At 55.8% G+C, this 57,671-nt stretch carries 50 protein-coding genes and 1 tRNA gene (2 of these 51 cut by a window edge); 17 read left to right on the top strand and 34 right to left on the bottom strand.

Going from position 1 to position 57,671, the window contains the following annotated elements; genetic code table 11:
• Together WD071_RS16465 and iscR are read right to left on the bottom strand one after the other, a co-directional pair.
• Nucleotides 1–510 carry the beginning of an IscS subfamily cysteine desulfurase gene (locus WD071_RS16465; protein ID WP_368049494.1) on the bottom strand. Its footprint begins 657 nt before the window's first position, so only the first 510 of its 1,167 coding nucleotides appear in the window; its start codon is at nt 508–510; the stop codon falls past the left edge of the window.
• 1 nt (nt 511) lies between these two features.
• Nucleotides 512–973, bottom strand: coding sequence for a Fe-S cluster assembly transcriptional regulator IscR (iscR, locus tag WD071_RS16460; RefSeq protein WP_368049493.1), 462 nt, complete (start codon nt 971–973; stop codon nt 512–514).
• A gap of 116 nt (nt 974–1,089) precedes the next feature.
• Between iscR and WD071_RS16455 the strand changes: the two genes are divergently transcribed.
• Nucleotides 1,090–1,935, top strand: a complete 846-nt coding sequence (locus WD071_RS16455) for a PHP domain-containing protein (RefSeq protein WP_368049492.1) — start codon at nt 1,090–1,092, stop codon at nt 1,933–1,935.
• Here WD071_RS16455 and WD071_RS16450 read toward each other — a convergent pair whose 3' ends face one another.
• The 5 genes from WD071_RS16450 to leuA form a co-directional block, all read right to left on the bottom strand.
• A complete protein-coding gene (locus tag WD071_RS16450; protein WP_368049491.1) occupies nt 1,936–2,322 on the bottom strand; it encodes a zf-TFIIB domain-containing protein in 387 nt (128 codons plus the stop codon).
• Nucleotides 2,323–2,445: 123 nt separating this feature from the next.
• The gene (locus tag WD071_RS16445; RefSeq protein WP_368049490.1) at nt 2,446–3,510 is read right to left on the bottom strand and encodes a hypothetical protein; all 1,065 of its coding nucleotides are present in this window, start codon (nt 3,508–3,510) and stop codon (nt 2,446–2,448) included.
• Between the two features lie 17 nt (nt 3,511–3,527).
• Entirely contained in the window at nt 3,528–4,181 is a 654-nt protein-coding gene (locus WD071_RS16440; protein ID WP_368049489.1) for an anti-sigma factor, read from the bottom strand.
• Nucleotides 4,159–4,734, bottom strand: a complete 576-nt coding sequence (locus WD071_RS16435) for an RNA polymerase sigma factor (protein ID WP_368049488.1) — start codon at nt 4,732–4,734, stop codon at nt 4,159–4,161. Before WD071_RS16435 ends, WD071_RS16440 begins: the two co-directional genes overlap by 23 nt.
• Before the next feature lie 167 nt (nt 4,735–4,901).
• The gene (leuA, locus tag WD071_RS16430) at nt 4,902–6,587 is read right to left on the bottom strand and encodes a 2-isopropylmalate synthase (RefSeq protein ID WP_368049487.1); all 1,686 of its coding nucleotides are present in this window, start codon (nt 6,585–6,587) and stop codon (nt 4,902–4,904) included.
• 505 nt (nt 6,588–7,092) lie between these two features.
• On the opposite strand from leuA, the gene WD071_RS16425 reads away from it, so the two are divergent.
• Nucleotides 7,093–7,566 carry an Lrp/AsnC family transcriptional regulator gene (locus tag WD071_RS16425; protein WP_368049486.1) on the top strand — a complete coding sequence of 158 codons (474 nt, stop codon included), beginning with the start codon at nt 7,093–7,095 and terminating at the stop codon, nt 7,564–7,566.
• A 139-nt stretch (nt 7,567–7,705) separates the two neighbouring features.
• Here the strand turns inward: WD071_RS16425 and WD071_RS16420 are convergent, their stop codons facing one another.
• The 6 genes from WD071_RS16420 to WD071_RS16395 form a co-directional block, all read right to left on the bottom strand.
• Nucleotides 7,706–8,527, bottom strand: a complete 822-nt coding sequence (locus tag WD071_RS16420; protein ID WP_368049485.1) for a LytR/AlgR family response regulator transcription factor — start codon at nt 8,525–8,527, stop codon at nt 7,706–7,708.
• Nucleotides 8,514–9,584, bottom strand: coding sequence for a sensor histidine kinase (locus tag WD071_RS16415; RefSeq protein WP_368049484.1), 1,071 nt, complete (start codon nt 9,582–9,584; stop codon nt 8,514–8,516). Before WD071_RS16415 ends, WD071_RS16420 begins: the two co-directional genes overlap by 14 nt.
• Nucleotides 9,585–9,654: 70 nt before the next feature.
• On the bottom strand, nt 9,655–10,635 hold the full coding sequence (locus WD071_RS16410; protein WP_368049483.1) for a malate dehydrogenase: 981 nt from the start codon (nt 10,633–10,635) through the stop codon (nt 9,655–9,657).
• Nucleotides 10,636–10,702: 67 nt separating this feature from the next.
• Entirely contained in the window at nt 10,703–11,761 is a 1,059-nt protein-coding gene (gene queA, locus WD071_RS16405) for a tRNA preQ1(34) S-adenosylmethionine ribosyltransferase-isomerase QueA (protein WP_368049482.1), read from the bottom strand.
• Nucleotides 11,762–11,812: 51 nt separating this feature from the next.
• On the bottom strand, nt 11,813–13,804 hold the full coding sequence (locus WD071_RS16400; RefSeq protein WP_368049481.1) for an alpha/beta hydrolase family protein: 1,992 nt from the start codon (nt 13,802–13,804) through the stop codon (nt 11,813–11,815).
• Nucleotides 13,805–13,989: 185 nt separating this feature from the next.
• Nucleotides 13,990–15,276: an amidohydrolase gene (locus WD071_RS16395; RefSeq protein ID WP_368049480.1), complete on the bottom strand. Its 1,287-nt coding sequence runs from the start codon at nt 15,274–15,276 to the stop codon at nt 13,990–13,992.
• 195 nt (nt 15,277–15,471) lie between these two features.
• Between WD071_RS16395 and WD071_RS16390 the strand changes: the two genes are divergently transcribed.
• A tRNA-Leu gene (locus WD071_RS16390) sits at nt 15,472–15,558 on the top strand.
• 154 nt (nt 15,559–15,712) lie between these two features.
• Here the strand turns inward: WD071_RS16390 and bla are convergent.
• The 6 genes from bla to WD071_RS16360 all read right to left on the bottom strand — a co-directional run bounded on the left by bla (nt 15,713) and on the right by WD071_RS16360 (nt 22,715).
• Nucleotides 15,713–16,660 (bottom strand): subclass B3 metallo-beta-lactamase, encoded by a 948-nt coding sequence (bla, locus tag WD071_RS16385; RefSeq protein ID WP_368049479.1) that lies wholly within the window; start codon nt 16,658–16,660, stop codon nt 15,713–15,715.
• 59 nt (nt 16,661–16,719) lie between these two features.
• Nucleotides 16,720–17,613, bottom strand: coding sequence for a PHB depolymerase family esterase (locus WD071_RS16380; RefSeq protein WP_368049478.1), 894 nt, complete (start codon nt 17,611–17,613; stop codon nt 16,720–16,722).
• A 79-nt stretch (nt 17,614–17,692) separates the two neighbouring features.
• The gene (locus WD071_RS16375) at nt 17,693–18,124 is read right to left on the bottom strand and encodes an acyl-CoA thioesterase (RefSeq protein ID WP_368049477.1); all 432 of its coding nucleotides are present in this window, start codon (nt 18,122–18,124) and stop codon (nt 17,693–17,695) included.
• A gap of 34 nt (nt 18,125–18,158) precedes the next feature.
• Nucleotides 18,159–19,469, bottom strand: a complete 1,311-nt coding sequence (locus tag WD071_RS16370; RefSeq protein WP_368049476.1) for an amidohydrolase family protein — start codon at nt 19,467–19,469, stop codon at nt 18,159–18,161.
• Between the two features lie 4 nt (nt 19,470–19,473).
• The gene (locus WD071_RS16365) at nt 19,474–22,425 is read right to left on the bottom strand and encodes an amidohydrolase family protein (RefSeq protein WP_368049475.1); all 2,952 of its coding nucleotides are present in this window, start codon (nt 22,423–22,425) and stop codon (nt 19,474–19,476) included.
• Nucleotides 22,426–22,466: 41 nt separating this feature from the next.
• Complete coding sequence (locus WD071_RS16360; protein WP_368049474.1) at nt 22,467–22,715, bottom strand: hypothetical protein; 249 nt, start codon at nt 22,713–22,715, stop codon at nt 22,467–22,469.
• 111 nt (nt 22,716–22,826) lie between these two features.
• Between WD071_RS16360 and WD071_RS16355 the strand changes: the two genes are divergently transcribed.
• The 5 genes from WD071_RS16355 to WD071_RS16335 all read left to right on the top strand — a co-directional run bounded on the left by WD071_RS16355 (nt 22,827) and on the right by WD071_RS16335 (nt 27,935).
• Entirely contained in the window at nt 22,827–24,668 is a 1,842-nt protein-coding gene (locus WD071_RS16355) for a DUF885 domain-containing protein (RefSeq protein ID WP_368049473.1), read from the top strand.
• 91 nt (nt 24,669–24,759) lie between these two features.
• A complete protein-coding gene (locus tag WD071_RS16350) occupies nt 24,760–25,581 on the top strand; it encodes an HAD family hydrolase (RefSeq protein WP_368049472.1) in 822 nt (273 codons plus the stop codon).
• Nucleotides 25,582–25,630: 49 nt separating this feature from the next.
• A complete protein-coding gene (locus WD071_RS16345) occupies nt 25,631–26,014 on the top strand; it encodes an MAPEG family protein (RefSeq protein WP_368049471.1) in 384 nt (127 codons plus the stop codon).
• Between the two features lie 21 nt (nt 26,015–26,035).
• Nucleotides 26,036–26,719: a DUF938 domain-containing protein gene (locus WD071_RS16340; protein WP_368049470.1), complete on the top strand. Its 684-nt coding sequence runs from the start codon at nt 26,036–26,038 to the stop codon at nt 26,717–26,719.
• Nucleotides 26,712–27,935 (top strand): Nramp family divalent metal transporter, encoded by a 1,224-nt coding sequence (locus tag WD071_RS16335; RefSeq protein WP_368049469.1) that lies wholly within the window; start codon nt 26,712–26,714, stop codon nt 27,933–27,935. The genes WD071_RS16340 and WD071_RS16335 overlap by 8 nt, the downstream gene beginning before the upstream one ends.
• An 18-nt stretch (nt 27,936–27,953) precedes the next feature.
• Here WD071_RS16335 and WD071_RS16330 read toward each other — a convergent pair whose 3' ends face one another.
• Nucleotides 27,954–30,500, bottom strand: a complete 2,547-nt coding sequence (locus WD071_RS16330) for a M1 family aminopeptidase (protein ID WP_368049468.1) — start codon at nt 30,498–30,500, stop codon at nt 27,954–27,956.
• A gap of 166 nt (nt 30,501–30,666) precedes the next feature.
• The gene (locus WD071_RS16325; protein WP_368049467.1) at nt 30,667–33,111 is read right to left on the bottom strand and encodes a DUF305 domain-containing protein; all 2,445 of its coding nucleotides are present in this window, start codon (nt 33,109–33,111) and stop codon (nt 30,667–30,669) included.
• A 378-nt stretch (nt 33,112–33,489) separates the two neighbouring features.
• Here WD071_RS16325 and WD071_RS16320 point away from each other — a divergent pair, with 378 nt between their 5' ends.
• Together WD071_RS16320 and leuB are read left to right on the top strand one after the other, a co-directional pair.
• Nucleotides 33,490–33,615, top strand: coding sequence for a hypothetical protein (locus WD071_RS16320; RefSeq protein ID WP_368049466.1), 126 nt, complete (start codon nt 33,490–33,492; stop codon nt 33,613–33,615).
• A gap of 158 nt (nt 33,616–33,773) precedes the next feature.
• Nucleotides 33,774–34,883 (top strand): 3-isopropylmalate dehydrogenase, encoded by a 1,110-nt coding sequence (leuB, locus tag WD071_RS16315; protein WP_368049465.1) that lies wholly within the window; start codon nt 33,774–33,776, stop codon nt 34,881–34,883.
• Nucleotides 34,884–34,891: 8 nt separating this feature from the next.
• On the opposite strand, the gene WD071_RS16310 is transcribed toward leuB, so the two are convergent.
• Nucleotides 34,892–35,413 (bottom strand): RDD family protein, encoded by a 522-nt coding sequence (locus WD071_RS16310; RefSeq protein ID WP_368049464.1) that lies wholly within the window; start codon nt 35,411–35,413, stop codon nt 34,892–34,894.
• Nucleotides 35,414–35,479: 66 nt separating this feature from the next.
• The gene (locus tag WD071_RS16305; protein WP_368049463.1) at nt 35,480–35,956 is read right to left on the bottom strand and encodes a hypothetical protein; all 477 of its coding nucleotides are present in this window, start codon (nt 35,954–35,956) and stop codon (nt 35,480–35,482) included.
• A 154-nt stretch (nt 35,957–36,110) separates the two neighbouring features.
• Between WD071_RS16305 and WD071_RS16300 the strand changes: the two genes are divergently transcribed.
• On the top strand, nt 36,111–37,652 hold the full coding sequence (locus tag WD071_RS16300) for an alpha-isopropylmalate synthase regulatory domain-containing protein (protein WP_368049462.1): 1,542 nt from the start codon (nt 36,111–36,113) through the stop codon (nt 37,650–37,652).
• Between the two features lie 6 nt (nt 37,653–37,658).
• Here the strand turns inward: WD071_RS16300 and lptG are convergent, their stop codons facing one another.
• From lptG to WD071_RS16285, 3 genes are read right to left on the bottom strand one after another with little or no spacing between them, the layout of a single operon-like run.
• A complete protein-coding gene (lptG, locus tag WD071_RS16295; protein WP_368049461.1) occupies nt 37,659–38,732 on the bottom strand; it encodes an LPS export ABC transporter permease LptG in 1,074 nt (357 codons plus the stop codon).
• The gene (lptF, locus tag WD071_RS16290) at nt 38,732–39,838 is read right to left on the bottom strand and encodes an LPS export ABC transporter permease LptF (protein WP_368049460.1); all 1,107 of its coding nucleotides are present in this window, start codon (nt 39,836–39,838) and stop codon (nt 38,732–38,734) included. The genes lptG and lptF overlap by 1 nt, the downstream gene beginning before the upstream one ends.
• Nucleotides 39,839–39,853: 15 nt before the next feature.
• The gene (locus WD071_RS16285) at nt 39,854–40,288 is read right to left on the bottom strand and encodes an acyl-CoA thioesterase (RefSeq protein WP_368049459.1); all 435 of its coding nucleotides are present in this window, start codon (nt 40,286–40,288) and stop codon (nt 39,854–39,856) included.
• 328 nt (nt 40,289–40,616) lie between these two features.
• On the opposite strand from WD071_RS16285, the gene WD071_RS16280 reads away from it, so the two are divergent.
• The 3 genes from WD071_RS16280 (at nt 40,617) to WD071_RS16270 (ending at nt 44,242) form a co-directional block, all read left to right on the top strand.
• Complete coding sequence (locus WD071_RS16280; RefSeq protein WP_368049458.1) at nt 40,617–42,107, top strand: leucyl aminopeptidase; 1,491 nt, start codon at nt 40,617–40,619, stop codon at nt 42,105–42,107.
• Nucleotides 42,108–42,350: 243 nt separating this feature from the next.
• Nucleotides 42,351–43,877, top strand: coding sequence for a putative bifunctional diguanylate cyclase/phosphodiesterase (locus WD071_RS16275; protein ID WP_368049457.1), 1,527 nt, complete (start codon nt 42,351–42,353; stop codon nt 43,875–43,877).
• Between the two features lie 44 nt (nt 43,878–43,921).
• Nucleotides 43,922–44,242: a TraR/DksA family transcriptional regulator gene (locus WD071_RS16270; RefSeq protein ID WP_368049456.1), complete on the top strand. Its 321-nt coding sequence runs from the start codon at nt 43,922–43,924 to the stop codon at nt 44,240–44,242.
• Here the strand turns inward: WD071_RS16270 and arsB are convergent.
• Nucleotides 44,226–45,284 (bottom strand): ACR3 family arsenite efflux transporter, encoded by a 1,059-nt coding sequence (gene arsB, locus WD071_RS16265; RefSeq protein WP_368049455.1) that lies wholly within the window; start codon nt 45,282–45,284, stop codon nt 44,226–44,228. The genes WD071_RS16270 and arsB overlap by 17 nt on opposite strands.
• Nucleotides 45,281–45,646 (bottom strand): ArsR/SmtB family transcription factor, encoded by a 366-nt coding sequence (locus tag WD071_RS16260; protein WP_368049454.1) that lies wholly within the window; start codon nt 45,644–45,646, stop codon nt 45,281–45,283. The genes arsB and WD071_RS16260 overlap by 4 nt, the downstream gene beginning before the upstream one ends.
• 205 nt (nt 45,647–45,851) lie before the next feature.
• Here WD071_RS16260 and WD071_RS16255 point away from each other — a divergent pair, with 205 nt between their 5' ends.
• Nucleotides 45,852–48,662, top strand: a complete 2,811-nt coding sequence (locus WD071_RS16255) for a valine--tRNA ligase (RefSeq protein ID WP_368049453.1) — start codon at nt 45,852–45,854, stop codon at nt 48,660–48,662.
• 68 nt (nt 48,663–48,730) lie between these two features.
• Here WD071_RS16255 and WD071_RS16250 read toward each other — a convergent pair whose 3' ends face one another.
• Both WD071_RS16250 and WD071_RS16245 read right to left on the bottom strand, forming a co-directional pair.
• The gene (locus WD071_RS16250; protein WP_368049452.1) at nt 48,731–51,931 is read right to left on the bottom strand and encodes an autotransporter-associated beta strand repeat-containing protein; all 3,201 of its coding nucleotides are present in this window, start codon (nt 51,929–51,931) and stop codon (nt 48,731–48,733) included.
• A gap of 279 nt (nt 51,932–52,210) precedes the next feature.
• Entirely contained in the window at nt 52,211–52,954 is a 744-nt protein-coding gene (locus WD071_RS16245) for a TMEM175 family protein (protein ID WP_368049451.1), read from the bottom strand.
• Between the two features lie 123 nt (nt 52,955–53,077).
• Between WD071_RS16245 and WD071_RS16240 the strand changes: the two genes are divergently transcribed.
• Nucleotides 53,078–53,254 carry a hypothetical protein gene (locus tag WD071_RS16240; RefSeq protein ID WP_368049450.1) on the top strand — a complete coding sequence of 59 codons (177 nt, stop codon included), beginning with the start codon at nt 53,078–53,080 and terminating at the stop codon, nt 53,252–53,254.
• Nucleotides 53,255–53,264: 10 nt separating this feature from the next.
• On the opposite strand, the gene WD071_RS16235 is transcribed toward WD071_RS16240, so the two are convergent.
• Nucleotides 53,265–53,858 (bottom strand): class I SAM-dependent methyltransferase, encoded by a 594-nt coding sequence (locus tag WD071_RS16235; RefSeq protein ID WP_368049449.1) that lies wholly within the window; start codon nt 53,856–53,858, stop codon nt 53,265–53,267.
• A complete protein-coding gene (locus WD071_RS16230) occupies nt 53,851–54,984 on the bottom strand; it encodes a peptidyl-alpha-hydroxyglycine alpha-amidating lyase family protein (protein ID WP_368049448.1) in 1,134 nt (377 codons plus the stop codon). The genes WD071_RS16235 and WD071_RS16230 overlap by 8 nt, the downstream gene beginning before the upstream one ends.
• 115 nt (nt 54,985–55,099) lie before the next feature.
• On the opposite strand from WD071_RS16230, the gene WD071_RS16225 reads away from it, so the two are divergent.
• Nucleotides 55,100–56,440: a DASH family cryptochrome gene (locus WD071_RS16225; RefSeq protein ID WP_368049447.1), complete on the top strand. Its 1,341-nt coding sequence runs from the start codon at nt 55,100–55,102 to the stop codon at nt 56,438–56,440.
• Nucleotides 56,441–56,453: 13 nt separating this feature from the next.
• Here the strand turns inward: WD071_RS16225 and WD071_RS16220 are convergent, their stop codons facing one another.
• Both WD071_RS16220 and WD071_RS16215 read right to left on the bottom strand, forming a co-directional pair.
• Nucleotides 56,454–57,107 carry a hypothetical protein gene (locus WD071_RS16220; protein ID WP_368049446.1) on the bottom strand — a complete coding sequence of 218 codons (654 nt, stop codon included), beginning with the start codon at nt 57,105–57,107 and terminating at the stop codon, nt 56,454–56,456.
• A gap of 78 nt (nt 57,108–57,185) precedes the next feature.
• Nucleotides 57,186–57,671, bottom strand: the 3' portion of a protein-coding gene (locus tag WD071_RS16215) for a hypothetical protein (RefSeq protein WP_368049445.1). 1,173 nt of this gene lie beyond the right edge of the window; the window shows 486 of its 1,659 coding nt (coding positions 1,174–1,659); its start codon lies beyond the right edge, outside the window; it ends in the stop codon at nt 57,186–57,188.

Raw genomic sequence — 57,671 nt, 5'->3', positions numbered from 1 at the left:
GGTTACTGCACCGATTGCAGCCAGGTCATTGACGCTGCCGGTTTCGTTATTGACGTGCATCAGGGTGACCAGAATCGTCTCCGGGCGAATGGCCGCTGCTACCTGCGCAGGGTCAATAACACCGCTGGCATCGGGGTCCAGGTAGCTCACCTCGAATCCGTGCTGTTCCAGATAGTGACAGCTGTCCAGCACCGCTTTATGTTCAACGCGGGAACTGATGATGTGACGGCCACGGGCAGCATGAAACTGCGCAACACCTTTGATGGCCAGGTTGTCTGCCTCGGTAGCACCGGAGGTCCAGACAATTTCGCGCGGATCACAGTTGATCAGGTCAGCCACGTCGCGCCGGGCATTTTCCACCAGCTCTTCGGCCTGCCAGCCAAACAGGTGTGAGCGCGAAGCCGGGTTGCCGAACTGGCCATCCAGCGTCAGGCAGCGCGCCATGGCTTCGGCAACGAGCGGGTCAACCGGCGTGGTGGCGGCGTAATCAAGATAGACCGGTAATTGCATGCTACCCTCCCCGGACAACCAGTTCGCGTCGCTCGTCCTGGCTGTGCGCCACTGACTGTACCTCATGACGCTGCATCAGGTCGGCAAGCGAGATGCCCCGCAGAAAATCGTTAATCTGGGCACTCAGGTCTTCCCACAGATGATGAGTCAGGCAGATCTCTCCCTGCTGGCAATTGCCCTGCCCCTGACACCTGGTGGCATCAACAGACTCGTCAACAGCATCGATGATATCAACAATGGCGATAGCCCCGGTACCACGACCAAGCCGGTAACCACCGCCCGGCCCACGCACGCTTTGCACCAGACCATGCCGACGCAGGCGCGCGAACAGCTGCTCCAGGTATGACAGTGATATGTCTTGGCGCAGCGAAATATCAGACAGCGTCACCGGCTCCGGATCACCATGTATGGCCAGATCCAGCATAGCGGTGACGGCGTAGCGGCCTTTGGTTGTCAAACGCATGAATTATCTGCCAGTAAAAAAAGTACCGGGGATTATGGAATACCACAGTATTTTAATCAACTATTACCCCGCCTGCCCCGCCCTATAAAGCGGCGCCGCATGTTAGACTGCACACCATGATAGATCTTCATTCCCATACCTGGTTTTCCGACGGCCTGCTAAGCCCGCAAGACCTTATAAAACGCGCCTCAGAGCTGGGCATCAACCATCTTGCCATTACTGACCATGACAGCGTGGCAGCGCATGCTGCCGTGTCGGCGGCAGATATTCCGGCTGGTATGAGGCTCATACCCGGTGTCGAGATCTCAACCTTGTGGGACAACCGGGAAATACACATTGTCGGACTGTTCATCGATACCGCCGATCCGGCCCTGATCTCCTTGTTGCAGAGCCAGCAGGCGAAACGCCGCGAACGGGCCCTGGATATCGGAATGAAACTGGAAAAAGCCGGCATATCAGGGCTGAAAGATTATCTTGCAGAACAGCCATGCGAGGCTGTCAGCCGTAACCATATTGCTGATTTCCTGATCGCTCGCGGGCATGCCAGCGGCAAACAGCAGGCATTCAGCAAACACCTGGGCAAACGCGGCCGGTATCACAGCAATGCGCACTGGTGCAGCATCAGCGACGCTGTGGCAGCCATCAACTCGGCCAACGGCATTGCCGTGGTAGCGCATCCGGATCGTTACAAATTGAACAGGATAAAACTGCGGCGATTGCTGACCGAGTTCACCGAGGCTGGCGGGGCGGCGCTGGAAGTAAGCTACTCCAACCTGCACCCGGACAAAATGAAAAACCTGGCGGATTTATGCTGCGAGCTCAATATGTGGGCATCGATTGGTTCAGATTTTCACACACCCCATACCACCTGGATGGATCTGGGCAGGGTTCGTAAACTGCCTGCCCACTGTGAAGACCGGGCGCTCTGGTTGCACCCGCGCTGGACGAACACCGTTGAGTGATTAACGGCGTTTCATGGCCGCAACCAGGCCTTTAAAGATATCCATCAGGGTTTCATGCTTATAGTCGGTGAACTCACCGGCATCCATGAACATGCCGTGCTCCGGGCAGGCCTCATATTCAAGGTGCGGCTGACGCGAATCGTTTACCTTGAGCATGGTATTGTTGCAGCGTGGGCACTGAATATCGCGAACACGGTTGTACGTTTTGCCGATGCGCGGGTCTCCGCTGTCAAGGAAATCCGACATCCAGGACCCCTTGAGCTGCTCCGCTTCGCCATTGTCAAACCAGAGCCCGTGACAGCTGCCACATTGATCAATGACAACAGAGCCATGCAGCGTTTCAACTGACCGCTCTATCATTTTGGCGTTACATTTGGGGCAATCCATCCTGTTCTCCTTACGGCGCCGCTGCATTTCTGTGCGAAGCTCATGAGCTTTTTTGTTTTAACCTGCCTCCCGCAGACGCATTCTATAAGATAAACAGCAGCCTTGACATACCCCGCATCCAAATCAGAAGTCATAGCTGACAGCGCGGCTGCGCATGTCTTCAGGGCCCAGGTCTCCGCGCTGACAGGCAAGCAGGTCAGCCTTGCCAAGCACATGTATCCGGTCGGGACGGTGCCCCTCCCCCAAATGGCTACCCAGGCCAGTCAACATCAACGTCAACCGCTCATCGTCTGGCAACACCCGCAACCCGGAGGCGTAGTCACACAGGACAGCAAAAATCCTTGATTCCAGCTCTGTCACGTCCTGTTGCCATAGGGCCAGCTGTTCCGCCTCCAATGCTGCATTGCGCGTCTGCAGCGCCTGCGCCTGCTCTGCTATCTGCGCACGCAGGGCGGCGACCTGCACCTCCAGCTGCTCCCTCGCCTGCTGCCAGCGCTGCTGAATTTCCTCGCTTGGCAGCGCGTCCGCCTGCATGGCGCGATCGCGAATCTCCTGGCGCAAAGCCTCGGTCTCGCGCAGGCGCTGAGCAAGCTGCTCGCGCAAATCCTGAAGCTGCTGATTCATTCGCTCCATGCCCTCCGGGTCCATTTCGCCCAGATTGCGCAGGTTGTGTGCTGATGCAGCGGCCGATGCCAGCGCCTGCTCGACCGCCGGCATATCAAGCAGCGCCGACAACTGTTGCATCTGCTCCTGATAAAACGTCGCTATTTCATCACTGCGCAATGACAGTGCCATGCTGTCGCGCATCGCTTCAAAATCCGGTCGCGACACCACGCCACCGGTCATCAGGCTACCCAGTTGTGAAGACAGATCTTCCAGCGCGCTGTTCAGGGACTGCATGCTGGCTGAGCCGCGATAGCGCTGCAGCGGTGATATCAACTCCAGCACAATACCCTGCCCGGCCAGATAGTGTCCTTGTACATCTCCGGTGCGTGGACTGAACAGACCGCGCCGCTCATTAAAGCCCAGACTCTCGCGCAAGACGCCACTGAACACGTCAATGCTGCGACGCATCTCTGCAAGCTGTTCGGTGCTCAGGTTTTGCGCGCTTGTGGGTAGCGCAGGCAATACCAGAGCGGCAGCCAGCACGACGACATGCTGCCACGTGCGATAACGATGCTTGTTCATAGTGAGTCCTCGAAAAATTAGGGCTGTTCATTCTGATATTGCACAAAACTGGCCAGTTGCTGCACCGAATTGACAGTCTGATAGTCTCTGTCCAGCATTTGCTGAAAACCGGCTTCCATGCGCCGTATATCGAGTTCACGCTGCTGCTCGAACCAGTCGGCCAATTGATACAGGTTGTCTGCCGTACTATCACCAAATTCCTGCAACGCTGTTTGCAATAGCGCCTGATTCTGCTGTCGCTGTATCCTGGCCTGTTCTGCCAGGTAAACATCCAGTTGCGCCAGCTGACGTTCGGCAGCCGAATTGCCAAAACTGAGTTGCCAACCCTGTTCGGAAACATCCAGCCGGGTCTGTGTCAAAACCGCCACCGACAATATCAGCGATGCCGCCAGCGGGATCCAACGCCCGACATCGCGCCAGGCAGCGCGGGACGGGCGCTTACGCAAAGGCTGGCGATGGTTGTGCAGCGCAGGTCCATGGCCGCGATCCCAATCCGGTACTGACTGCTGCTGCCATGACAACAGCATGCCACGGGCCGGTTCCAGCAAAGCAATCTCGGCGCGGCAGTGCTGGCAGTCAGACAAGTGCTGCTGCAATGCCTGGCGGGCCTGCGGTGACAGTTGCTGATCAAAGTAGTCAGCGACAATCTCAGGGGTCTGGTGACAACTCATGGTGTCCCTCCATCAAGGCTCTGAGCTTCCTGAGAGCCGCATAAAAACGGGTTTTCGCAGTATTGGCAGAGATATCCTGCATCATCGCGATTTCATCAAATGTCATGGACTGGAACACTTTCAGTTCCAGTATCAGGCGCTGTTCCGATGTCAGTGCCTGCAGCAAGGCCTGTATCACGGCATTTTTCTCACCTGCCAGCGCCAGTTCCTGAGGGCCCTCGGCGGTGCGGTGAGCGTCCGGCCAGGCATCGGGATCATCGGGCAACCCCTGATCTTTGACCGGACTGGCGCTGCGACGACGCGCCAGATCCACCGCTTTATTATGCGCAATACGGAACAGCCAGCTGACAAACTGCGATTCGCCGCGGAAGCGCTCCAGATTGCGGTATACACCCAGAAACACATCCTGCATCAGGTCCTGGGCATCGTCACGATTACCGGTCAGGCGCAGGCTGTAGTTATAGACGCGACCTTCATAGCGGCGCACAAGTGCCTCCCAGGCCGGCAGAGATCCATTCAATGCGTTCGCTATCAATTCGCTGTCGTGGTCCATGGTGTTTATAGTTATGTCGCAGCTGCAGGCAAAAAAGTTTGTCTGCAGAGTTTGCCTGCGATCAATCAGAAAAGGAATCGGGGACACTGCCGGGCCGGCAGAAAGAAAACATCAAGCCGGGTACAGCCCGGTCGAAGGCTGCACCCGAGAGGCATCGGATGACGGAATCAGGCGGCGTTGCGCTGCCTGGATTCCTCGATCAATTGACTGGCGGCGCGGAGCAAGGCGTTCAGGGATGAACTCACAATGTCCCGGCTGATGGCAACGCCAGTATAGCGCTGCAGGCCATTTTTCAACTGAATATAGGTGACGGCTTCGGCATCCGCGCCCTGGCCCAGAGCGTGCTCACCGTATTCCATGATCTCAAAATCAATGTCGGTGGCTTCTTTGATGGCTTCAACAAAGGCATCCATGACACCATCGCCCTCACCTTTAATCTCAAGTGTCTGCTCGAAACACTGCAGAACAGCCTGAAAGGTCTCCCGCTCGCCGGACTTGGCGAAATTAAAGCTGTCCAGATTCACCGACTGCTGATCATTCAGGTAGGTGGCTTTGAACAGGCCCCAGATCTTGTCTGCGGCAATTTCCTGACCGGTCGTTTCAGCTTCCTTCTGGATCACCCGGCTGAAGTCAATCTGCAGCCAACGAGGCAGGTTGAAACCAAATTTGCTCTGCAGTACGTAGGCCACGCCGCCTTTGCCAGACTGACTGTTAACCCGAATCACATCCTGATAGGTACGCCCCAGGTCGCGCGGATCAATAGGCAGATAAGCGATCTCCCAGGTACTGCCTTCCTGGTAAATGTCCAGGCACTTTTTAATCGCGTCCTGGTGGCTGCCGGAGAATGCAGTGAATACCAGGTCGCCCGAATAGGGCTGGCGCGGATGCACGTCAATCTGGGTACAGGCCTTGACCACAGTGACAATCTTGTCCATGTCACTGAAGTCCAGCTGCGGGTCGATGCCCTGGCTGTACATGTTCATCGCCATGACCACGATGTCCATGTTACCGGTGCGCTCACCGTTGCCCAGCATGGTGCCTTCAACCCGGTCGGCGCCAGCCATCACTGCCAATTCGGCGGCGGCCACGGCGCAGCCACGATCATTATGGGTGTGCAGACTGACCACCACTGCATCGCGCCGATCTACGTTGCGGCAAAAGTACTCGACCTGATCGGCAAACACATTGGGTGTGGACATCTCCACGGTAGCCGGCAGGTTGATGATGATTTTTTTCTCGGGCGTGGGTTGCCAGACATCAATGACGGCGTTACACACGTCAACGGCGAAATCGACTTCGGTGCCGGTAAAGCTTTCAGGCGAGTATTGAAAGTGCCAGTCCGTTTCCGGTGCTTTTTCGGCATGCTCTTTAACCACGCGCGCACCGGCGACAGCGATATCGATAATGCCCTGCTTGTCCGTCCTGAACACTTTCTCCCGCTGCACAACCGAGGTGGAGTTATACACATGGACAATCGCACGCCTGGCACCTTTGAGAGACTCATAAGTGCGGGCGATCAATTCTGGGCGGGCCTGAGTCAGCACCTGAATGGTGACATCATCGGGAATCCGGTCTTCTTCAATCAGGTAACGGACAAAATCGAAATCGGGTTGCGACGCGGCGGGAAAACCAACTTCGATCTCCTTGAATCCGACCTCCAGCAGCAGGTCAAACATCTGTTTCTTCTGGCTGACAGACATGGGCTCAATCAGGGCCTGATTACCATCTCGCAGATCAACACTGCACCAGCGCGGCGCGACCCGGATCACCTGATCCGGCCAGGTGCGATCGGTCAACGCTACCGGTGCAAACGGCACGTATTTTTGATGGTTGAAGCGATTGTGCTCAGACATTCTGTCATCCTCTGTCGTTAAACTGCTGTCAGCGGTATCTCTGTAGTATCAATGCCGGGCTGTTTCAATGCCGGGCTGTTTCAATGCCGGCCTGTTTCAAAACTGAATTCTTACGCCCTGTCTGGTTCTGGCTTTTGGCCCGCATCCTGGGCTTTGCATTGCGTGAGCTTTCCGGATCCCCGTCGGTTGTGGCGTCAGGGTGGCAGCTCCGGTCAATGCCTCTTGGTAAGAGGTTGCCTGAAAACTGGCCAAATGGTGGTAACCGTGTCCAGATTGCTCATGTTTGCAAGGTGTTGCCATGACGTTAAGTCATGCCCCGGGACCACATTGAGGCTGACTGGGTAAGTCTGCCGGGGCCATCAGGTTGATGCATAGAATAGGGAATACGCCGTAGTGATTCCACTCATAAATTACGAATAATTCGGATTATATTGACGCTTTAAACCAATATACGTATATTAATTGGTTAATATAACCAAACAAGCGCATTTAGCCGAGATATTGCATGGACCTGGACAAACTTGACCGCCGGATACTGCGGGAATTGCAGCAGGATGGCAGCATCACCAACGCCGAACTGGCCGAGCGCGTTGGCTTGTCGGCAACACCCTGTGCCAGACGCGTGAAACGCATGCAGGATGAAGGCCTGATCGAGGGCCAGGTCATCATATTGAACCCCGCTCATCTTGGTCTCAAGCTCAGCGCCCTGGTGCAGGTCAGCATGGACCGGCACACCCCGGATCGTTTTGAACGCTTTGAAGCTGAAATCCGCAAACACCCAGAAGTAACCGAATGCCTGTTGATCACCGGCCAGTCGGCAGACTACCAGCTCAAGGTTATAGTGCCCGACATGGACGTCTATCAGGAGTTCCTGCTCAACACCCTGACGCGCATCGAAGGCGTCGCCGATGTACACTCAAGTTTTATCCTGCGCAAAGTGCTTGATACCACTGCGCTGCCTTTGCATCATTTGCCGTAGAAAGAATGGGGACGGGAAAAGAATGGGGAGAAGAAAGAATGGGGACGGAGGGAATACTTTTGGGGAAAGAACAAAAGTATTCCCTCCGTCCCCATTCTTTCTTTTCCCTCCGTCCCCATTCTTTTCCCCATTCTTTCTATCAGAAAAAGTGCTTCACCTTGTCCTTGTAAGAGCGACTCATCTTCAATGAGGCCCCACAGCTCAGCGTCAAATGGAATTCGCCATTGATGTGTGAGGACACCTTCTCCACCCGGTCCAGGTTCACTATGGTAGAGCGGTGTACGCGCTGGAATACGGTGGGATCCAGCTGAGACTCCAGCTCTTTCATGGTCGTGCGCATGATATGAGTCTCACCTTTTACGTGCACACACATATAGTCGCCTGCCGCATCAATCCAGTCGATATCGCGAATCGGTACGAAGCTTGTCGACGCGCCATCCTTGATGGCCAGTTTCTCGCAGGTCTTGACCGGATTCTCGCCGTTACGCAGCAACTCACCTACCGCCTGCTCGGACTTGCCGGTCAGGCTGATAACAATATCCAGTAACAGTTTTTTCTCGTTGTCGCCACGGCCATCATGCAAACGCTGACGCGCCTTGGTCACCGCCACTTCCAGTCGTTCGACCTCAATGGGTTTCAACAAATAATCAACGGCATGGATATCAAAAGCATTAACCGCATATTCATCGTACGCAGTCACAAAAATAATCAACGGCATGTTGTCCTGCTGCAGTCTCTCGACCACTTCAAACCCTGTCATGCCCGGCATCTGGATATCCAGAAATACAAGATCAGGTGCCAGTTCAGCGATGGCCTGCAGGGCTTCGCGACCATTCTGGCAGTCCCGTAAAATTTCGACATTGCCCAGCCCCTGCAAACGCAGCACCAGTCCCTGTCGGGCCAGGGCTTCGTCATCAACCACGATTGCGCGTATTGTCTGCTCTGAATTATCTTGTTTCATAGGGAATCATTACCGTTACCTGAAAACCCTTGGGCTCGCGCTCTGAAAGCACCAGTGTATGGGCATCACCGTAAATTTCCTGCAGTCGGTCCCGGATATTCTTTAAGCCCACGCCTATTGATGTCGGGTGACTGACAGAACCTGGGCCGTCGTCGGCCACTGTAATACAAAGCTGATTATTCTCGCATCTGCGCGCACTGATCCAGATGGTACCGCCTTCTTCACTGCGTGCAATAGCGTGTTTTATCGAATTCTCCACCAATGGCTGCAGGATCATGCTCGGCACCAGAGCTCTTTCGGTCTCGGAAGCCAGGTCAACTTCTATACCCAGTCGTTCTTCAAATCTTACTTTCTCTATATCCAGATACAGGTTGAGAGAGCTTAGTTCATGATCAAGGTCCACCTTGTCCAGTGGATCGTGCTCCAGCGAATAGCGCAGAAACTTGCTGAGCCGGGTCACCATGGCATTGGCCTGATCAGTCGATTTGACCAGAATCAAGGTGGATATGGCGTTGAGAGTATTAAATAGAAAGTGTGGATTCAACTGGTAGCGCAGCATGCGGAGCTGGGCTTCATGCGCCAGCGCTTCAGAGCGCAGACTTTTCTCTTTTTCATGCTGAAACAACTGGTAGTACTTGATACAGAAGTACAGCACACTCCAGATCAGCAGTATCGACATGGAAATAGGCACCATGCTGGTAAAACTGACCCAGCCATACCCGGTCAGATCAACACTGGCACCAAAATCAGAGTCGGTAATCAGTACTTTCAGCGGACGCCAGGCCTGGGAAGCTATCCAGCATCCCAGGACAACGGCGACGATACGCAAAAACACCATCTGTTCCCAGACCGCACGATATAAAATGCGCAGGCCTGAGGTCAGAGCCATGCCGATAGCAGCATCCAGCAAAAATACACTGATACGCTCAAGCATATACTCGGCGGGCACAAAGGTAAGATCGCGCAGCACCAGCATCACTACCCAGATGCCCCAGCCCAGCAGCTGGAACAACCAGAACTGGACTTCCCTGCGTATGGTCTGTGTACGAATGTTCATGGTCGCTGGGTTAAAAGTTTAATGGGGACGGAGGCGTTTGGCATTGCTAAACGCCTCCGTCCCCATTAACTCACGGCAGCAAATGCGCAACACCGTCGCGCTCTTCGCCAAGCTCTTTTTCAGTCTTGCTCATCAGGTCACGACTGAAGTCATTGACCTCCAGGCCTTGAACAATGGTGTACTGACCGTTCTTGCAGGTCACCGGGAAGGAGTAGATCAGGCCTTCAGCAATGCCATAGCTGCCATCGCTGTGAATGCCCATGCTGACGATTTTACCGTCAGTGCCAAGCGCCCAGTCACGCATGTGTTCGATAGCAGCATTGGCCGCCGACGCTGCGCTGGACAGGCCACGCGCCTTGATAATGGCCGCGCCGCGCTGCTGAACGTTGGGGATGAAGGTACCGGTCAGCCAGGCCTGGTCAACCAGATCTGTGGCTTTTTTACCGGCAACCGTGGTGTGATGAACATCCGGGTACTGCGTGGCAGAGTGGTTACCCCAGATGATCATGCCTTCAACGTCTGTGCTGTGTTTGCCGGTTTTTTCCGCCAGTTGCGCAATGGCGCGGTTATGATCAAGACGGGTCATGGCAGTGAACTGGCCAGGCTTCAGATCCGGCGCATTGCGGTAGGCAATCAGGGCATTGGTGTTGGCCGGGTTGCCAACCACCAGCACTTTGACATCACGGCTGGCGTGGTCGTTGATGGCTTTGCCCTGAACCGAGAAGATGGCGGCGTTGGCGGCCAGCAGATCCTTGCGCTCCATGCCCGGGCCGCGTGGACGGGCACCAACCAGCAGACAGTAATCGGCGTCTTTGAACGCTGCGTTGGGGTCGTCGGTCTGAACAATGCCCTGAACCAGCGGGAACGCGCAATCTTCCAGTTCCATGACCACGCCTTTTAATGCTTCCAGCGCCGGGCTTATTTCCAGCAATTGCAGGATAACCGGCTGGTCTTTACCCAGCATTTCACCTGAAGCGATTCTGAACAACAATGAATAACTGATCTGCCCTGCTGCCCCGGTGACAGCGACGCGTACGGGTGCTTTTGCCATGATAAAACCCTTCTGAATGTATAAGTTAATGGTATTGCTTGACGAATTGAGGGGCCAGAGTATACCACTACCGGATAAACATGGCATCGCCATAGCTAAAGAAGCGGTAGCGCTGCTCAATGGCCTGCCGGTAGGCAGCCATGACGTTCTCACGTCCGGCAAACGCGCTGATCAGCATCATCAGGGTTGATCGTGGCAAGTGGAAATTGGTGATCATGGCGTCCACTACCTGGAACTCATAACCAGGGTAAATAAAGATATCAGTTTCACCCTGGAAAGGCTGGAGCCCCGGTTCCACGCAGCTCCGGTCGCCTTTCATGGCTGCCGACTCCAGGCTGCGTACCGATGTCGTGCCCACAGCAATGACACGGCCTCCACGTTTGTGGCAGGCATTTACCTGCGCGCAAACGTCTGCTGACACACGGATCCACTCACTGTGCATCTTGTGTTCCTGCACATCGTCCACGCGCACGGGTTGAAATGTACCGGAACCCACATGCAAGGTGACAAATGCCATCTCAATCGATCTGGCTTCCAGTGTACTCAGCAACTCATCATCAAAGTGCAACCCGGCCGTAGGCGCAGCCACCGCGCCCGGGTGCCTGGCGTAGACGGTCTGATACCGGCTTTGATCCAGGTTTTCGTCTTCCCTGTTGATGTACGTGGGCAGCGGCATGTGGCCAACCTTGTCCAGATCGGCAAGCAACGACTCTCCGCAGAAAAACCGCAGATGATAGAAATCGCCATCCCGACGTAGAATTTCAGCCTCTAGAACATGATCGTTATTTGCTGAAGAGAATATGAGCCGCAAACCCGGCGGACGGGAATTGCTGGCCCTGACATGAGCCATTGCTTCATTACCAGGCAACAGGCGCTCGATCAGAACCTCAACAAAACCACCGGTGTCGCCACGTTTGCCCAATAGCCGGGCGGGCAGTACCTGGGTGTCATTGAAAACCAGCAGATCCTTCGCTGTGATCATCTGCACGATGTCGTGGAACCCATGGTGCTCTACAGCGCCGGATTCGCGGTCAAGACTTAACAAACGGCTGCTGCTGCGCTTATCCAGCGGATAATGCGCAATAAGCTGCTCGGGCAGATCATAATCAAAATCGGATAGTTTCATAAGGCGGGCAAGTTTGCCCGAAAGCCTGCCCGTTGCCAAGCGCAAACCACCTCAACGCGTCATATCTGCCGGATCCGAAAGCCCCAGAGATTCGTTAAAAAACGCCAGCAATGACTCATAAAAAGCTATGCGGTTTTCCTGTGCAAAGAATCCATGCCCTTCGGCGCGATGGAAAATCCAGGCCGGGTCATAACCTGCCTCCTGCAGGGCCTGCTGCATCGCTTCTGCCTGAAACAGTGGTGCCCTGCGATCCTCACCACCGTGAGCCAGCAGCACCGGCACTTTAATCCGATCGGCCATGTTAACCGGCGACTGCCGATGCAACTCTTCAGCATCCGTACCCACGGCCCGTGCCAGGTAACGCTCGCCGCCAGGCAGAAACGGGATATCGGAGCGCGACAACTCATTCAGGTCATAGACCCCGGCGTATCCGGCAGCACAGCGGTAGTCGTCAGGGTAACGCGCCACCGATGTCAGCGCGGCAAAAGCACCGTAACTGGCGCCATAAATGCAGACCCGGTCCGGATCAGCATGACCGCTCTGCACCGCCCAGCGCATGGCCAGGTGCAGATCATCGACCATACCACTACCCCACTGGCCGAAACCGCGCTGCAGGTGGTCCAGGCCAAAACCGCCTGAGCCGCGGAAATTCACCTGTAACACGGCAAAACCGTGTCGGGCCAGATACTGCGCCTCATGATTGAAGCCATAATGATCCCTGACGCCCACGGGCCCGCCATGGGGTATCACAATCAGCGGCAGCGGCGTCTCAGCACTTTCCCGCTTGGTCAGGTAACCACTGAGAACAAAATCATCCGGGCTGCGAATGGCAAACGGCGTCACCGGTGCCATGGCATCAACCGGCAAATCTGAATTGAATCCGCCCAGGTAAATCATTTGCAAGGCGTCGTTTTCCAGCAGGTAGAATTCGCCAACCCGCTGCGGTCCGAACACACCGACCAGGGATCGTTTGCCGTCGCGACTCATGCTCGTCACCTTGACCCGTTCTCCCGGAAAAGATGCATCCAGGCCCCGCTGCAAAGCAACCTCGGGGTGCTCGGAGAAATAGTGCGTTTCAAATACATGGCCGCTGAACTTGGCTCCCAGGATTTCATCCCTGGCACTGGACAACACCAGATCACTGCGGCTCACGTCGAACTCAGGGTGTGCAAAGACGGTCTCAATGCGGCTGTTGTCAACGACATAGCGGTGCAGGCCGAGCGTGCCGTGGTCACTGCGCTGAATGAAATAAAAATCATCATTCTGTTTGGAGAATCCGACAAATTCGAACCCTCCTTCCATGGCGGAGCGAATAAATTGATCGCTGATATCCTGCCAGTCTTCATCTGCGCGGCGGAAACGTAGCTGCAACAGCATATCGTCGTCAATCGCACTGGCCAGCCGCACCTCCCCATCATGGTCCGAATGCAGTTGCCCCCATGACAACGGGCTGCGCACCTCGCGCATCAGGTTACGCATCATGGACGACTGATTGCCGGGCGGACGATTGTCAATGTCGAGCAGGAACGACGAAGGACGACTGCGGGACACCGATCCCCGGTTGACTTCGTAACGCGAAACACGAATGCGGCCGGGCTGGTCAGGCAGAATATTTTCAATAAAAAAGGCTGCATAGTCACCGACACCCGGCCCAACCATCTGGAATTTACGGGTATTGTCGATATTAAGCCCGAATATTTCACCTGTCAGCATCGGCTGTTCCAGCCCGCCCATAAACCGGTGGGTAGCGACCACGATGCGCTCTTCGGTCGCCCAGTGAAACTCTGCCACACCAACGCGCGAGCGGGTGGCAAAACTGGCCGCCACCTCACCGCTGTCAATGTTGACAATGCGCAGTACCGAGCTGTCTTCGCCGGGAAACAGCATGGCCAGATGTTTGCCGTCCGGCGACAGGCGAACATCCTCAATAGTAGCCATCCGGAAGAATGATTCGGCGCTGAAATCCTGCGCTGACACTCTCGCCTGCTGCATCAGCAGCAAGCCTGAAAACAGGAAAATCAAGAATCCCGGTGTACGCATCATGACAGACTCCCTCCGCTTGCAGTGCCAGACGGACGGAGCTTATGAAATGACTATTCTTTAATGCAACAAGAATCGACACGGAGGCGTGGGTTACCGTGCAAAACGAGACTTGCCGCACAAATTCGCAATTTGCACGGCAAAAAGCCGAAAAATCGTCTATGGGCCTGACAACTAACGGGCTACAGCTACTGCGCTGACAAAAAATCCAGCGCCAGCGCCGTCATTGCCTTCACACCTACCGGCAGGGCACTTTCATCGGCATAAAAGTACGGTGAGTGATTGGGATACACCATATCCGGATCATCCGCCGCGATGCCGAGGAAGAAAAACATGCCCGGGACTTCATTGGCGTAGTAGGAAAAGTCCTCGGCACCGGTTATCAGCGGCGATTCAATCAGATTGTCGCCCACCACTCGCTGCAGCGTGGGCTGCATGGCCCGGGTCAGTTCTGGATCATTGGACGTAACCGGATAACCCAGACTGATATCCACCTCGGCGGTGGCACCGGCACTGGCGGCAATCTGCTCCGCAGTACGCCTTACCCGCTCGTGGATTTGTGTACGTGTATCGGCATCAAAGGTGCGCAGGGTACCGATCATCTCGACTGAATCAGGAATGATGTTGCTACGCAGGCCGCCGTTGATGGCGCCGACGGTAACGATTGAAGGTGTGGTGGTAGCATTGAGCTGGCGACTGGGAATGGTTTGCAGACCCATCACGATCTGCGATGCCACCACAATCGGGTCGATGCCGGCCCAGGGCGCAGCGCCGTGTGTCTGCTGCCCCTGCACTTTGATGGTGAAGGAGTCACTGGAAGCCATGGTACCGCCTTCGCGTACGGCGATCACACCCGCCGGAATCGGCCAGACATGCAATCCGAAAACCGCATCAGGGCGCAAATCCTCAAAGATGCCTTCTGCCAGCATCAATTCTGCGCCGCCTTCCTCGCCTTCAGGCGCGCCCTCTTCCGCAGGCTGAAAGATGAACATGACGGTACCCGGCAAATCCGCCTGCATACCAGCCAGAACAGACGCTGCTCCCATCAGAATTGCCATGTGGTTATCGTGACCACAGGCATGCATGACACCCACGTCCTGGCCATTGTATTCAGTCCGTACCTGGGAAGCGAACGGCAGGTCGACCTGCTCTTCCACCGGCAAAGCGTCCATGTCTGCCCGCAGTGCCACCACCGGTCCGGGCTGACCACCACGCAGAATACCGATCACGCCGGTATGGGCAATGCCGGTTTCCACTTCCATGCCCAGAGACTCAAGGTGTTCGGCGATAATGCCGGCGGTGCGGAACTCCCGGTTCCCAAGCTCGGGATGCTGATGAAAATCACGCCGCCACTCAATCACCTGCGGCATGACCTGATTCACCTGGTCCTGCACAGCGTCGGGCAATGCCGGTTGGGCGTGAGCCAGGGAATTCATCAGCAACATGGCGGAGGCGAGCAAAAGCGTGGTTTTCATGGCGTTGATTCCTGTTGTTGTTGTGATGGGATGTCGAGATGGGATGCCGTGATCACACAAAGTCTGAGTCAAGACTGTCAATACAGGATAGCCCAGTCGATTTAATCCAGCAATACAGCCGGATTATCATATCGACCCGTTGCCAGCCGTCGCAATGTTGTTATAATGGCGCCCTTCTGCAATAGCGCACTTCCTGCCGGAGTGGTGAAATTGGTAGACACGCCGGATTCAAAATCCGGTGCCTTTAAAAGCGTGCCGGTTCGAGTCCGGCCTCCGGTACCATTAAGATTGACCTCACGGCCTATACGCAAAATAATACGCCGGATTCACCTCTTTCGAAAAACCAGCGGTGCCCTTAAAAGCGTGCCGGTTCCCAGGGTCCCAAAAGTCAGGGCCTCCGGTACCATTAAGATCGACCTCACGGCGTATGCCGCCGCTACAGGTTGGCCAGCCGCGCCCTTTCCGCCGCAACCCGCGCTTCGAACTCTGATCTTCGCTGGGCAATAAACTCAGCCCAGGGTTGTTGACGAAGCAGCGGATGAGGACGCATCTGCACGCGCATCTGATGCTCTATGCCCTCGAACGGTTGTTGCGGATGCCCGGTGAGATAGATGTCGGGCTGCAGCCTGGCCAGATTATCAAACCCCTGCAACGACTGTTCAACCAGTTCCGGAAAACGCGGATTGTTCACCAGCTGCACGCCCTCGTTAGGGCCGTTGCAACCGAAAATTGCCACATTGACTGACTCCCCCGAATCCGTTGTGTCCAGGCTCCACGTCGTGCACCCCTGCGTGTGACCTGGCGCCCAGGTAGGCGTCAGGGTGACGTTGCCCAAGGTGACTTCCTCGCCGTCCTGCAGCCGACGATCCACGTTCACCGGCTCCCAGCCCTCAAACGCCAGTGGCGACAGATCGTGCCCCGCTTCCAACGCATCGGCGTCGCCTGCAATCGCCATGACCTGAGCACCACTCATGCGCTGGACGATCGCGTGCCCCTGGACATGATCAAAATGCGCGTGACTGGACAGCAGGACGCGTATATCACGCATATCGAAGCCCAGCGCCTCAACGCTATCACGTATCTTCGGCGCCATACCCGCAACGCCGGTATCGATCAGAAAATGTCCTTCCGGGCTGCTGATCAGGTAGGAACCAATATTGCTGGTACCAACAAAATAGATATTACCCAGCACCCGGAACGGCTCCACAGGTTCTGACATATGGGTATGAAAAGCCAGACCGGCGGCCACGCGCTCTTCCGAGCTCATCAGATCCAGGCGCCCTGGAATCCCCTGATTGTCATCATCGGCAGCACCCTGAGCGACCACCAGAGAAGAGGCTGTCAATCCGACCAGCAACAACAGTAGATTTTTAGACACGCTCATGTCCAACTCCTATCTCAATAGATGTTTCCATACCCCGGTTCGACATATCGACACCGGTGTCAGTTCTGCGATACTGCAACGCTGTCAGTGCCCAGAATTTTGGGTCGCGCCAGCAACCATTCAACAACTTTCTCAGGGAACACAGAGGAAATCTCAGGGATATGCGACCCCTCAGCGATGGTCCACAGCTCTGCTGAACCTCCTGGCTGGCAATCGCTGCTGTAGCGCGTGACTGTTGTTTCGAGCCCGGCCAGACTGGCATCCAGATCCAGCGTTGCTGTCACAACGCCTTCGGCAGAGCAACCGTTGTACTCAGCCCAACGACTGACCGACTCCTCGGCGCTGGGATAAACATTGCCTTGAATATCACCGCCCTCGTAGGCAATGGTGCCATCGGCTGTACCGTGAATCTGCAGGATGTGAACCGGATTGGCGGGCGCTGACTGCGCCACGGTAGCTTCGGCGCCGGCCAGACTGGCGATGCCGGCAATGACGTCGGAATACTCGTGCGCGGTCTTGTATGACATGAACCCACCATTGGAGTGCCCAATCAGGTATACCCGGCGCTCATCAATTTCGTACTGCGCCTTGAGCATATTGATAATATCGAGCACATAGGCAGAATCATCCAGGTCATTGGCGTAAAAATTACAGCAGGCGTCAGATGCATTCCAGAAACGGGCATTGCGCCCCTGGGTTTCCTGTGTGCCGTCCGGCGTCGCAAGGATAAAGCCGTAACGGTTGACCAGTTCACCAATACGCATATAGCCGTTTTGCTGAACCCCATTTGAGCCATAACCATGCAACAGCACAATCAGTGGCGCGGGCGCATTGCTTTCATAGCTATCGGGTACGATCACGGGAACATCACCGCGACCGGCATCTATCCGGGTCGTTTGCTGAGCCAGCGCAAATGAAGAACACAACAACAGTAAAAAAAATATCGAACGCATATCAATTCCTCTAGTTTGTTTTAACATCATGTAAATTCGTGATCCTGTTTTTATTGTAAAAATTTTTGCGTATGCAGACTCAAACCCGCGCAGCACCGTAACGCTCAAGAAATATGGCTGGCATACGCTTGGGTCGCCCTGTGGTCAGCGCGATGCAGACAAACGTACTTTTTGCCCGCAGCAGCGTCTGCCCGTCGGACGTCCTGCAGATCTGAAAATGTCGCGTCAAACGAAGCTTCTGATCTGAATGCACGATCCAGGTCGCCACCATCAGTTGATCACCCAGATAAGCGGCTGCAAGATAGTCTATTTCATGACGCAACACGACCATGGCCCTGTCCAGCTGCCGATACGACATCAGGTCAAGGCCCAGGGCTTGCGAGTGCTGCCAGGCACATCGTTCCAGCCAGCGCACATACACAGCATTGTTGGTGTGACCCAGCTCATCGATATCATCTGTCGCCACCCCCAGGCTCAAGACATAAGGGTCAGGTCTATCCCATTTTACCAACACTCACTCCTTCACATCCGGTCAGTAATCTACCTTATTGCTCAAGCGGCTGGTTAGAGTACCGCTCGTAATAGCGTTCGTACAGTTCCTGCTGAGTGCCGTAAAGATCAATCAACCGCCCCTGCACAAATGCTTCCTGCACCTGACTGCTGCGCATGTCCAGCGCATCGCCGAGGGAGACAAAGAACGTTGCGTTCTTGCCCACTTCAAGAGTACCGACCTGATCATCGACACCCAGAATTTCAGCGTTATGTTTGGTTACCATGGACAGCGCGGTTTCCCGGTCCAGTCCGTATCCGGCCGCCGTGCCGGCAAAAAACGGCAGATTACGCTGCGAATCCAGTGACGTTTCGCCGCCACCGATACCTACCAGAAGACCTGCCGAGTGCAACTGAAACGGCACTTTGAAGGGTTCATCGACGTCATACCATTCCCTGACCGGCAGCGCATGCACGGATTCATAAACCACTGCCACAGACTCGCTGAGCAATAAATCCTTGACCTTCATGGCGTCGCGACCACCAACCAGAACAATCTCCTGCACGCCATAACTGCTGGCGAACTGAACACTACTGGCTATCATGCGCGCGTCATTGGCATGGATGAACAGTCTGGCCTCGCCGGTAAACAGCGGCGCCATTGCCTGCAGGTTCAGGTTCAGCGGTTCGCCTGTGTAGCTGCGGGCATTCTGAAACAGGCCGTGCAGTATCTGCGTCTGCGCCTGGTAGTTTTCATTGTCGACGGTTTCAAACTGTCCGGTAATTTCATTGCGTTCGCGGCGGGTGCGTGATGGCCAGTGCATGTGCATGGCGCCGTCCTCGGCCAACAGTGCATCCTCCCAGTTCCAGCCATCCAGATTCATGACGCTGGAGCGACCGGAGATCAAACCACCCTGCGGTGCAATCTGTGCGGTCAGGATGCCATTAAAGCGAAAGGTCGGAATCAGCTCGGAATCGGTATTGTAGGCAATGGCCGAGCGCACACTGGCATTGATATCGCCTTCTTCAACGACGTCATTGGTTGCTCGCAGGTTCGCAATTTCCGACAAACCCAGGGTTGAATTGGGCAGCACAAAACCGGGATAGATATGCGCGCCCTGCACATCAATTACCTGGTGATTAAAAAAGTCAGGACGGTTAGCGTCAGTGCCGACATAGGTAATCACGCCTTGATCAAAGGCCAGCACACCATCAGTAATCACACTGCCGTTGCCGACATGAATGACAGCACCGGTAATGGCGATAGGTTCACTTTGCTCCTCCGCCGGTTTGGGCACGATCGCCTGCGTCAGCGGAACCGACAAGAACAGCGCGGCAAACAGACCTAGTACGATTTTTGTTTTCATGTTCTTACTCCTCGTCGCTGATAATGGCAGCGATGATACGTGCGCGTTCACTGGCAATATATTGGCGCAACTCCTGATCGCGCGCCCGGTCGAAATACGGCACACCGTCGACCCAGGTGGTCTGCGCCTGCGCATACACCGATAACGGATGCTCGTCCCACAGCACCAGGTCCGCATCCTTGCCTTCGCGAATGCTGCCCATGCGGTCATCCAGATGTAACAGCTTGGCCGGGTTCAGCGTGATCATCTTCAGGGCATCGGATTCACTGACGTTGCCATACTTGACCATTTTGCCGGCCTCCTGATTCAGCCGTCGCGACATCTCGGCATCATCTGAATTCAGTGCAACGACAACACCGGCCTGTTGCATCAGCGCCGCGTTATAGGGAATGGCATAACGCACCTCCCATTTGAAGGCCCACCAGTCAGAAAAAGTGGAGCCACCGGCGCCATGTGCCGCCATTTTATCAGCCACCTTGTAACCTTCCAGAATGTGGGTGAAGGTATTGATGTTGAAACCAAAGCTCTCAGCCATCTGCATCATCATGTTGATTTCGGACTGAACATAGGAATGGTTGGTCACAAAACGCTCGCCCTTGAGTATCTCCAGCATGGTTTCGTGCACCAGATCACGGCGCGGCATGACGGCATCACGGCGCTGCGCATTGGACAGGTTGTCATAGGCGTTCCAGCGCTGCTCATATTCCTGCGCCTGCGTGAAGGCATTAACATAAACCTGCTCTACACCCATCCGCGTTTGCGGGTAACGAATGGACGCCGGGTTGGTGCTGCGTTTGACGTTCTCACCCAGAGCAAACTTGATGAATTTGGGTGCATCGTCAATCTGCAGATCCTCGGGCGCCATGCCCCAGCGAAATTTGATGATGGAAGACTGCCCGCCGATGGGATTGGCCGACCCGTGCAGCTGCTGCGCCGCTACCACGCCGCCTGCCAGGTTGCGGTAAAGATTCACATCCTCCGAGTTCACCACGTCCTGCATTCGCACCATGCTTGAATTGGTGGCGATCTCATTGATACTGAACAGGGCAATATGGGTATGTTCATCAATGATGCCTGGCGTCAGATGCTTGCCGGTACCATCAACTTCAACCGCATCACCGGCGGACACATTCTCGCCCACCCCGGCAATGCGACCATCGCGCACCAGCACATCCGTCACCAGCGTCCCCATGTCTTCGTTGGTCCACACGGTGGCATTGCGAATCACCACGTCCTGCTGCTCCGGCAGGGATTCACTGCCGTACGCAGCAAAGGGATAGAGAACCGGCGATGGCAAGGTCACCGCTTCCGAAGACGCTGTCTCCGCCAGGGTTGCCTCCGTCATGGACTCAGGCAACGGGCCAGCGTAGCTCAAACGCCAGTCAATAAAGTCGCCCGATGCGGTTTGCCCGGTACCCTGCCAGCCGTTATCCACCGGCCAGCCACTCAGACGTGTCGGGCCGCCGACTGCGTCGGTACTGTCGGTACCATCTGTATTGCCAGTGCTAAATGTCAGGTTGATCAGGTCATTGGTGAGGCTGACCTCGGCCGACGCACCCTCAAGCGTTTCGCCATTGTTGTCCATCAAGGTAAGCTTGGCGGCACCATCATCAAAATCCAGCGCAACCGTCAACTGCCGGGTGCCGGCCTGCAGGACATATTGCCCCCGACGCTCGTCCATGCCGTTGGCCAGCACAAAGCGCTGACCGCGCACCCAGTTTTCCAGCAAACGCGAGTCTTCAGCAAACAACGGCCCCGAGGCAACCAGCAGGTTCGCCAGCGCGCCTTCGTCAAGATGACCCAGCCGATCTTCTACCCCGAGAATCTGTGCCGGCACCGTGGTCAACGATGCCAGCGCCACATCCTCGGGCAAACCGTTAGCCACCGCCTGACGCAGATTGTCCCAGAACCTGTCGTCGGATCCGGCGCTGGTCAACGCAAATTCAATGCCCGCCTCAGCCAGCAGGCGTAGATTGAAAGGCGCCAGCTCCCAGTGCTTCAACTCAGCGAAAGACACCTCGTCGGCAACAAACGGATCGGCTACGTCGGGCGCTTCCGGGTAGTCGAGCGGCACAATCAGGCGAGCGCCGGTTGCAGCGAGTTTGCCAGCCTGCTGGTAGGCGTCGGTTCCCACACGAATGACATATTCGGTGTCAAACTCTTGTGCAACACCATGCACGGTCAGCGCCTGATTCCAGTTATCGACCTCCATGACCTGAGGCAGGCTTTGTGAGCGTATCCACGCTTCCAGCGACTCATCAACGAACGGTTTTTGTTCATGAGCGTCAAACCATTGTGCGTCCAGGTAAGTCTGCCGCAACAAGGCCACCGACCCCATCAGGGAAACCGGCACTGTCTGTCCGGAGCTGCCTTTTTTCAGGGAATAATGCGCTGCGGCGTCCGGCACCACAATGGCCTCATTGGCATTGTGGTCGCCAACGGTAACCAGTGCCGAGGTGCCACGGGCAATGCCGTCGGCATGATGACTGAGCACAGCACTGAAGCCGAGATTGCGCAACGCTGCACTGTCGTCGGCATCCGGCTTGAAATTTTCCACGGCACGGTAATGCGAGCGAATGGCATCGTTGGCATTGTAGGCTCCTGCACTTGCTTCCAGTACTTCCGCTCCGCCGCCTTGCGCGGGGCGCGCCGGTTCTGGCAGGCCATAGCCGGAATACAGATCAATCAAGCCCGGGTACAGGTACTTGCCAGTCATGTCGATGGCAAAGTACCCATCACGGGCATCGCTACCGGAGATGACATCCACGATACGCCCGTCGCGAATCAACACAGTGGCGTCCTCCTGATACCCCTCGCCTGGCAGATAAACCGTGGCACCGGTCAATGCCAGCGCATCCCGCCGATTGTCTGCTATGCCATTTGGCGTAGCCGTTTCCTGAGCGAGCACCGGCGACACCATTATCATGGCCGCCAGCCAACCTGTCATAAAGCGCATAGCTAAGTTCCTCGACTATCAGTCTATAGAATTATTCAGAATTATTGGTGTTCATGGCTTCGGGGAGTCTGTACTGATTTGCGCTCGCCGCGTGGGGTGCCTGCGCAACTTTCGCCGGTGTACATGCCCGCCAGAAACTGCGACAGATGGCGCAGGCACTGTTTGAATTTGCCACGACCTTTGATTTGCCCCAGATTGAGTTCATTGAGGCCAAGGCGACGACCGTCCAGTGTCGGCTCAGACACCGTGTGTGTATTTTCGGGTCGGTTTTCGGTGTGATCCGGCTCCATAAAGTCTCATTAATACAATGACAACAGTTCGATAATATCGGAAAGTAGCGTAAGAGAGTACAACAAGAGAGTTCAGCCAGGTAGTACAATTGCTGCTAACAGGAGACTTTTATGAAGCAATCACTCAATTGTCGACACCGCATGCTGGCATTCGCGCTGGCTGCGTCCTTGTTGGCGGCATGTTCCCCCGATGCCAACACGCCAGCGACATCCGGCCCCGGCACAGAACCTGCGGCTCAGCCCGAGCCAGCACAAACGGCCGCCGCCGATCCGGCCGCGGTGGCATTCGCCCGTGACAGCGAGGCGCTGATGCAGCGCATGCTGGCGCGGGAACCGGAATGGTCCATATACGCGGGCCGGTACGACGATGCCGACCAGGTCACGATTCCTGATGCGGCCCGCCGTGCCGACGACCTGGCGTTTGTCGAGACCGAACTGGAGCGCCTGGCCCTGATCGATGCGCAGACCCTGCCGCCCGAGTTGCGCATTGACCATGCGCTGCTGACCAACCGGCTGCAATCCACGCACTGGTACCTCACCGAATTCATGGACTGGCAATGGGATCCCTCCAACTACAATGTTGCCGGTCCTATTGGTTTGTTGCTCAATACACCCTACGCGCCGGAGGCAGACCGGTTGCGTACCGTGCTCACGCGACTGCAACAGGTGCCTGCCTACTACCAGGCCGCACGCCGTAATATCAGCAACCCGACCCGCGAGCATACCGAGTTGTCCATCACCCAGAATCGCGGCACCTTGAATCTGCTTGGCGACAGTTTGCGCGACCGCGTCGCCGCCTCAAGCCTGGAGTCAGCGGAAAAACAGGCGTTTGAACAGGCCCGGCAAATGGCTGTTGAAACAGTGGAGGGGTATATTGCCGAACTGCAGACGCTCGCAGAGGCCATGGCGGATGATGGTGATGCCCGCCCTTTCCGCATCGGCGCTGACCTTTACGAAACAAAATTCGCCTATGACATTCAATCAGGGTTTACCGCCCGGGAACTGTATGAGCGAGCCGTGGCAGAAAAAAACCGCTTGCACGATGACATGGACGCCATCACCGTTGAACTGTGGCCGCAATACTTTGCTGAGCAACCCATGCCGGAAGATCGCCTTGAACGCATCGGCCAGCTTATCGACCATCTATCAGACCAGCACATTGAGCGCGAGAACTTCATCAGCGAAATCGAACGGCAGATCCCCTTGCTGACCGCCTTTGTCAGCGAGCGCGATTTACTCGACCAGGATCCCAGCCGGCCACTGGTGGTACGTGAAACACCGGAGTACATGCGTGGCGGCGGCGCCGGTGCGTCGGTCAGCGCCCCGGGGCCGTTCAACCCGACCGCCGACACTTACTACAATGTCACCCCGCTGGACGACTACAGCGACGAGCAGGCCGCCAGTTACCTGCGTGAATACAACCAATGGGTCTTGCAGATTCTCAATATTCACGAAGCCATCCCCGGCCATTACACACAACTGGTGCATGGCAACAAGTCCGCCGGCCTGATCAAGAGTCTGCTGCGCAACGGTGCCATGATAGAGGGCTGGGCAGTCTACTCCGAGCGCATGATGCTGGAGGAAGGCTGGGCCGATCAGGAACCCGAAATGTGGCTGATGTACGGCAAATGGAACCTGCGTGTTGTCACCAACGCCATCATGGACTACGCCGTTCATGTCTTGAACATGACCCGGGAGGAAGCCATGGACATGATGCTGCGTGAGGCATTCCAGGAGCAGACTGAAGCAGAGAACAAATGGCGGCGCATTACATTGTCGCAGGTGCAGTTGACCTCATACTTTACCGGCTATGCCGAGATCTATGATTTCCGCGAACGCCTGAAGGCCCGAATGGGTGATGACTTTGATTTGAAGGCTTTCCACAACCAGTTCCTGAGCTACGGTAACGCGCCGGTACCTGCCATTATCGACATGATGCAGGGCAGCGACTGAGCCAGTCTCAGCACTGAGTGTGCTTTTTATGGTTAAATGGTGGCTCAGTCCAACCCGAAAACGCTGACATCCCGGAGATTCGCGCCCGACTATGGAACTTGTTGTTTTTGATCTCGATGGCACCCTGCTCAACGATGCCTCGCGAATTTCCGCGTATACGCGTGAAACGCTCCATCGTCTGACGCACAACGGCATTGCGTACACCGTGGCAACCGGGCGCAACCTGCATTCCGGCCAGCAGATCATCGCTGACCACGGTTTTGTCCTGCCCCATGTCTATACCAATGGCACCGTGATCTGGGACCCTCGTGTAGAAACCCTGTCGCTGAACAATTACCTGACGGTGACTGAAGCGACGCACGTTCTGCGCGCTGCGCTTGCTGAGCAGATCAGCCCCTGGGTCAATACTGTGACCGAAGATAAGCAGCATTATGTCTTCCACCCCGCCACCTTGAGCAGCGTGGAGAAAAAATTGCTGGAAGTGATTCGCCAGCGTGGCGGCGCACAGCTCCTGCCACTGACTGAATTGCCGGCTGATGCCCGCATCACCAATATCAGTATGCTGGGTAGCGCCGCCGGTATCGATGCCATCAGGGCAAGTCTGGCGAACGAAGATCACCTGGTTTCATATTCGGGCGTTGCCATGGAAAGCAAAGACCTCAAATGGGTAGACTTCCACCACAGCAGCGCCAGCAAAGGCGATGCATTGAACCTGCTGCGCCAGCAACTGAATATCAGCCGTCTGATCTGTTTTGGTGACAGTGACAACGATCTGAGCATGTTCCGGGTCGCAGACGAAAGCTACGCCCCGGACAATGCCAAGGATTTTGTCAAAGCAGAGGCCACGGCAGTCATTGGTCACAACAACGAAGATGGTATTGCACATTACCTGCGAGAACGCTTTAATCTGTGATCGCTGGTCTTTGTATTTTTCTCGAAAAACCACCTGAAAGGGAGTCATCATGGAACTGGTCACGATTGTCGTAGTGCTGGCATTATTGCAATACATGGTATTTGGTATTCTGGTCGGCAAGGCGCGCGGCACTTACAAAATAGACGCACCTGCTGTCACCGGCGATCCTGTTTTTGAACGCTACTACCGGGTGCAGATGAATACGCAGGAGAGCCTGGTGCTGTTTTTGCCTTCGATCTTTCTGTTTGCGATGTATGTTAACGCAGAGATTGCCGCCGCCCTCGGCGTGGTATTTATTATCGGCAGATATCTGTACTTTCGTGCCTACGTCAAGGATCCGAAATCGCGCGGACTGGGTTTTGCGCTGACCATGTTGCCATCGCTGGTGCTGGCACTCGGCGCCCTGGCAGGCGCCGCCCTGAGCCTGCGCTGAATATACCGGGAATTCTTTGCTGTGAGCACACCCATCAATACTGACACACGCCGCAGCAGCCCGAGCTCCCAACGCAATCGCGAACCCATCGCGCAGGTGCTGCAGACATACCTGGCCAGCAACAGCCGCGTCCTTGAAATCGCGGCAGGAACCGGTGAGCACGCGGTTTATCTTAGCAGGCTGCTGGCTGCGTCCGATTGGTGGCCGAGCGATATCAATGCCGAGGCCATCAGCAGTATTAACGCCTGGCGTGAAGACGCCGGCACGCCAGCGATTCATCCGGCCATTGTGCTCGATGTCAGCCGTCCGGTAGAGGAAACTGTCTCTGCGCTGACCCAGGTTGGTGCCAGCGTGCTTGACGCCATCGTGTGCATCAACATGATTCATATCAGCCCCTGGCAGGCTACCCGGGGCCTCATGCGCACGGCCAGTGCCGTGTTGAAGGAAAACGGACTGTTGTATCTCTACGGCCCCTACAAACGCGACGCTCAGCACACAGCGCATAGCAACGCTCTGTTTGATGCCGATTTGCAATCACGTGACCCGCAATGGGGGGTGCGTGACCTGAACGAGGTCTGTGAGCTGGCGGCGACACATGACCTCAGACTGCTGGATGTCGTGGCCATGCCCGCGAACAATCTCAGCGTGATTCTGCAGAAGCAGGCAGCCGCCGTTGAAAGCTCTGGCAGCACGGTCCATGACTGAACCGGCCAAATGGCGCCACAATAGCGGCCCGGGTGCGCTGGTGGCGGCTGCTTTCATCGGGCCGGGCACGGTAACCGTCTGTACCCTGGCCGGTGTCGATTTTGGTTATGATCTGTTGTGGGTCATGCTGTTGTCGGTATTTGCCACCATGGTGCTGCAGGAGATGTCAGCACGCATCGGCATCGTCACCGGTCGTGGCCTGACCGATATCATTCGCACACAGCTGCACCAGCAGCCACTGGTGCGCTTTGTTGTGCTGCTGATGATACTCGGCGCGATTGTGGTCGGTAACGCCGCCTACGAGGCCGGCAATATCAGCGGTGGCCGACTCGGGCTGGAAACCTTGCTTGGCATCAACTCGGCAGCCGGCTCTCGCTGGCTCAGCCTGCTCATCGGCGCCCTTGCGTTCGCCTTGCTGTTTGTAGGCAGCTACAAGGTACTCGAGCGTGTTCTGATCGCCATGGTCATACTGATGAGCCTGGCTTTTGTGTTCGCCGCTGCGCTGACCCGGCCAGATCCGGCCGCCCTGCTGCAAGGCCTGTTACTGCCTTCGTTTAGCGATGCCAGCCTGCTGACCATTCTTGGCCTGATCGGCACCACGGTTGTGCCTTACAATCTGTTCCTGCACGCCTCACTGGTCAGCGAAAAATGGCGTAGCGCTGAAGACCTGCCCCATGCCCGGCGCGACACGTTTATCGCCATCGGCATCGGCGGTCTGGTGTCCATGGCCATCATTGTATGCGCTGCGGCAGTCAATACCTCCGGCATCGCCAATGCCGCCGACCTGGCACTGGGGCTTGAGCCATTGTTCGGCAATTTTGCCAAATATTTTCTCAGCCTGGGCCTGTTTGCCGCTGGCATCACATCGGCCATTACGGCCCCGCTGGCGGCCGCCTATGTCGTGCGCGGCTGCATGGGCTGGCCCGCAGACCTTAAACATGGTGGTTTTCGCTTGGTGTGGATGCTTATCCTGATCACGGGCATCACGTTCTCGTCACTTGGCATCAACCCTATTGATATTATTCGCTTCGCCCAGGTTGCCAATGGCCTGACTCTGCCGGTAGTGGTTGCCATTCTGCTTTGGATTATGAACTCAGGTGCAGTGCTGGGTCGACATAAAAACACGCCAATGAACAATGTACTGGGCGGCGCCATTCTATTGGTGACGGTAGCACTGGGAGCAAGAACCATCATCCAGGTTATAGCCAGCCTGTAAGCACCCCCTGCGTGACAGTCACCGGGCGGCGCGCAGCAAACTGTCAGCCGCTTGCAGGAGTTTTGCCCGCAGTTGCGGCTGCATGTCGGTACGCTCGTTCAGATATCGCTGAACAATCGCGGCTGCCTGCGCTGAACTGTGGCCGTCCAGCGTGGCATTGAGCCAGCGCAGCGGGAAAAAAATATCACCGGTCTGCTGAATATCTTCCAACAGCATCAGCGCCGGCCTGATCAACGGGATAGCGGTGTCCGCGCGCAGCGGATGATGGACAAAGCGGGTCGCATCGAGCACCCAGGATTCCTGCCGCCGATTTTCCAGAGCAGCAAATGACAGAAAAAACTCAGCGCGTCTATCCGGATCCTGGCTCAGTGCCGGACGTACAAATTCAAACCGGTCCAGTCGGTCGGGGTTACTGATCCGCGCCTGCTGCATATCCAGAATTGCGTCTGCTTCGGGTACACCCCTGAGCGCCAGGGCTTCGGCAAGATCAATGTACTGCTGCTCTTGCAAGGGCAGGCCCTCAATCTCTCGCCTCATATGCCAGATCGCAGCCAGTTCAGCCACACCAGACTCAGTGCTGGTGACATCCACAATGGCATTGAAGTAAGGGCCCTTGCGGCCGGCGCCATTGGCGCGTGCCAATGCCTGCCACAGGGCGTCTTCCTGCGACCGGGCACGCACCTGCCGTTGTTCCTCAGACAAATAACGCCACCAGACGCTGCGCAACAGACCCAGCACCTGCTGGGCAATCAGGGGATCCTGTTCACGGGTCACACCGACCAGCAGGGCGTCATGAAAGGCCAGCGGATCGAGGGAGTCCTCCAGCAGGTCTTCCCACAGATTTTGCCATACGACCGCCCGGTGCAGACCGGAATCAAGCCCATGCACATTGGCCAGCAAAAATTGCCGGCTGCTGTCGTCCAGTTCAAAGCGGGCGTAGCCGACACCGTCGGCACCGGCAAGAATGAAATCCGGTGCCTTGTCTGACAAGCCCGGGGGCATGGCCACAGTCACATGTCGGCCACGAAGCTGTGCTACGTGCTCCGTTACCAGTCCGTCCCGACCGACCGCCAGCACAACCGGTTGCTGCCACAATAAATCCCGCCCGGTATTGTCATCAATCTGTGACACCGTGATACCACTGTCTTGCCAATGCGCCTGAATTCGCGGCCGTCCGGGTTCATCTACCCAGGTCCGGCTCCAGGCTGTCAGGTCTTCTGTGCTCATGGCATCCAGCAAGCTGATCAGGTCGGGCCAGCTGGCGTTGTCAAACGCATATTGCGTCAGGTACTGCCGCAATCCATCGCGCAGGACGTCCTCGCCCAAAAGCGTTTCCAGCTGCTGCATGACAATCGGCGCTTTCTGATAAATGATGGCGCCGTACAGGGAGCCGGCGTCGCGCAAATTACCCAGTTGCTGACGCACAGGATTGGCGCCAGCAGTTCTGTCAACGGCATATGCCGCCGGATGATGGGCCTGGAAGAAACGCAGATCCAGGTCCAGCTCGGGAAACGCGGGCCCGGCAATTTTTGCTGCCATGAAATTGGCAAAGACCTCTTTCATCCAGACATCGTTGAACCAGCGCATGGTGACCAGGTCACCAAACCACATATGCGCTGTCTCGTGTGCAATCAGGCTGGCTCGGCTCAACTCCTGGGTGCGCGAGGCGCTGGGGTCAAGAAACAGGGTTTCAGCGCGATACCAGATGGCGCCCGGATGCTCCATGCCGCCAAATTGAAATGCCGGTATGGCAAAAAAATCGAACTTGCCAAACGGATAATCGATGTCGGTGTAGTCTTCCAGCCAATCGAGCGCGGTAGCGTGCAGATCAAAAATGGCATCGCGATTGCGCGCGAGACGTTCGGGGTCAGTTTCGCGGTGATACAGGGTAAAGGTGCGCCCGTCACGCACTGCCGTTTCTGTCTTCAGATCACCCGCCGCGAACGCAAACAGATAGGAGCTGATGGGCAGTGTTTCAGCGAAGCGTATACGATCCGTGGCAGGCAGCTCCGGGTCCGGTTCGCGCCCCAGCTCAGCACCATTGGACAGGGCCTGCCAGTGCTCCGGAACACTCAACTGCAGGCGATAACGGGCCTTGATATCCGGCTGCTCAAATACCGGAAATGCAGTCGATGCGCGGTCGGGTACAAACAGCGCATACATGAACTCATCACGACGATTCAGTGCAGTATCCGCACTTCTGAATTCCACCCGCAATGACTGCGGACCGGGTTCGAGGGCATCCGCCGGAATAATTATATGGTCTGCTGCCACGGTATGTGCGACGGCCCCGCCATTCAGGGTCACATCCAGGACGTGGTCGGACGGCACACGAAAATCCAGCACCAGGGGCCGGGATGCGTCACTCAGATCAAACCCGGCAAGGAGCGAGCCGGTAACGGCCTGACGGCTGTCGGCCGGTACATGAAAATGGAGATCATAAACAACATTGGTGATCGTCATGGCCCGCTGTTCCGCCAGGGCCAGAGCCACACCGGCAGCGGGAAGATCGTTGCGGCCAGCCGGGCCGACACAGGACAGGAACGGGAACACGATCGTTACCATAATCAAAATTCTGCAAAGCGTCATGCAACAGCCTCCGGACCAGGAGATCCAAATGCAACAGGGGCTGCGTCGATGACAAATCAACACAACCCCTGCTTTTCTGCCAGCCACATCAGGCGCCAACGCGGCGCCGTGGCAAGCGTCCGACAAAGGCCCGAAGAACGGGTTAGCGCAAACGGCCGGCGATTCCTTCAACCGTTTCCAGCAGCGCCTGATAGCGCGCCTGTGTTGCACCCGTGCGGCTCATCGCCTCTGCTTCCAAAGACGTCGCCAATGACGCCAGTTGCGCCGCGACCGATGCGTTGCCGCCACCATTGGCCAATGCCGCGGCAGCATCATTCAGCGCCGTGCTCAGGGTCTGAGCCTGTGCAGCATCCAGCGCTCCGGCACGTCGCAACTGATCCATGTAGGCTTTGGCAACAACGGGATCGGCAGGCCAGTCGAGTTTGCGCTGCTGTTGCGGATTATGCAGATTTTCGGACGCCGTCAACGCCGCTGCAGCCAGTTCATTCTCGCTCAGATAATCACTCGGCGTCAGTTCAAACACATCCAGGCCACGTGCTATTTCGGTGCCGTATACCACACCGTTATACCAGTATGCAGACCAGTAGCCACCCATGACCAGTTCTTCGGAATCAACCGGCCCACGGTCGAAAAACGCAATCTCTACCGGGTTAGCCGAGTCGGTAAAGTCCATGACCGAAATCCCGCCCTGATACCAGGACTGGACAAAAATGTCGCGACCCGGGACCGGTACCAGCGAACCGTTGTGAGCGACACAATTTTCCTGATCGGATTGCGGTGCTGGCAATTTGTAGTGACTGCGGAATTCAAGCGTGCCATCAACAACATCGTACACCGCGTTGGCGCCCCAGTTGTCAGGATCAAACGCGCGGCAGCGTGCCCGCGAACCACCACCCCATTCATCGGTAAACAGGACCTTGGTGCCTTCATTATTGAAGGTAGCAGAGTGCCAGTAGGCAAAGCCGGTATCCACAACCTGATCCAGACGTGTCGGGTTCATCGGGTCGCTGATATCAAACAGGATGCCGTTGCCGGAGCAGGCGCCCGCCGCTATACCTAAGGCCGGGAACGCGGTGATGTCGTGGCAGTGGTTGGTTTCATTGGTCTCCTGAGTGCCTTCGCCGTGGTCACCGCCTTCCCACAGACCGGCAATAACACCGGAGTCAGGATCGGCGAAAACCTGAGGTCGATTCACAATACGGGCATCTTCCGGATTGTCCAACGGAATCTGCACTACCTCAATACGAAAACGTGCGGATTCGGCATCCTCATAGGGTGACTCATTTACGCAGCCTTCCAGCTCTTCTTCGGGACGCACATAACTGGTGCCAGAGATGTACACCAGAATGTTATTGTCATCATCAGGATCCGTCACCACCGTATGGGTGTGGGAACCACGGCAGGTCTGCACGGCGGCCACCTGGCTGGGCATGGTCCAGTCGCTGACATCAAAAATGCGAATACCGCGGAAACGCTCGTCACTGACCCGTTCGGCAACACCGGTCAGGCCACAGTCCAGACGGCCACGGTTCTGCTCGACAGACATGATCAGCAGGTCACCAATCACCGACACGTCACCCTGCCCGCCCGGGCAGACCACTGAACTCATCAGTTGAGGACTGGTCGGATTACTGATGTCATAGGTATTGAAACCATGATAGTTACCGGCAATCAGCACATTCTCGGCGAATGCGATATCCGTGTTGGCGAAATCCAGCAGACTGGGACGCGGTTCGGCGTCCTCATCATCGGATTCTTCGCCATCATCATTGATGCGGCTCATCGGCAGGCCCTGCGGATTGGCCGGGTCATAGAAACCCTCCGGCTTGGGCATGGCAGCGACTAACTGCATGTTAAGGGAGGCCTGTCCGGCGTTGTCGTAGCCTGCACTGAGGTTGACGCGTGGATCCGGCGACAGCGTTGCCAGCATCAGGGTCATGCGCTCGATTTCACTGGTTTGCTCGGTGGTCACTTCCGAGGTGAATTCAAACAACACCGGGTCCTGGGCGGAACCGCCCTGTTCCAGCAGGGTGTCCACCATGGTGATGGCACCCTGGTGGTGTTTGATCATCAATTCAAGATACAGGGCATCAAACTCTACCCCCTCAGTGCCGGCAAGTTCGGCCATCTCCTCGTCGCTGATCATGCCCGGCATCATGTCATTGTGCGAGCCATGTGAGCCGCCGCGCATGACATGATCTGCCATCGAGCTGGTGGTCGGCTGGCCACGTTCACGCAACCAGTCCTGCATGAAACTCATTTCATCTTCCTGCGACAACGAAATGCGCTGTCCAAGTTGTTGCATGTCCTCATTCTGGCTTCGATCTTCCAGCAGCGCACTCATCTCCACCGCCTGCGCGTGGTGAGCAATCATGTCCTGCATGAACTTGACGTCGGCGTCACTGAAGCGCATGCCAGCCAGATCGGAAGCCTCTTCGGCTGTAATCTGGCGACTGTTCTGGCCGGGCGCGCCGGGTTGCACAATCGGCACTTGTGAGTAGCTTTCGGCTGCGATGAACAAAGAAATGGCGGTAGCGAGCGACACACGTGTCGCAAAACGGAACATTTGAGCGGATGGTCTTGTCATTGAGCTGTCTCCGGGCTTTGTCATAACCGCCTCCCGAATACCTGCTTCGGGGGCATGTTAATGTCAAAGAATCTGATAGCGGAATAATATATAGCGCAACCTGACTTATGTATTATCAGGTCACGAATGTTCCAAAGATTACAACGGTTTTCTGACGGATGCCACTGAATACTCAGGCTAATAAGTCAAATAACCAAGCCCGGGCCCTATACATCAGCCCACAAATCGGGGACTGAATACCCCATTTTTCGACAGATGCAGGACAAAATGGGGCGAAAACCCTGCCAACCCCCCGTTCAAGGCTGGCGAGCAATCTTTCTCTGTGCCAGAATACATCAGGCTAAGTGATTGATTTTAATAACCGGAGCACTTTGATTTATGGCTGAAAACAAGGGAGACAAACCCAAGAAATTCTTTGGCTTTGAAGTTAGCGACACCATCAGTTACCTCGTGGTAGTCGTTCTTGCGATCATTTTCGTGCGTCAGATTATGGCGTTGTTCTGAATTCCGGTATTTTACTCTGAGGCCTGCATTCACCATTCAGACCAGCCGATATCCAATGCACCGGCCAGCCTCCCCCCCCAATTCCTCCGGCCCGCTGAGTTGTTTGCTTATGGCCTGCCGTGCTAGATTACGTCCCCTTTTGATCGACAGGAACCCTTATGAGCCACTACAAAATCGCTTTGCTGGACGGTGACGGCATCGGACCGGAAATCATGAAAGAAGCGGTCAAAGTGCTGAACCTGGTTGCCGAGCGCAACAATATCACCTTTGATCTGAACCATACCCCATTCGGCGCCAGTGCATATTTTGAATGTGGCCATCCGTTCCCTGATGCTACCAAACAGGTGTGTGATGAGGCCGATGCCATCCTCAAAGGCCCGATTGGCCTGAGCCATGAGGAGTCACAAAAGATCCCGGTGGACATGCAGCCCGAACGCGGTGCCTTGTTGCCACTGCGGCGACGCTACAACACTTACGCCAATTTTCGTCCGGTCTTCCTGCCACCGGGACTGGCACACTTCTCGCCATTAAAAAAGGAAATCATCGGTGACGGTATCGACATCATGATCATCCGCGAGCTGGTGGGTGGCCTGTACTTCGGTGAAAAAGAAACCGGCACTACCGCGGAAGGTGTACGCTACGTCAAGGAAACCCTGGAGTACGATGAAAACCAGATCCGCCAGATTGCGATTGTGGCGTTCAACACCGCCATGAAACGCAAAAAAGTGCTGCACAACATCCACAAGAGCAACGTTCTGAAATCCAGTGTCCTGTGGAATGAAGTGATGACTGAAGTCGGCAAGGATTATCCCGATGTCAAGGTCGAGAACATCCTCGTCGATGCGGCAGCAACATACCTGTGCCTGAACCCGGGCCGGTTTGATGTCATGGTTATGGAGAACATGTTTGGCGACATCCTCAGCGACCAGGGCGGCGGCATTCTCGGATCACTGGGCCTGATGCCCTCAGCGTGTCTCGGCGACAACAAGGCATACTACGAACCCTCTCATGGTTCTGCGCCCGATATAGCTGGCAAGAACATTGCCAACCCATACTCCATGATTGGTTCCGTGGCCATGATGCTGGAAATGAGTTTTGGCATGGATCAGGAGTCGAAAAACGTCTGGCAAGCCATGCAGAGCGTATTTGCCGATGGATATTCAACCCCCGATTTGTCCAGACCAGGCAGCGGCGTCAACATGATTGACACCCAGGCCTTTGGCGACAGAGTGGTAGAGGCATTGCGTAAAATGCCCATTGTGGCCTGATACGGATGTCAGAAAGGACGGGCGTCCTTGGGCAAAAGGACGGTTTTAGTGCCCGACATTCTTTCATGAACAGCATCGTGGTTTTTGTCCACGTATAACCAAAAGTAGCCCAGGCCGCCCAGCCAGAATGCCGGCCAGGCGGCCACGAACCGGATCAGGCCCTGTTTTGGCGGAATGGATTGATTGTCCGTGCGCAGCGCTTTGATCCGCCAGGCAATCATGCCCAGCGTCTGACCGGTACGCTGCCAGAACCACAGATAAAAACTGGCGGCGGATGTCACCATCATGGCAAGGGTCAGCAGCGACAGCACAGGATGTGTCTGCACCCGGCCATCAACAAGCTCACTGGTGTTATCGGCAAACAGCCCGAACACGAACAGCAGGATGAAACCCAGAATCATCCACATGGCAAACACCAGAAACATGTCGTAAAGCAGCGCTGCCAGGCGACGCAAAAGACCTGCGCGCGGCAATCGGGCAATTTCAGCCTCGCTAAGGAGGCGGCGTACGATCTTCTTTTTTGAACTCATCAGGGAAAAACACGGCTGGTGACAACAGAAGGTGCCAGTATAACGTATTTACCGCCGCACTGCCGCTCAGAACAGGACAGGCGGCGTGGTGTCCTCGGGTTCTTCGGGTTCCTGTTCGGCTGTATCGTCACTGATGCCGGAACGCACTGACGCGGGAATATCACCCAGCAATTGCCGCAATCGCTCCAGGTCTTCGGTATTCGACACGGTCGTCTCTTCGGTTTCGGACGGCTGCAGGTCACTGGCATTAAACACGACATTAAAGGTGTAACGCGGGTCGCGCATACACAGAATGGTGAATGCCGTTTCCTCGTTCTCGGTGCGATACTCATTCAGGCGCCCGTACAACACTTCGGCACACTCAGGGTCTTCCAGCGCACGCTCAGCGGCAGCAACCAGTAACTCGCGCAGATTCTCCTGACTCGGTGCCAGCCACAGTCGGTGAGGCTTCACCGCTTCAACTGCAATCTCTGCCTGTGTCTCTGCTTCAACTTCGGCGACTGCTTCAGCCGCAGACAAACCGCCACTGATCATGGACGACAATAATAATCCTGTAGCAAGCCTGATGCGCAAGTGTCTCATACGAATCCTATCGACAAACGCCCGGAAAACTTGAATCGGGCAGCAGGCTTATGATGCCTGAAAGGATCTGGTAGAATCCAGCCCTTGATTCAATCGGCTCAGGATACTTCCCGGCATGAATGCACAAACAAGCGGCAGACAGGTCCAGCTCCTGGACACCACCCTGCGCGATGGCGAACAAACTCAGGGCGTTTCATTCGCAGCCAAAGAGAAACTGCAGATTGCCCGTGCCCTGTTGCAATCACTGAAAGTTGATCGCATTGAAGTGGCCTCGGCGCGTGTCTCCGAGGGCGAGAAAAAAGCGGTCGCCGATATTAACGCCTGGGCCGCGCAGGAGGGTTTGCTGGACAAAGTCGAAGTGCTGGGTTTTGTTGACCATACCCTCAGCGTCAACTGGATACGGGACACTGGCGGCAAGGTCATCAACTTGCTGGCCAAAGGCAGCGAAAAACACTGCCGCGAGCAACTCGGCCGAACGCTGGACGAACACATCGACGACATCAGGCGCACTGCCGCCTATGCCCAGGAAAATGGGCTTGGCGTCAACATGTATCTGGAAGACTGGTCCAATGGTTATAAAGACAGCCCGGACTATGTTTTTGCCCTGGTGGCCGGTGTTCACGACTGCGGTATCCGCAACTTCATGCTGCCCGACACCCTGGGCGTGATGACACCCGATGAGGTGCATACAGCACTCTCCGACATGATCAGCCGCTTTCCGCAGCTGCGCTTCGATTTCCACCCCCACAATGACTATGGCCTGGCGACCGCCAATGTCATGGCCGCCGTCAAGGCCGGCATCAACACCATTCACTGCACGGTCAATTGCCTGGGTGAACGCGCTGGCAATGCATCGCTGGCGGAAGTGGCCGTGGTGCTCAAAGACAAACTCGGCATCCAGCTGTCCATCGATGAAACCCGTATCGCCATGCTCAGCCGTATGGTGGAGAATTTTTCCGGCAAATGGATCGCTGCCAATACACCGATTGTGGGTGCCGATGTGTTTACCCAGACGGCCGGCATACATGCCGATGGCGACCAGAAAGGCGGCCTGTATATCACCGCCCTGCGCCCCGAACGTTTTGCCCGCAAGCGCACCTACGCCCTGGGCAAGATGAGCGGCAAGGCGTCACTGGCCAATAACCTGGAAGAGATGGGGCTGGAGCTGAACGCAGAAGATCAACGCAAGGTGCTGCAGGAAATAGTCAAACTGGGCGATTCCAAAGCGCTGATCACCGCTGACGATCTGCCTTTCATTATCGCCGATGTACTCGAACGTCGCGAGTTTCGTTATGTCGAATTGCTGAACTGCTACATCAGCAGCGGCCTTGATGTCGACAGCACTGCCAGCGTCCGGGTCACCATCCAGGACAAAGCCTATAATGCGTCCGGCTCTGGTAACGGCGGATTCGCCGCGTTCATAGACGCCATCAGCAAGATCCTGAAGAAGCGCGATTTTGTCATGCCCGCCCTGCTCGACTATGAAGTGCATATCCCACGAGGTGGCAATACCAATGCGCTGACTGAATGCATCATTACCTGGAGAATCGAAGATCGGGAACTGAAAACCCGGGGCGTAGATGCCAATCAGGTATTGGCTGCCGTGAAAGCAACATTGCGCATGATCAATATGCGCATGCACAGCCTGACGCCGTAAAACCGACTACACGCGGCGCAGCAGAAACAGCCCCAGCAGCGCGCACAATAATATGGGTGCCAGGACAGCCACAAAAGGACTGATGCCGTACAGAATGGTCGCCGGACCCAGAGTGCGCTGAATAATGGTAAAGCCAAGACCGATGCCTATCGCCACAAATACCCGGTACCCCATCGTCGCCTCACGCAAGGGGCCAAACACAAAAGAGACCGCCAGCAGCACCAGACTCAATGTTGCCAGTGGTTGCAACAGCTTCTTCCAGAACGCCAGATAATAATTGCTGCTGTCCAGGCCCTCACTGTCAAAATAGCGGGCAAACTGATACAGGCCGCTGATGGACTGACGGTCCGGGCGCACCAGCAACACGCTGAGCAACGAGGGCGACATGTCCACCGACCACTGCAGTTGTTCATGATACTCTGCCTGCAACTGGTCACCGGTAAAACGTGTTTCGCGAACATCCGTCAAACGCCAGTAGGGCTCGCCCGCATCGTCGACATAATGCCCCTGCTCGGCAAAGCTGCTACGCAGCAACACGCGCCGGTCGCTCAGTTCATACACGGTGACACCAAACAGCTCGCGACCACCCGGCGCAATGGCGTTGATATGAATATATTCGTTGCCAATTTTACGCCAGTCACCCTGGGAACTGCTGATCGCCTGTCCCCCGCTCTGGCTCAGTGCCCGCTGACTTTGTGCTGTCTGCTGCAATGTTGGTGCAACCCATTCGCCCAGCACCAGACTGAACACCATCACGCCCAGCACCGGTATCATCACCCAGCCCACCAACACCGATGTTTTCACACCGGAAGACTGCATCACCAGCAGCTCCTGACTGGATGCCAGTATACCGAGACCGATCAACGCGCCACCCAGTGCCACAAAGGGTAATAACTCGTAGACGCTGGTCGGCAAGGTACGCAGGACATAAAGGATTGCATCCCAGGCGGTGTAATAACGATTGGTGTCAGCCATCTCCTCTGCAATGGTGAACACCAGGTCGATCATGGTAATCAGACCCAGCACGACCAGCATAGACAGCAGCACGGTTTTGGCCATGTAGCGTGCAAGCATCGGCATTATGTGATCCTCGCCAGTGCAGGTTGCTTAGGCCGGTCACGCCACATCAGCCCCAGGCCGGCAGCAATGAATACCAGATGTACCCACCACATGCCGATAAGCGGGGACAGACTGCCATCCTCAACCGCATCGCGGGACATCTGCAACAACATAAAATACAGACCATAAACCAGTGCGGCAGGCACCAGGCGGGCAAAGCGGCCCTGCCTGGGATCGACCTTGCTCAGTGGAACGGCCATCAAGGTCAACACGGGAATTAGCAATATCACCGAAATACGCCACTGCAACTCCGCTATGTAACCGGGGTCCGCGGAGCCCAGCAAAGCACGTGTCGGCAATTCGGTGCCGCGCAATACAGGGGCGATGGTGCTCTGCTCCGGCAGTAAAATGCCCTGCTCCTGAAACTCGGTGACGCTGTAATCAGCTGCGCCGGGGGTGCCATCATAAAAGTAGCCATTCTCCAGCAGCATGAAGCGCCGGCCGCTGGTCTCATCAACGATCGGGCGAGCGGACTCCGCCACCATGATACGCAAACCGGATTCGCCTTCTGGCGGATTCGGGTCACGCAACACCACAAAGGGGTTATTCAGTTGACGACCAACGTCAGTCTCTGACAATGACTCGGCATAGGTCACGCGCTGCCCCCGGTTAAAGGACTGGAACTGCCCCGACACAATCAGATCGATTTCGGTCAGCTCATCCTGCGACTGACGCAGCGCTTCTGTCTGCTGCAAACCTGCCGGGGCCGCATACAGGCTCAGCACCGCCATTGCGCACGCCAGTAACAGACCAACACCCATGGTCATGTTCAACAGCTTTGCGCGACTGAAACCACAGGCGTGCAACACTACCATTTCGTTCTCGGCGTACATGCGGCCATAGGCCAGCAGAACCGCCAGAAAGAAGGCAAAGGGCACAATAATCAGGAGAAATTCAGGCAACCGATACAACATCAGCATCAGCAGGATATCGGTGGTCATTTTGCCGGCCACCGCATCGGCCAGGTATTGCAGAAATCGTGACGTGAACGATACAACCAGCAGAATCAGCGACACGGCAAAAGTGACCTGAAGAAGTTGCTGGGTGAAGTATCGAAACAGAATCAATGGATGGCAGCCCGCTTATTCATCCGACTCGCCAACGAGGCTTGTGAAGGCCAGTGGCACAGCCGCAATCTTGTGTTTGTCGAAATCGAAAAAAACCACGCCCTGTTTGGCATTGCACACAACCCGGTCGAGCGCCGAGTTGGTAATCTGAAAACAGATATCACAGCCATATTTATTGAAGCGACTGACGCCCACTTCAATGACCAGCACATCCTTGGCAAACGATTGTGATCGGTAGTCGACGGCCATGTCAGTCACCACCATACCCAGACCAAAAATATTGGCTTCAGTCAGCCCCAGACTGGCCAGGAACTGCAGTCTCGCTTCATGCAGGATATGCACCATGGCGACGCTGTTCAAGTGCCTGGCATAGTCCAGATCACTGAATCGCACCGGGTGTTCCATGGTGAACAGGAACTCTTCCGGCATATTTATCTTGACGCGGGCCATAACAACTCCGTAATCAATGTTGCCCAGGATAATCCGTGGCGGGCAACAACAAGCTTTTATTGTTGGCGATGACGCATGTGAAACTCGGGTGTCCGGGTTATTGATAACAGCTGTCCGGATGCCATCGGGGCGCCAATTTTAATCGTCCGGGACGCTAAAGTACACTTAAGCCGTAACCAATAGTGCAAAGCCCGAAAAGACCGGCGTTGCGGCTTGCTGTCCCTTGTTATAGCCGCAATGCACACAGGTTGCCTTGTTTTGCCATATTCTCTAGGATGATATGTCGCTGCATCAGCCAGTCATCACGGAACCGTCATAAGGAAACGCTATGAAATACCAATTGCTCACAAGTAAAACGCTGGACAAAAAGACTGACTGCCTGGTGTTGGGCGTCTGGGATCGCACCGGTCTCGATGCACCGACGGACATGCTCGCCGCCCACGTTCTTGAGCTGTGCAACAACGTCATTAGCGCCGGTGATATCAAGGGGAAAGTCGGCGAAGCCCTGGTTGTGCACGGCCCAGCGAAAGCCGCCGCCAGCCGCGTTCTTCTGGTGGGCCTGGGCGAAAAGAACAAATTTGACGCCAAAGCCTACCGCAAAGTAGTGCGCGCCGCAGCGCAGGCCCTCAACAGAACCAGTGCCAAATCCGCGCTGATCAGTCTGATTCAACTGCCTGTCACCAATCGCGACGCAGCCTGGGCTGCGACGCAGCTGGTCATGGAAATCGGCAATGCCCAGTACCGATATGACCAGACCAAAAGCAGGAAGGCGGACAAACCCGAATTGAACAATGTCGTCATTGCAGCCGCGCCGGATGCTGCGCGCAAGATCCTGAATGATGCCATTGGCGCCGGCGAAGCCATCAGCCTGGGCATGAGTGTGGCACGAGAGCTGGGCAATCTGCCTGGCAATATCTGCACGCCGTCTTACCTGGCCGAGCGCGCAGTTGAGCTGGGCATGCGCAACAAGAGCATCAAGACCCGGATATTGACGGAGAAACAGATGGAAAACCTGAAAATGGGTTCTCTGCTGTCAGTAGGCCGTGGCTCAAAAGAAGAATCACGTCTGATCGTGATGGAATACAAAGGCAGTCGCAAGGCCAGCACCGCACCGTATTGCCTGGTCGGCAAAGGCATCACCTTCGATACCGGCGGTATCAGCATCAAAGCGGGCGCTGGCATGGATGAGATGAAATTCGATATGTGCGGCGCAGCCAGCGTCATGGGCACCATGACTGCAATTGCCAAACTGGGCCTGCCGATCAATGTCACAGCCATCATTGCCGCTGCCGAAAACATGCCCAGCAGTACAGCGACCAGACCCGGCGACATCGTCACCAGCATGTCCGGCAAAACCATTGAAATCCTCAACACAGACGCCGAAGGCCGACTGGTACTTTGCGACGCCCTGACCTATGCCGAGCGTTTCAAACCGAAAACCGTGATCGACATCGCGACCCTCACAGGCGCGGCCGTGGCCACCTTCGGTGAGGTGAACAGCGCACTGTTGAGCAACAACGACGCCCTGGCCAAAGAGCTGTTTGCCGTGGGCCAGGAAACCCTGGACAGCGTGTGGCAACTGCCACTGGATGACGAATATCAATCGCTGCTCGACAGTAACTTTGCCGACATCGCTAATATCGGTGGTCCCCGCGCAGGCACGATCACGGCGGCCTGTTTCCTGTCGCGCTTTGCCGAGAAATTTGCCTGGGCACACCTGGACATTGCCGGTACCGCATGGCTGGGTGGCGGGCAGAAAGGCGCCACTGGCCGACCGGTGCCCTTGCTTGTCGAGTATTTGCGCCAGCAAAAAGCCTAGCCGCAGCGCATGGTTGCAAAATAATTGCACAACCGAGGCGAGGGTGACAGCAGCAAACGCTGTCACCTGCCCTCTTTTAGTCACGCAAACAGTGACGCAGAGCACATTTCACCCATAAATATCGGGCGCACCCGGGTCGTTTAAAAATTTTATTTCCAACACGCACCATTCTGGGTACACTGCTTAAGATGTAGCGATAAAGCGTTGTTTTTGTGTGAGCTTTTACCCCCAAAGGATGTGGGTATGAAACAAGCGTTAATGAAGGCGTCCGGTCGCATTGCTGCGACACAGGCAGCTGTAGTCGCCGCCCTGCTGCTCGTAATTGTTTTTATGGCAGTTGACCACTTCCCGCTTTGGGCAGTATTTTTGCTGGCAGTCCTCACCTTGCTCGCGCTGGTTGCCCTCTGGACTTTCCGAACCGAGTTGCTCAGTACACGGCTTGCCGTTATTTCGCGGGATAAACTGTTGCGCAATAGTGCCCGGCAGGCACGACGCCTGCATAACAACGATGTACTCACCGGCCTGCCCAACCGCACGCGCTTCAGGGACTACCTGGAACAGCAGCTGGTAACTTCCCGCAAAAAAGACAATCATCTGGCTGTGGGCATACTGGCCCTGAACAACCTGGAAACCATTCAGGATATTATCGATGATGATGCCGGCGACCAACTGGTCAGCCAGTTTACCGATATTCTGACCGAAGAAGTGCCGTGCTACCTGGGATATGTCGGACCCGGTATTTTTGCTTTCCTGTTAGATGATATTTCTGACCGAAAAACCGCTTTCGCCATGATGCATGAAATCATGAAAACCGTCAGCAAGGATCTGGTAGTTGCCGAGTTGACCATTCGTATTCAGGTCAGCGGAGGCATTGCGATCTGTCCGGGCGATGCAGACTCGGCGACCAGCCTTATTCAGAAAGCAAAACTGGCCATGACCAACGCCAAAAAGACCGGCGCTCAACTCTTGCTGTTCAACCAGTCCATGGCGCCCGATCTGCACAAGCTGCAACTGATATCGGATTTGAAGGAAGCGCTGTCCGAACGCAAATTAATGTGGGCGCTGCAACCCCAATACGACGTGTCCACCAAGCGCGTTGTCGGTGCTGAACTCCTGATTCGCTGGCAGCACCCGGATTATGGCTGGGTGCCGCCAACTGATTTTATCGCATGGGCAGAACAAACCGGCCTTATCCGACAAATAACAGAAGCCGCTATTGAGCAGGCATGCCTTATCCTGGCGCACATGAAAGCAATAAATCGCAGCTTCAAGCTATCAGTCAATTTATCATCCAATGATCTTGCTGACACCGATGTGGTAAAACGCATCATCGCGCAGACGGTTGATTATGCAGAGTCTCTGACCCTGGAAATTACCGAAACGGCATTGATGAAAGATATGGATGCCGTGGTGCGTAACGTTGAACTGTTGAAAACCGCTGGCATAAAATTGTCGCTGGACGACTACGGCACAGGTTATTCTTCGCTCGAGTATCTGCAGGCCTTCTGCTTTGACGAGATAAAAATAGACAGAATGTTTATCACGGACGTAGCACACGTCGAACGCAACCTGAAGCTGACCCAGGCCAGCATAGAGTTGGGCCACAGCCTTGGCGCCATTGTGGTTGCCGAAGGAGTCGAGGACCAGAAATCAGCTGAGTTGCTGATAGCAATGGGTTGTGATGTTCTGCAGGGTTATCATATCGGACGCCCCGTAATCGTGAGCGACCTGGATGCGTACCTGCTTCATAGCGAACAGGTCCGCTTTTAACGCAACCGAAAACCGGATATGCACTTTTACCGCAGGCGACCGCATTGACCGACTACAAACACATACTGCTACAGAAAAAAGCAGAACTGGAAGCCATTCAGGCCGACAGCTCGCAGGACAGCAAACCCGTGGAACTGGATCAGGCCATGGTCGGCCGCCTGTCGCGCATGGATGCCATGCAGGGCCAGGCCATGGCGCAGGCCACCGCCAGACGCCGCAAAGAGCAGTTGCAGCGCATCGAAGGCGCGTTGCGCCGCATCGACAGCGGGGACTTTGGTTACTGCGCCATTTGCGACACCGACATCGATCCGAAACGCCTGCAGGTTGACCCCACCCTGACCCGCTGCATCAAGTGTAGTGCGTAAACCAGTGCCTGGTGCGATTGGCAAACGCCACCAGTGACAGCATCACGGGTACCTCCACCAACACCCCGACAACGGTCACCAGCGCGGCGCCGGAGTTGAGACCAAACAGCCCAATGGCCACCGCCACCGCGAGCTCAAAAAAATTGGAGGTGCCGATCAGGGCGCACGGTGCCGCCACGTTAAACGGCACACGCCATAATTTTGCCGCGCCGTAGGCGATGGCGAACATGCCGTAGGACTGGATCAATAACGGTACAGCTATCAGCCCGATCAGCAAGGGCTGGTCCAGAATGACTTGCCCCTGAAAACCAAACAGCAGCACCACGGTGCCCAACAGTCCCAGAATTGACAGAGGTTTGACGCGAGAGTTAAACCGGGACACCGCCAGATCTGCCTGGGCAGGGTTTTCTGCGTTTGCGCTCAGTCTTGTGCGTGTGATGACCCCGGCGATCAACGGTATCAGCACGTAAAGGCCCACTGACAGAACCAGGGTCGCCCAGGGCACCTGGATATCGGTCACGCCCAGCAACAGGGCCACCAAGGGGGCGAAGGCAAAGATCATGATCACATCGTTAAGCGCGACTTGCGCCAGCGTGTAGGTGGCGTCTCCACGGGTAAGCTGTGACCAGACAAACACCATGGCTGTGCAGGGCGCGGCGCCCAGAAGAATCAGCCCGGCGATGTACTGGTTGGCATTGGCAGGATCAATCAGATCAATGAAAAAATAATGAAAAAACAGGACGCCGAGACCCGCCATGGTGAACGGCTTGATCAGCCAGTTCACCGTCAGCGTAATAATAAGCCCCTTGGGGCGTTCGTGAATGCGCCGGAGGCTGGAGAAATCCACTGACACCATCATCGGATACACCATCAGCCAGATCAGCACTGCCACAATAAAGTTGACTGAGCCATATTCCACAGCAGCCAGGGTTTCGAACTGACCCGGCAGCAAGGTACCCAGGCCAATGCCGGCCGCAATACAAAGCGCCACCCACACAGACAGGAAACGCTCGAAGAACCCAATACCTGGCTTGTCACTCATAGGTCTTGCCTTTGTTTGCTCTGTTTATTGCTGTCTGATTGAAGGGATTTGATACTTAAGCCATCACAATCTTCTGGATGCCCCTCACAGCACTCCTCTGTCAGGTAATCGATCAAGGATTGCATCATGTCCAACTGCGCGCGATAGCGTAAAAAACGACCTTCCTGCGTTACCGCAATCAATCCGGTATGGGTCAGGGCTTTCAGATGAAACGACAGGTTGCTGGGCGGCAGATCAAGCGACTCGGCAATCTCACCGGCAACCATGCCCTGTGGCGCATGACGCACCAGCAAACGGTAGATATCCAGCCGCACCCCGGATGACAGTGATTCAAAAACGTTGATGGCTTCGGTTTGATTCATATTTCAACATTACAACGATAGTTGAATTAATGCAAGCTGTTGAATTGATTGATCTGCGCCCTTCAGTGCAACAGAATCCCGGCGCCGCGCTTCTTCATTGTGGGTCTCGTACCAACGAATACCAGACTCCATGGCAGGTCTGACAGCACGGGCAGCATCGGGTATAATCGCGGGCTTTCCACGCACAGGTTAATCGAGCTCGCCCATGGACAAGACCTATCAGCCCAAAGACATCGAACAACAGTGGTACAGCAACTGGGAAGCGCGCAACTATTTTGCGCCCAGTGGCGAAGGTGAATCCTACAGCATCGTGATTCCGCCCCCCAATGTTACCGGTCGTCTGCACATGGGCCATGGTTTCCAGAATGCCATCATGGACGCGCTGATTCGTTATCAGCGCATGATGGGCCGCAACACTTTATGGCAGGTCGGCACCGACCACGCCGGTATCGCCACCCAGATGGTGGTCGAACGTCGGCTGGAGCGCGACGGCATCAAGCGCACCGACCTGGGTCGCGAAAAGTTCACCGACGAAGTGTGGAAGTGGAAAGAAGAATCCGGCGGCATCATCACCCAGCAGATCCGTCGCCTGGGTGGTTCCATTGACTGGTCGCGCGAACGATTCACCATGGACGAAGGCCTGTCAGCCGCCGTGGAAGAAGTGTTTGTCCGCCTGTATGACGAAGGCCTGATCTATCGTGGCAACCGCCTGGTCAACTGGGATCCCAAGCTACACACAGCAGTGTCAGACCTGGAAGTGTTGTCGGAAGAGGAAGATGGCTTTTTCTGGTATTTCAAATACCCGCTGGCCGACGGTGCCACCACCGCCAGTGGCGACAACTTCATCAGCATTGCCACCACGCGCCCGGAAACCCTGCTCGGTGATACCGCCGTGGCGGTTAGTGCCGAAGATCCCCGTTTTAAATCGCTGATCGGCAAATGGGTAGACCTCCCCCTGTGCAATCGCCGCATACAGATCATTGCCGACGACTATGTTGATCCGGAATTTGGTACCGGCTGTGTCAAGATCACCCCGGCACATGACTTTAATGACTATGAAGTGGGCAAGCGTCACGACCTGGAAATGATCAACATCTTCACCATCGACGCCGCCATCAACGACAATGCCCCGGAAGACTATCGCGGCCTGGACCGCTTTGACGCGCGCAAGAAACTGGTCGCCGACATGGAAGCACTGGGCCTGCTGCTCAAGGTTGAACCGCATAAATTGAAAGTACCGCGTGGCGATCGCACCGGCGTGGTGATTGAACCCTACCTGACCAACCAGTGGTACGTTGCGGTGAAGTCGCTGGCCGAACCAGCCATCAAAGCCGTGGAAGACGGCGATATCGAATTTGTGCCGAAAAACTGGGAAAACACCTACTTTTCATGGATGCGTGATTTGCAGGACTGGTGTATTTCCCGACAATTGTGGTGGGGGCATCGCATTCCGGCCTGGTATGACAACGACGGCAATATTTATGTCGGCCGCAGCGAAGAGCAGGTACGCGAGAAGTACAAACTGGATGCATCGCTGAGCCTGCGTCAGGACGAAGATGTGCTCGACACCTGGTTCTCCTCGGCACTGTGGACATTTTCCACACTGGGCTGGCCCGACGATCTGGAGACCTTAAAAACCTTCCACCCTACCGATGTGCTGGTCACGGGCTTCGACATCATTTTCTTCTGGGTGGCCCGGATGATCATGATGACCCTGAAGTTTACGGGTGAGATTCCCTTCAAGAAGGTTTACATCACCGGGCTGATCCGTGATGAGCACGGCCAGAAGATGTCCAAGTCCAAGGGCAATGTGCTGGACCCTATTGACCTGATCGATGGCATTGACCTAGAAGCCCTGGTCGCCAAGCGCACCGAAGGTCTGATGCAGCCGCAGCTGGAAAAGAAGATCGAAAAATTCACCCGTGACGCCTTCCCCGACGGCATCACCGGTTACGGCACCGATGCGCTGCGCTACACTTATTACTCGCTGGCCTCCACCGGACGCGACATCAAGTTTGACCTGGGCCGCATGGAAGGTTTCCGCAACTTCTGCAACAAGATCTGGAATGCATCACGTTACGTGATCATGAACACCGAAGAAAAAGGCATCCAGTTCAGCGCCGACGATGTCGCGACCTTGCGCAATGATCAAAACCTGAGCCTGGCCGACCAGTGGATTCTGTCCCGCCTGCAGCAGACCGTGACCCAGGTTCACGATCACATGGCCAACTACCGCTTCGACCTGATGTCACAGGTGATCTACGACTTTTTCTGGAACGAGTATTGCGACTGGTATGTGGAGCTGTCCAAGCCCGTCTTGTGGGACGCCGACAACCAGCCCGAAAAAGCACGCACCGCGCGACTGACCCTGCTCACGGTGCTGGAAACCAGCCTGCGTATGCTGCACCCGCTGATGCCGTTTATCACCGAAGAGATCTGGCAGAAGATCGCCACCCTGCTGGGCGTTAATACCGCTGACACCAGCATCATGCTGCAGGCCTATCCACGCGTGGACAAGGCACTGATCAACACCCGCGCGGAAAGCGACATCGAGTGGGTCAAAGGCGTGATTGTCGGAGTACGCAATATCCGCGGCGAAATGAACATCCCACCGGGCAAGACCTTCCCTGCCCTGCTGCGCAAGACCAATGCGGATGATCAGCGCCGCCTGGATGAGAACCTGCAGAACCTGCTGAAACTGGCCAAGCTGTCCGACATCCGTTGCCTGTCAGGCAATGAAGAAGTACCGGTCAGTGCCACACAGCTGTATCAGGACATGGAGATCCTGGTGCCGCTATCGGACCTGATTGACAAGGATGCCGAGATTGCGCGCCTGAACAAGGAAATCGGCAAGCTGGAGAAAAACCTGCAGGGCATCAGCGGCAAACTGAACAATGAAAAATTTGTGCAGAATGCGCCCGCTGAGCTGGTGGAGGTTGAACGCGAGCGCCAGCGTGCCGCGCAGGCCGCCCTGGAGGCGTTGAACGAAAAACTGACGGCGATCAAGGCGCTCTGACACCAGTCGTTGATCCGGCTGGCCTGGAACTTTTGCGTCGCATCAGAGCCAGCCAGATCAACTCGTTGTCACATCATCAGGTAAAGTATCTGCCTGTCGCCGTTGGCGTACGTGACCACGATATCGTTAATGCCATCGTCATTCAGGTCACCGGCATCGGCATAACTTACCTGCCCGCTGTCCGGCGCCGGTCCTGCTTCCACTCTGTAGTCAGGCCTGGCTCGCAAACCTTCTCCGTTCAATGCCAGCGATATCGTGCCATCTGCATTGATGCTAACAGACTCGGCGCCATCCACGCCCAGCAACATCTCCTGTAAAACTGGCCAATCGGCCGGGACCGGCATCAAGGGCTGTTGCAGCAAGCTGCCACTGGCATCGCTGAACACCAGCGTCACACCCGGCTGCATCTGGAAGAAGTTACCGGCTGCCACAAAAACACCCGCTTCCGAACCAACAGGCGCAGGCACTGCAATCAGGTAGGGTCGCACGATGTAGTAGGTTGATGATTCGCTGTCTGCGTCAGGGCTCAGCACCAGATTTCCCCGCGCATCGACTGACATTTGTAATTGCAGATCGGCAAACGCCTGTGTCGCCAGTTCAATATCCTGCAGTACCGGGTACGCCAGCACCAGCTGGCCGCGGTCGGTCACAATCTGCACATTGCCATCGGCATTGATGGTCACACCAGGGCTGCTGCCTGGTTCGGCCAGCGAAACCGCAAACGGGCGGATCGTCACAGGACCTTCAGCCAGAATGACCCGCAGCGTGCCATCCCCGGCGTTCTGCTCCAGCGCCGAATCCAGATCTGCAAACAAGCTCAGTTCGCCGACATCTTCCAGCAGGCTTGGCACCGTCGTTGAACACAACACTGAGCGATCCAGTTGCACTGCGCCGCCCTCACCCACCGGGGACAGCAAACGCTCCAGCGCAAATCCGTCCGGGACGTCCGCCTGCGACTCAAAACAGACCCCCTGACCAAAATCTGCCAGTGGATGAATCTGTGTGTTGGCGCCCAGGCGTATGTGTTCCAGAAATGCATCAGCAGCAATAAAGACATTAACCACCCGTCCCGGGCTGCCGGCGTTGCCGCTGATTGAGCCTGACAAAACGCCACCCCGGATGATGGCAAAGGGCAGCAAAGAGACGTTTCTGACTTCACCGGCGTTATCAATGACGCCGCCCAGAAAACCGCCGGTAATTACAGCGCCATTTGCCACAATAAGATCGATCAATGTGCCGGTGTTGATAAGATCCCCTGTGATCTCGGGCCTGGGTATGGCAGCGAACTGCGCGGTCACACTCAGGTCCTGCACTATGTCGGAATCCGTGCGTGGATTGTCGGTTGAGCCATCACTCCACTGGGTGAAGAAATAACCACCATTTGCCACAGCAGTCACCTCGGAACCATCGTCACCGAAATCAATCGTTTGTGCTGTACTGCCGGTGATTGAGCCACCAACGTCAGCGCTGTACTCAAGTGAAAACTGATTGATGACAAACGCCGCCGTGACGCTAATGTCTTTACGAACGTCAATATCCGTGCGCGGATTATCGCTGGAGCCATCGCTCCACTCATCGAAAGAATAACCACTGTCCGGCACCGCGGTCACCGCAGCGCCATCGTCACCAAAATTGACAGATTGTGTTGTGCTACCAGTGAGGGAACCATTGGCACCCGCGCTGTAAGTCAGGGTATTACTCAGCGCGCCCAGGTAGGTCACCACCACATCATTGCCGTCACCACCGACGTAGCTGATCTGGAATACGTTGGTGCCATCATTAAAGGTGCCACCCTCGGCAAGTCCGTCGAATACACCCGTGATCTGGTCAACGCCATCGTTGCTGATCAGCTCAAAGCGGGTATCGGCAGCCGGAACAAAACCCAGCGACAGATCCAGAGTAGCGCCGCTCACGTCAACAGTGCCAGTGACCACCAGCTGATCATACTCGGTGCCGGCCGCAGTGCCATTCAGTTCAGCGGTCAATGTCGCGCCCGTTGCCAGGCTCAGATTACCGGTTGCCAATTGACCCGGGCTGTTGCCCGGCGCCAGCGTACCGCCATCTTCGACTGACACTGCGCCCGTGATGCTGCCGCTGCCATCCAGAGTGGCGGTGTCCTGCACGGTGACCGCCGTGTTGCCCAGGGAGCCGTTCACCCGCAGCGTACCTGCGGCGACGGTGGTGGCCCCCGTGTAAGTATTGGTTCCGGTCAGCGTGGTGGTACCGCTACCACTATGATTAACTGAGGTGATACCAGTGATATTGATGCTGTCACCGCCGGCGGTACCGTTCCGGGAGAAGAAGTAATCCGCGTCGGTATGATTGAAGTTCAGCACTGACAATGCTGCACCACCTCCACCATTCACTGTTGGCGTATCGAGAACGCCGGCCGCCGCGCCGCTGCCGATATTGAGCGTGGCGCTGCCACCTTCGTCGCCCAGGACAATAGAATCGGCCTCCACTCTGCCCTGATCCGCGATTGTCAGGGTGCCGGTGCCGGCATTTGCGCCCAAAAAGTAACCTATATGCAAGTCATTTTCAGGAACAACAAACTCGGAGCCGCTGCCGGTCACTGTTGCCTCACCGGTAGACCCTGTGTAACGACCAATAAATGCAGTCGATCCGCTTTCGACGCGTCCACCGGCAGAAATCAGCAGCTCGCCGGTGCCTCGCTCACCGACGCTCATATTGCTGTTGGTGCCGGTGACCCAGGCAGAACCTGCCCCCGTGACAGTGGCATCGCCAGAGCCAGTGGAACTCAAACCGAGAGAACCGAAACCGTCCGTTACCTGAGCGCCACCACCTATATCGAGCGTTCCCTGCCCACTCTCCCCAATGACCAAACCCACGCCCAGGGTCAATCGGGCATTCTCTCCTGATACAGACAGCGTCCCTTCGCTGCCGTCGGCATCACCCACATGGACATAACCACTTTGCATTATCAACTCACCAGAGCCAAGGATCTCAAGGTGTCCGCTGTTGCCGTTAGTCTCGCCAATTTCCAGACGACTGAGACGGGCCACCGATGTCTGAATCCGGGCAGTGCCACCATTATCGACTTTCACTCTATCACCATCGACAGGCACGGCGTCATTCACCCAATTTTCCACAACGGTCCAGTCGCCCTCGTCGCTATTGGCCCAGTGAAACTGAACCTGCGCCCAGGCGCCTGACGTCCAGCTCAATAGCAGGGCAAGGCACATGCCGGGGAAAAAATATTGTGTTCGTCGAGTCAGCACCGGTGTCTGACGATGGCTTGCGCGGGTCATGTAAACTTGCCTTGTTTGACTGTGGATAGAAATTTCAGCGCAGCTGACGGAGATTGGCGTGTGAAATCCAAGTCAGCAAAAGCTGGCAACCGAAAATCGCTCTACAGAAGCTTAATAGTCATGAGCCGGAGAAAGGGGACACGCTGGGTGAAATTATTTTGCGTCAGGCTGTGTACCCGACATGGCGGGACTCAGTCATCTGGGTTCGGCTGGTTGCCTATCCGCATAGGTTGCGATTGGTGCAGAGATCAGAACAAAAATGTCAAGCTGATAGTTTTTTTAATCTGTTGCAGGTGACACCAGTTGTTGCAAGCGCAGTTTCTCAGACCGGGCGTGCAACGGCAGCGACACAAACAGCGTGAAATAGATCCAGCCTCCCAGCACCACCCATTGTTCGGATGCCAGCCACGCGATGAGCATGCCAACAAAGCCGGTCACGGATACGATGCCCCAGGATTCAATTTCACAACGGGTCTGCAGGACTTCCACCTCGTTCAGCGCCAGCCACTGACGCCGTCGCCAGGCATGCAAATACAGCAACCCTATAAGCCCACACAGGAACCCGAAACCAAGGCCGTAGATGACAAAGATCGTGCGCATCTCCACCCAGCCGACGTCGAACGGGTACGGCAGCAGGCCATCAGTCAGGTAGCCGAAGGCCGACATGAACAACACCCGCAGCGGATACACAATCACCAGTATGCCGCACACCAGTATCAGCGACAGCCACAATGAAGGTGCGTCCTCTATGCCATAGCGACGGCTCCAGGCCCGGTGCCCCAGCCAGAACATCATCATCTGGAAAAAGCTGGCAATGAAGCCTGGAATGGTCAACAAAGCCTCAATGAATTCATCGTAGCTGCGCGGCACATCATCCACAGAAATCACCAGCATGGTAACGGCAAAGGCGAATGCGGCATCGACAAATATTTCCAACCGCGTCGAGGCTTCGCCACGCAAGCGAAAATTACCCTGCCGGTTCAGTTTGGCTAGCGTCGTTTCATCCCATGGCGTTTGATCCATATCATCGCCCTCTGCTGTTCAAATACCTGTGTAACGGATTAAATCATTATTCCTATTGTTAATGAGAACTATTCGCATTACTATAATGTTGTTGATCAACTTCATTGGGGAGGAACCTGTCTGATGCACAACGATAACAGTATTTTACTGGAAATGGATGTCACCACCGTCAGGCGATTGTTACAGGCGCGCGTGGTCAGCCTGGAAGACATGCACAGTGTCGACAGCCACGGTAAACAGCGCCTGCATCGACTGCTGCTCGAGGTTCTGAAACGTGAACTGGTGCATTTTCCGCAATAACGGACAATATTCAGCCTGTCACGGCCCGGGCGAGTAATCTGGCCAACGCGACTTGACGACCATCCGGATCCAGTTCAAGCCCCTCCGAGTAGTCAATAATGTCCAGATCTGTGGCCGCTGTCTTGAGATCGCCGGCAATCGCACGAAATGCCGAACCAGACGGCCCGGCTACCTTCTGATCGGTCTGCAAATGAACTTCAGCAAGCAGATAACCGCCCGGTAGCAGCTGCTGTGCCGCAGCACGCAGTAATGTGATATCCAGATAACGCATCATGATAATCAGGCCATAGTCATCGAGACCGCCAGGCAGACCCGCATCCAGGTCCTGCTGCACCCAGTTGATGCCCTGCAACGAGGCGGCCTCAGCAGCCTGGCTGCCACGCAGCAAAGCCTCTGTGGCAATATCGACCGCGTCAACCGTAAACCCCTGGGATGCCAGATACAAAGCATTGCGGCCAGCGCCACAGGCCAGATCCAGCGCTCTGGCCCGTGGCGGCTGCATCAAGGGCAGACATTCAACGAGATAAGCAGACGCGTGCCCGCGCTCCGCATAAGCGCCTTCCCGGTAGCGGTTATCCCATTTCTCGCGGTCTGCGTCACTCACGCGAATACCGGGTAAACGCGCCACCGGCCTGGCTCAGCGAATTGGGACCTTCGGCTGCATAGACATTACCTTCGGGATCGACCGCTACGCCTTCCCCCGCAGTGCCTTGATATACCCGGTCCTGACGTTCAAACGGCGGGATAAAACCAGTCACGTGATCATGATCGATATGTCCGATACGAACACCATTGCGCCAGCCCACGTGGTTGGTCGGACTGGATTCCGAATCAATGGCATACAGCATGTCGTCATCGGTAATGAAAATGCCACTGACCCGACTGAACATGTAGCGCGATTCCAGATAGTTGCCGTCCTGGTCGAATATTTCCAGACGATGGTTGCCGCGATCAGCCACCCACAGACGGCCCCGCGAATCAAAGTCCAGCGCGTGCGGCGTGCGGAATTCACCATGGCGCACGCCAATCTGGCCCCACTGCTTTATAAACGTGCCATCTGGTGCAAACTTCATGACCCGCGCGGTCAGACCATTGGCACGGCCTTCGGCCATGGCATCATTGCTGGTCATGCCCTGCCCGCTGTGCCCGTCTGAGACATAGATGCTGCCATCAGGTCCGGTCACCACGTCATTGGGCTGATTGAAATGCGCGCTGTCGTTACCGGTCTGCCCAGGCGTACCCAGGCTCAACAGTAGTTCACCGCCGGGACTGAATTTGTGTACCTGCTGACCTTTTGTACCCTCGGCATTGGTGGCAAAATCGGTTACCCACACGTTGCCCTCGTCATCCACATGTATGCCATGTGGCGTAACCATGACACCAGCGCCGAAATTGGCCAGCACCTCACCGGTATTGCGGTCAAATTTAAAGATGGGCGCCACTGGATTGGTATGACAATTGATCGGCACACCCGACCCGAAAGTGCCTGCGCCGCAACGCTCATAGGCCCAGATATGGCCGTCAAATGGATCTATATCAACACCGGCGGTCGATCCCCATTCACGCCCTTCGGGCAATTCACCCCAGTTCTGGCTTACCACCGGATTCGGGTTGGCAATGCCCTCGCCGGTGACCGGATTTGCGCCGGTTGCTGCCATATTTGCACAGCCGGTCAATAGCGCTGCAAGCAACCCTGTGGCGGCGAAATAGTAAGTCGGGGATGTGTTCATGCCAGCTCCTTGTTATTGTAGTGTTATGCCACAATTAGCATACTCCCCGGAATCAGCAGGTCAACTATAAATAGCTCAATTACCAACAGGTCAACGACGGCCACAGGATCAGAGAATGCTCACCACGCTGTACTGGCTAACCCAGGATCTACGAATAGATGACAATCCGGCCTTGATGCGTGCGGCGCAAAGTGATGCCCTGCTTTGTGTGTTTTGCGTCAATCAACGCTGGTTCAACCCCCACCGTTATCACATCAGTTCCATGGGCAGCCATCGCTGGCATTTTCTGCAGCAGTCTCTGGATACACTCTCCGATACACTGGAGGTGCAGGGTCAACATCTGTATATCGAGTATGGTTATCCCGAGCAGCAACTCATCGGGCTGATCGCCAGACACAAAATAAACCGCCTGGTGTGCAGTCGGCAATTCGGTAGCGACGAACGCAAGGTGCTTAAACTCCTGGCTGAACGTTTTCCCAAACTGGACATTGAGGAAGTGGATGCCACTACCTTGTATGATCAGACACAGCTGCCAATGACACCATTGCAACTGTTGAAAGGTTTTACCCCGTTTCGCAAGCAGGCAGAGCAATTGCCGGTGCCGCCGCCAGCGCAGGCGCCGATGTCGCTGCCGCGCCCTGTGCTCAGAGCTGTCTCAATCCAGGCCACACCCGAGTGGATACCAGGCAGTTATCGGCGCCCTGCCGCGTCGCAGGCACAGCGCAGCATCGCCGCAATTGGCGGCGGCGAACGTGCCGGTAAAGATCATTTACGGCGCTACTTCGAAAGCACGTTGCCATCCAGCTACAAACAGGTGCGTGACCAGCTGGACGGCTGGGAAAACTCCTCAAAGCTGTCACCCTGGCTGAATTTTGGCTGTCTCTCGCTCAGACGTGTGGCGCAGACCTTGTCTCAATATGAAAAGACGCACGGCAGCAATGAGTCAACGCAATGGTTGTTTTTTGAACTGCTTTGGCGCGAATACTATCAATGGCTGGCGCTGGCGCAGGGCGACAAGCTTTATTCAATCAAGGGCATCTCAAACAAACCACAACACGGCTGCCTGCACCCGGAGCGCTACCAGAAGTGGTGCCATGGCAATACACCCTGGCCGTTGGTCAACGCCTGCATGCGCCAGTTGAAAGAAACTGGTTATCTGTCCAATCGTGGCCGACAGATAGCCGCCAGTTGTTTTGTCAACGAGCTGGGTATGGACTGGCGCTATGGCGCGGCATGGTTTGAACATCAGCTGATTGACTATGATGTCGCGGTCAACTGGGGCAACTGGCAATACATCGCCGGCGTGGGTGTCGATCCTCGCGGGGGGCGGCATTTTGATATCGAAAAACAGACGGCACTGTACGATCCGCACGGAACCTATATCGAACGCTGGGCGCCCGACGCACCCGAGCCCGTACTGGACTCAGTCGATGCGGCGGACTGGCCTATTGCCTGATCTGAGCGAGTGCCTACTGCAGCGTTGTGCTTGATCCATCGCTGCAGCTGTAAGCCATCCAGCCACCTTCTTGCCGGGGCTCGTACTGGCAGTGTGGCCGTCGCTCGCCGCCAAACTGGTCGGGTCCAACATTGTCCTGCTCCAGCACAAAGGTCCTGAGCGCAAAATCATTAACGCGCACGGAATATTCACCCGCTTCCAGACCATAGACATTTAGCGGAATGGTCAGTTCAAATGGCTCCACTGCCATCGTGCACAGTACCGAAGGATCACGCAGCCACGCGGTATTGCCGTAGTAGACAAAAACCTCAAAAACGTTACCCTCGCGCTTCTGCTCCACGCGTCCCACGCTCGGACAGCCGTTGAGGAAGGCGCCCTCCACATGGATAAAAAACTGATGCGGCAAGCCGCGAGTCGACGTGGTCCAGATCTCATCGACGTACTTCTCTTCCAGCAAGACGCCTTCAGACAGTTGTCCGACCTGCCACAAAACGTTATCCACTGGCTCCAGCAGAATATCCTGAAAATATCCCGGCTGACCCTGCCCGGTCGCAGACGGAATCGATAATTTACCGGTATCTGCATCGTACACAGGCTGATCTTCAGCATGTGCCCACGCACAAAAAAAAGCCAAACCACACACGGCAAATTGCGTTCCCTTTTTCATCTTAAAACTCCTTGAGTGGTAGTACTCAAAGTACTTGAAACCCTAAACATCTTCTTCACGAATCAGACGAACGGCCTGCTAAAGTCGTGAGCGCGTCAGTTCCACATCGGCATTACGCCACTGATCCTGAAACTGGCGCTGCACCAGTTGCGCCTCTGCAGTTTTACCCTGCGCCTCAAGTGCCTGATACAAACCGAAATTGGCCCAGCCGTTTTGCTGATTCCATTCCAGATCCTTACGATAAACGGCTTCGGCATCTGCCGCGCGTCCCGCGTCCAGCAAAACCGCACCCAGATACAGGCGCATTGACTGCGACCAGTCCGGCGGTTCGGTGTAGTTGAGGTTATCCTGGAACTGCACCGCCTGCTCATAGTGCGAAATCGCGGCATCCAGATTGCCTTGCGCTTCTTCCATCTCGCCCATCAAAGCATGCATGGCCAGTGTCAACACATGCGCAGCCGGTGTCGGGCCGACGAGCTGGTTAACATCCTCAGCCTCAATCTGTGCCCGGATGTTATCCAGTTCCTGTTGTGCCGGGCCGGTGTGACCTTTGGCGACATGTGC

The sequence above is a fragment of the Pseudohongiella sp. genome, assembly GCF_040877505.1.
GTDB lineage: Bacteria > Pseudomonadota > Gammaproteobacteria > Pseudomonadales > Pseudohongiellaceae > Pseudohongiella.
This window is presented reverse-complemented; position numbering and strand designations above follow the sequence as displayed.

Bases quoted from the DNA above. Each gene is read 5' to 3' on its own strand.
- iscR (WP_368049493.1), bottom strand. From the start codon at position 973: ATGCGTTTGACAACCAAAGGCCGCTACGCCGTCACCGCTATGCTGGAT.
- WD071_RS16455 (WP_368049492.1), top strand. From the start codon at position 1,090: ATGATAGATCTTCATTCCCATACCTGGTTTTCCGACGGCCTGCTAAGC.
- WD071_RS16450 (WP_368049491.1), bottom strand. From the start codon at position 2,322: ATGGATTGCCCCAAATGTAACGCCAAAATGATAGAGCGGTCAGTTGAA.
- WD071_RS16445 (WP_368049490.1), bottom strand. From the start codon at position 3,510: ATGAACAAGCATCGTTATCGCACGTGGCAGCATGTCGTCGTGCTGGCT.
- WD071_RS16440 (WP_368049489.1), bottom strand. From the start codon at position 4,181: ATGAGTTGTCACCAGACCCCTGAGATTGTCGCTGACTACTTTGATCAG.
- WD071_RS16435 (WP_368049488.1), bottom strand. From the start codon at position 4,734: ATGGACCACGACAGCGAATTGATAGCGAACGCATTGAATGGATCTCTG.
- leuA (WP_368049487.1), bottom strand. From the start codon at position 6,587: ATGTCTGAGCACAATCGCTTCAACCATCAAAAATACGTGCCGTTTGCA.
- WD071_RS16425 (WP_368049486.1), top strand. From the start codon at position 7,093: ATGGACCTGGACAAACTTGACCGCCGGATACTGCGGGAATTGCAGCAG.
- WD071_RS16420 (WP_368049485.1), bottom strand. From the start codon at position 8,527: ATGAAACAAGATAATTCAGAGCAGACAATACGCGCAATCGTGGTTGAT.
- WD071_RS16415 (WP_368049484.1), bottom strand. From the start codon at position 9,584: ATGAACATTCGTACACAGACCATACGCAGGGAAGTCCAGTTCTGGTTG.
- WD071_RS16410 (WP_368049483.1), bottom strand. From the start codon at position 10,635: ATGGCAAAAGCACCCGTACGCGTCGCTGTCACCGGGGCAGCAGGGCAG.
- queA (WP_368049482.1), bottom strand. From the start codon at position 11,761: ATGAAACTATCCGATTTTGATTATGATCTGCCCGAGCAGCTTATTGCG.
- WD071_RS16400 (WP_368049481.1), bottom strand. From the start codon at position 13,804: ATGATGCGTACACCGGGATTCTTGATTTTCCTGTTTTCAGGCTTGCTG.
- WD071_RS16395 (WP_368049480.1), bottom strand. From the start codon at position 15,276: ATGAAAACCACGCTTTTGCTCGCCTCCGCCATGTTGCTGATGAATTCC.
- bla (WP_368049479.1), bottom strand. From the start codon at position 16,660: ATGAGCGTGTCTAAAAATCTACTGTTGTTGCTGGTCGGATTGACAGCC.
- WD071_RS16380 (WP_368049478.1), bottom strand. From the start codon at position 17,613: ATGCGTTCGATATTTTTTTTACTGTTGTTGTGTTCTTCATTTGCGCTG.
- WD071_RS16370 (WP_368049476.1), bottom strand. From the start codon at position 19,469: ATGAAAACAAAAATCGTACTAGGTCTGTTTGCCGCGCTGTTCTTGTCG.
- WD071_RS16365 (WP_368049475.1), bottom strand. From the start codon at position 22,425: ATGCGCTTTATGACAGGTTGGCTGGCGGCCATGATAATGGTGTCGCCG.
- WD071_RS16360 (WP_368049474.1), bottom strand. From the start codon at position 22,715: ATGGAGCCGGATCACACCGAAAACCGACCCGAAAATACACACACGGTG.
- WD071_RS16355 (WP_368049473.1), top strand. From the start codon at position 22,827: ATGAAGCAATCACTCAATTGTCGACACCGCATGCTGGCATTCGCGCTG.
- WD071_RS16350 (WP_368049472.1), top strand. From the start codon at position 24,760: ATGGAACTTGTTGTTTTTGATCTCGATGGCACCCTGCTCAACGATGCC.
- WD071_RS16345 (WP_368049471.1), top strand. From the start codon at position 25,631: ATGGAACTGGTCACGATTGTCGTAGTGCTGGCATTATTGCAATACATG.
- WD071_RS16335 (WP_368049469.1), top strand. From the start codon at position 26,712: ATGACTGAACCGGCCAAATGGCGCCACAATAGCGGCCCGGGTGCGCTG.
- WD071_RS16330 (WP_368049468.1), bottom strand. From the start codon at position 30,500: ATGGTAACGATCGTGTTCCCGTTCCTGTCCTGTGTCGGCCCGGCTGGC.
- WD071_RS16325 (WP_368049467.1), bottom strand. From the start codon at position 33,111: ATGACAAGACCATCCGCTCAAATGTTCCGTTTTGCGACACGTGTGTCG.
- WD071_RS16320 (WP_368049466.1), top strand. From the start codon at position 33,490: ATGGCTGAAAACAAGGGAGACAAACCCAAGAAATTCTTTGGCTTTGAA.
- leuB (WP_368049465.1), top strand. From the start codon at position 33,774: ATGAGCCACTACAAAATCGCTTTGCTGGACGGTGACGGCATCGGACCG.
- WD071_RS16310 (WP_368049464.1), bottom strand. From the start codon at position 35,413: ATGAGTTCAAAAAAGAAGATCGTACGCCGCCTCCTTAGCGAGGCTGAA.
- WD071_RS16300 (WP_368049462.1), top strand. From the start codon at position 36,111: ATGAATGCACAAACAAGCGGCAGACAGGTCCAGCTCCTGGACACCACC.
- lptG (WP_368049461.1), bottom strand. From the start codon at position 38,732: ATGCCGATGCTTGCACGCTACATGGCCAAAACCGTGCTGCTGTCTATG.
- WD071_RS16285 (WP_368049459.1), bottom strand. From the start codon at position 40,288: ATGGCCCGCGTCAAGATAAATATGCCGGAAGAGTTCCTGTTCACCATG.
- WD071_RS16280 (WP_368049458.1), top strand. From the start codon at position 40,617: ATGAAATACCAATTGCTCACAAGTAAAACGCTGGACAAAAAGACTGAC.
- WD071_RS16275 (WP_368049457.1), top strand. From the start codon at position 42,351: ATGAAACAAGCGTTAATGAAGGCGTCCGGTCGCATTGCTGCGACACAG.
- arsB (WP_368049455.1), bottom strand. From the start codon at position 45,284: ATGAGTGACAAGCCAGGTATTGGGTTCTTCGAGCGTTTCCTGTCTGTG.
- WD071_RS16260 (WP_368049454.1), bottom strand. From the start codon at position 45,646: ATGAATCAAACCGAAGCCATCAACGTTTTTGAATCACTGTCATCCGGG.
- WD071_RS16255 (WP_368049453.1), top strand. From the start codon at position 45,852: ATGGACAAGACCTATCAGCCCAAAGACATCGAACAACAGTGGTACAGC.
- WD071_RS16250 (WP_368049452.1), bottom strand. From the start codon at position 51,931: ATGACCCGCGCAAGCCATCGTCAGACACCGGTGCTGACTCGACGAACA.
- WD071_RS16245 (WP_368049451.1), bottom strand. From the start codon at position 52,954: ATGGATCAAACGCCATGGGATGAAACGACGCTAGCCAAACTGAACCGG.
- WD071_RS16240 (WP_368049450.1), top strand. From the start codon at position 53,078: ATGCACAACGATAACAGTATTTTACTGGAAATGGATGTCACCACCGTC.
- WD071_RS16230 (WP_368049448.1), bottom strand. From the start codon at position 54,984: ATGAACACATCCCCGACTTACTATTTCGCCGCCACAGGGTTGCTTGCA.
- WD071_RS16225 (WP_368049447.1), top strand. From the start codon at position 55,100: ATGCTCACCACGCTGTACTGGCTAACCCAGGATCTACGAATAGATGAC.
- WD071_RS16220 (WP_368049446.1), bottom strand. From the start codon at position 57,107: ATGAAAAAGGGAACGCAATTTGCCGTGTGTGGTTTGGCTTTTTTTTGT.